This window comes from Micromonospora chokoriensis (assembly GCF_000718555.1).
Taxonomy (GTDB): Bacteria; Actinomycetota; Actinomycetes; order Mycobacteriales; family Micromonosporaceae; genus Micromonospora; species Micromonospora chokoriensis_B.
The window spans coordinates 57,672-115,342 of record NZ_JOAN01000005.1; the positions used below are offsets into that span (position 1 = coordinate 57,672).

At 67.8% G+C, this 57,671-nt stretch carries 29 protein-coding genes (2 of these 29 cut by a window edge); 8 read left to right on the forward strand and 21 right to left on the reverse strand.

Annotation, left to right across the window (positions count from 1 at the left end; all coding sequences use genetic code 11):
* From IF46_RS32380 to eccD, 10 genes are all read right to left on the reverse strand, one after another.
* Positions 1-17,530, reverse strand: partial view of a toxin glutamine deamidase domain-containing protein gene (locus IF46_RS32380; protein ID WP_036391511.1) — the start only. Its footprint begins 17,846 nt before the window's first position; the window shows 17,530 of its 35,376 coding nt (coding positions 1-17,530); it begins with the start codon at positions 17,528-17,530; the stop codon falls past the left edge of the window.
* A gap of 81 nt (positions 17,531-17,611) precedes the next feature.
* Positions 17,612-17,947, reverse strand: coding sequence for a hypothetical protein (locus IF46_RS34285; protein ID WP_157562773.1), 336 nt, complete (start codon positions 17,945-17,947; stop codon positions 17,612-17,614).
* Positions 17,947-18,405 (reverse strand): YbaB/EbfC family nucleoid-associated protein, encoded by a 459-nt coding sequence (locus IF46_RS0109070; protein ID WP_198041397.1) that lies wholly within the window; start codon positions 18,403-18,405, stop codon positions 17,947-17,949. Before IF46_RS0109070 ends, IF46_RS34285 begins: the two co-directional genes overlap by 1 nt.
* On the reverse strand, positions 18,395-20,440 hold the full coding sequence (locus IF46_RS34290; RefSeq protein ID WP_157562776.1) for a WXG100 family type VII secretion target: 2,046 nt from the start codon (positions 20,438-20,440) through the stop codon (positions 18,395-18,397). Before IF46_RS34290 ends, IF46_RS0109070 begins: the two co-directional genes overlap by 11 nt.
* A gap of 96 nt (positions 20,441-20,536) precedes the next feature.
* Positions 20,537-22,525: a WXG100 family type VII secretion target gene (locus tag IF46_RS34295; RefSeq protein WP_157562779.1), complete on the reverse strand. Its 1,989-nt coding sequence runs from the start codon at positions 22,523-22,525 to the stop codon at positions 20,537-20,539.
* 34 nt (positions 22,526-22,559) lie between these two features.
* Entirely contained in the window at positions 22,560-23,003 is a 444-nt protein-coding gene (locus IF46_RS0109090; RefSeq protein ID WP_030487851.1) for a hypothetical protein, read from the reverse strand.
* Between the two features lie 113 nt (positions 23,004-23,116).
* Complete coding sequence (locus IF46_RS34720; RefSeq protein ID WP_198041398.1) at positions 23,117-23,398, reverse strand: WXG100 family type VII secretion target; 282 nt, start codon at positions 23,396-23,398, stop codon at positions 23,117-23,119.
* 61 nt (positions 23,399-23,459) lie between these two features.
* Positions 23,460-23,738 carry a hypothetical protein gene (locus IF46_RS34725; protein ID WP_198041399.1) on the reverse strand — a complete coding sequence of 93 codons (279 nt, stop codon included), beginning with the start codon at positions 23,736-23,738 and terminating at the stop codon, positions 23,460-23,462.
* 192 nt (positions 23,739-23,930) lie between these two features.
* Positions 23,931-25,331: a type VII secretion protein EccB gene (gene eccB, locus IF46_RS0109105; protein ID WP_030487854.1), complete on the reverse strand. Its 1,401-nt coding sequence runs from the start codon at positions 25,329-25,331 to the stop codon at positions 23,931-23,933.
* A 3-nt stretch (positions 25,332-25,334) separates the two neighbouring features.
* Positions 25,335-26,729 carry a type VII secretion integral membrane protein EccD gene (eccD, locus tag IF46_RS0109110; protein WP_036391556.1) on the reverse strand — a complete coding sequence of 465 codons (1,395 nt, stop codon included), beginning with the start codon at positions 26,727-26,729 and terminating at the stop codon, positions 25,335-25,337.
* A gap of 234 nt (positions 26,730-26,963) precedes the next feature.
* Here eccD and eccCa point away from each other — a divergent pair, with 234 nt between their 5' ends.
* Positions 26,964-30,914 (forward strand): type VII secretion protein EccCa, encoded by a 3,951-nt coding sequence (gene eccCa, locus IF46_RS0109115; protein ID WP_198041410.1) that lies wholly within the window; start codon positions 26,964-26,966, stop codon positions 30,912-30,914.
* Between the two features lie 63 nt (positions 30,915-30,977).
* On the opposite strand, the gene IF46_RS0109120 is transcribed toward eccCa, so the two are convergent.
* From IF46_RS0109120 to IF46_RS35120, 3 genes are all read right to left on the reverse strand, one after another.
* Entirely contained in the window at positions 30,978-32,207 is a 1,230-nt protein-coding gene (locus tag IF46_RS0109120; RefSeq protein WP_051723777.1) for a S8 family serine peptidase, read from the reverse strand.
* A complete protein-coding gene (locus IF46_RS0109125) occupies positions 32,204-34,006 on the reverse strand; it encodes a S8 family serine peptidase (RefSeq protein WP_051723778.1) in 1,803 nt (600 codons plus the stop codon). The genes IF46_RS0109120 and IF46_RS0109125 overlap by 4 nt, the downstream gene beginning before the upstream one ends.
* Before the next feature lie 157 nt (positions 34,007-34,163).
* Positions 34,164-35,672 carry a hypothetical protein gene (locus IF46_RS35120; RefSeq protein WP_232233979.1) on the reverse strand — a complete coding sequence of 503 codons (1,509 nt, stop codon included), beginning with the start codon at positions 35,670-35,672 and terminating at the stop codon, positions 34,164-34,166.
* Between the two features lie 210 nt (positions 35,673-35,882).
* Here IF46_RS35120 and IF46_RS33175 point away from each other — a divergent pair, with 210 nt between their 5' ends.
* Complete coding sequence (locus tag IF46_RS33175; protein ID WP_198041400.1) at positions 35,883-37,811, forward strand: RICIN domain-containing protein; 1,929 nt, start codon at positions 35,883-35,885, stop codon at positions 37,809-37,811.
* Positions 37,812-38,282: 471 nt separating this feature from the next.
* On the opposite strand, the gene IF46_RS0109140 is transcribed toward IF46_RS33175, so the two are convergent.
* Positions 38,283-41,543, reverse strand: coding sequence for a glycosyl hydrolase family 95 catalytic domain-containing protein (locus tag IF46_RS0109140; RefSeq protein WP_232233980.1), 3,261 nt, complete (start codon positions 41,541-41,543; stop codon positions 38,283-38,285).
* 825 nt (positions 41,544-42,368) lie between these two features.
* Between IF46_RS0109140 and IF46_RS0109145 the strand changes: the two genes are divergently transcribed.
* Entirely contained in the window at positions 42,369-42,980 is a 612-nt protein-coding gene (locus tag IF46_RS0109145) for an oxygenase MpaB family protein (RefSeq protein ID WP_030487862.1), read from the forward strand.
* 202 nt (positions 42,981-43,182) lie between these two features.
* On the opposite strand, the gene IF46_RS34300 is transcribed toward IF46_RS0109145, so the two are convergent.
* Positions 43,183-43,380, reverse strand: coding sequence for a hypothetical protein (locus IF46_RS34300; RefSeq protein WP_030487863.1), 198 nt, complete (start codon positions 43,378-43,380; stop codon positions 43,183-43,185).
* Between the two features lie 259 nt (positions 43,381-43,639).
* On the opposite strand from IF46_RS34300, the gene IF46_RS0109155 reads away from it, so the two are divergent.
* The 4 genes from IF46_RS0109155 (at position 43,640) to IF46_RS0109170 (ending at position 49,744) form a co-directional block, all read left to right on the forward strand.
* Positions 43,640-45,472: a bifunctional metallophosphatase/5'-nucleotidase gene (locus IF46_RS0109155; protein WP_051723780.1), complete on the forward strand. Its 1,833-nt coding sequence runs from the start codon at positions 43,640-43,642 to the stop codon at positions 45,470-45,472.
* Positions 45,473-45,685: 213 nt separating this feature from the next.
* The gene (locus IF46_RS33685; protein ID WP_198041401.1) at positions 45,686-46,228 is read left to right on the forward strand and encodes a hypothetical protein; all 543 of its coding nucleotides are present in this window, start codon (positions 45,686-45,688) and stop codon (positions 46,226-46,228) included.
* A 6-nt stretch (positions 46,229-46,234) separates the two neighbouring features.
* Positions 46,235-49,069 (forward strand): M48 family metalloprotease, encoded by a 2,835-nt coding sequence (locus IF46_RS0109165; RefSeq protein WP_030487866.1) that lies wholly within the window; start codon positions 46,235-46,237, stop codon positions 49,067-49,069.
* A gap of 120 nt (positions 49,070-49,189) precedes the next feature.
* Positions 49,190-49,744, forward strand: coding sequence for a hypothetical protein (locus IF46_RS0109170; RefSeq protein ID WP_030487867.1), 555 nt, complete (start codon positions 49,190-49,192; stop codon positions 49,742-49,744).
* 117 nt (positions 49,745-49,861) lie between these two features.
* Here the strand turns inward: IF46_RS0109170 and IF46_RS35495 are convergent, their stop codons facing one another.
* The 5 genes from IF46_RS35495 to IF46_RS0109195 all read right to left on the reverse strand — a co-directional run bounded on the left by IF46_RS35495 (position 49,862) and on the right by IF46_RS0109195 (position 55,468).
* The gene (locus IF46_RS35495) at positions 49,862-51,988 is read right to left on the reverse strand and encodes a B12-binding domain-containing radical SAM protein (RefSeq protein WP_051723781.1); all 2,127 of its coding nucleotides are present in this window, start codon (positions 51,986-51,988) and stop codon (positions 49,862-49,864) included.
* A gap of 10 nt (positions 51,989-51,998) precedes the next feature.
* Entirely contained in the window at positions 51,999-53,396 is a 1,398-nt protein-coding gene (locus IF46_RS33185) for a TfuA-like protein (protein ID WP_051723782.1), read from the reverse strand.
* Positions 53,389-54,555: a YcaO-like family protein gene (locus IF46_RS0109185; protein ID WP_030487870.1), complete on the reverse strand. Its 1,167-nt coding sequence runs from the start codon at positions 54,553-54,555 to the stop codon at positions 53,389-53,391. Before IF46_RS0109185 ends, IF46_RS33185 begins: the two co-directional genes overlap by 8 nt.
* A gap of 27 nt (positions 54,556-54,582) precedes the next feature.
* Positions 54,583-54,957, reverse strand: coding sequence for a class IIb bacteriocin, lactobin A/cerein 7B family (locus IF46_RS0109190; RefSeq protein ID WP_030487871.1), 375 nt, complete (start codon positions 54,955-54,957; stop codon positions 54,583-54,585).
* Between the two features lie 148 nt (positions 54,958-55,105).
* On the reverse strand, positions 55,106-55,468 hold the full coding sequence (locus IF46_RS0109195) for a hypothetical protein (RefSeq protein ID WP_030487872.1): 363 nt from the start codon (positions 55,466-55,468) through the stop codon (positions 55,106-55,108).
* A 324-nt stretch (positions 55,469-55,792) separates the two neighbouring features.
* Here IF46_RS0109195 and IF46_RS0109200 point away from each other — a divergent pair, with 324 nt between their 5' ends.
* Positions 55,793-56,572: a MerR family transcriptional regulator gene (locus tag IF46_RS0109200; RefSeq protein WP_157562787.1), complete on the forward strand. Its 780-nt coding sequence runs from the start codon at positions 55,793-55,795 to the stop codon at positions 56,570-56,572.
* A 9-nt stretch (positions 56,573-56,581) separates the two neighbouring features.
* Here the strand turns inward: IF46_RS0109200 and IF46_RS34735 are convergent, their stop codons facing one another.
* Positions 56,582-57,671: the 3' end of an ATP-binding cassette domain-containing protein gene (locus IF46_RS34735; RefSeq protein ID WP_198041402.1), read on the reverse strand. The gene runs 1,943 nt beyond the window's last position; only the last 1,090 of its 3,033 coding nucleotides appear in the window; the start codon falls outside the window, past its right edge; the stop codon is at positions 56,582-56,584.

The following is a 57,671-nucleotide window of genomic DNA, read 5'->3' on the forward strand; positions in this document are numbered from 1 at the left end:
CGCCAGCCGTCGGGGACGGCACTTCGCTAATCGGCGGGAAGTCGACGATGAATCGATCGCCGGGTGCGACGCCACGCCGAGGCGGCTCAGGTCGTACCCCTGCTGTCTGCCCTGCGGGGGTGTCGATCCACCCGTTGAAGTGGGTTGGGTCCTTTTGCCAGAGGCGAAGCACCTCTGCCGATCCACGATGTTCCTGCGTATCGGGGTGGAAGAATCCCTGCGGACGCTCGGTAGTGCCGACGAGCAGACGCATACCCAACGCGTCGGCGAGCAGGACGCCGTACCCGTCGCCGTACGCGCCGTTCCACGTGTTGCCCCAGTTGGCGACATCTTTCCCCAACTGCTTGCGATCGTCCTCGGTGATCGGGCCGTACACGTTCTGACCCTGACCTGCGACCGCGCGGGCGCTACGGATCGCGACCGCACCGAACGACGCCGGATCGAGACCGAACGACGCCGGGTTGCGCACCATCCGCGCCAGGCGGAGAGCCACCCTCCCCACCGTGTCGCGCAGTTGTCCGTCCCTGGCTACCTCCTCCGCCCCGCCGGGCAGGGTCACCTTCTCCGACACGTTCGTCAACCACTCGGCCGCACGCAGATCACGGTCCGCCTCATCCCTGGCGGTCCGGCTGTTCGGATCAAAAGCGGGATCCGGCCGGCTCAACATGGCCGCGAGCTGCGAAGGCGCGGTGAGCACCGCCGCGTTGAGCATGCACCAGCCGTCCGGCGGCACCTCAACCACAGATCGGGACGGAGTGGATCCCGCAGGCGGGATCGTCGGGTTCGTGGCGGTGCCTCCGGGACGCCGGCTACGGCGCGGGGCACCGAAACGACGGTCGGTCGGGGCGTCCAGGACAGCCCGGGGGGTGGACTCGGATTCCAGCCCCGAGGATGGTTGCCCGCTGCCGGGCCTCGACGCGACCGGCCGGGAGCCGGATGCGCCAGCCTGGTCCGAGGAGCGGTGATCCGCCGCATTGCGCGGGCTACCGGCGTACAGCCGCGGCACCTTGCCAGAACTAATGAAGTCAACGAGCCAAGCAATCCGGCCCGGGGAATTCGTCGGTGGGTGGCTCACCTTCAGCAAATCGGCATAAGCCTCCGCGATCTGCGTCTCGCTCCTCGTCGGGAGCCCCAACTGGCGCAGGCGCCGGTTCACCTCCTGCACGTCATCCCCAGTCAATTCCCCAGGCGAGGGGAGCGTGGGAGCCGGACCGGCCGACGATGAAGAGGCGCTCGGAGTCGTGGTGTACGGCGCCGCACGCCGCTGCCGGCGCTCCTCCGCGTGGCCCGGTTGCTGTTCGCCGCGACGACCACGGGATCCACTGCCGGCCGGCGGGCCGCCGGGCCCACTGCGGCGTGGGCCACCTGCGGGGTTCGCGCTAGTCGGCGGCGGGGGAAGGAGCTGAACGCCCAGTTGCGCCGAGATCGGGGCGAGCATCATCGCCGTCTGCTGGTACGTCCAAGGATATGCCTGTAGATGGCGCGCGATGGCCGTCCGCAGTTCGTCGACCCGCTGCGGCCGCTGTCCCGGAGCAGCGGTGGCGACGTTCACCAACGCCGCGTTGACGGCGCGTCCACGCTGGTCGCGACCGAGCATCTGCGCGGTGCTGGCGACGAGATCGATCCTCTGGGTCGACTCGCGTAGCTGCTGGGAGTCGCGCGAGAACCCGTCGAAGTCACTGAAGGAGACCAGTGACGGGTCCTGATTCCGCCAGTCCGGCGTGCCGTAGTAGCGGGCTTCCAACGCGACGGTCGGGGGCAATGGCCCCGTCTGAGGCGTGCCACGCTGACTGAGGCTGTCGCCGGATCTCGCCTCGCCGATGTCGAATGCGCTCGGCCGGATGCGCGGCCCCTGCGACGACGGGTCGAGCACCTCGTCAAGCACCTGCCCGACGGTGCCGATCCGCACCTGTGGACGCTCCTCATCGACCAGCATGACCGAGAGAACGTCTATCGGGGCATGCTGGGGCCGGTTGTACCTCGAGTTGAAGTCAGCCTGGAATCGCGGTGCGGCTGCGAGGAATCGCCTCGTGAAGATCGAACGAACGTCGGCCGACTGCTCCCGCAGGAAGCCCTGAACCTCGCTATCGAGCTCCTTCCACATCGCCTGCAGGGGGTGGCGGGAGGCCACCAACATTCGGCCCTTCATGATGTGCTGGCCGTTGCTCTGCCAATCGAGCCCGGCCATTGCCGTCATGCTGGCCAAAGCCACTGTGCCCATCAACGAGGCGACGGGCTCCGACGTCGCCAGCAGTCGCATGTCCTGATCGGATGGGCGTACCCCGGTCTGCCGTTCGATGAAGAGCGCGCCGGCGTCTCTACCAATCCGCATCGCGGTGTTCAGGTAGGTCTGGGCCGGCTCAATCGGTCGACCATTCGCTGCCACGTGCTCAAGGAAGCCGTAGACCCCCGCCAGCGGCACATCCTCGGTGAACTGGGCGTAGAACGGCAGTTCCGGATGGAACCGAGGGTAGCTGGCCGCCTTCACATCACGGTGCGCGGGACTGATGTCATAGTCCGTGTCAGGGAAGATGTCCATCAGTGCCGTCGAGGGCCGGTCCCTCAGCCCCACTACTGGCTGCGCTCTCCACAGCCGCTGAACGACATCTCGCACACGCAACTGGATCTCGGCGACGCTCGGCTGATTCTCCTCCCCGGTCAACGTCGCACCCGGCACCGTCTTGATCTCCAAAACCGAGGCGTGCAGCTCCCTGCTGAGCTGCGGATGCGGCGAAACACCGGCGGCAGCCATGCTGTGCCGGGAGGCGTAGAAGAGACCGTCCGCCCCCACCAGGAACTTCTTGTTGTCCGTCAGGACCTGGACAAGCCCATCCTTCGAGGTCACCAATAGCGTCTTCTCCGGCAGTGGCCTGCCGGCGCTGAGCACGACCGCCACATTGTGGACTTCAACCTCTTGCGCATGGGCGCCGAACTGGTGGTTGGTCGGGGCATCGATCAGCCACGACGGCCTCGACTCTGACTCCGGCGCCGCCCACGACTCATCCGCGGAGAGCCGCCAGGGATCCACCACCCGACCATCGCCATCGAGCACCACCGCGTACGACTCCACGACACCGGCACGACCATCAGGGCCGTCCCACCGGCCCGTCAGGTTCCTCGCGCCGTCATCGTTGAGCGGATAGACCCGACGGTCATCCCGCTGCGGGTCAACCCCCCACACACCGTCCGAGGTGTGATGCCATGCCCGTGCGTGACCGATGGCGCCGTCGCCGCGGCTTTCCAGGAGGAGAACGCTCGCGCCGGGGCCATGTCGCTGCAGGGTGTTCCGGAGCGCCTGCGGGTCGTCCACCCTCGCCCAGCCGGGGCCGGCGATGAGGCTGGAGCGTGTTCCGGCGACTCCGCCGAGGCCGACGGGCAGGTCATCGGAGGCGTTGGTGACCCCGACGCCGCTCGGGTAGACCCGGTGCCTGAACCAGTTGACCATGGTGACGCACTCGGCCAGCGACCACGGACCACTGTCGCCCTGCTCGCGGACGAGGTCAACGACGTCGTCCACGACGTGACCAAGTTCTTCCGGGTCAAGCCGTACCGGTGCCGTCCGGTCGTGGGGCGTGGGACCGAAAAGGTCACGGGCCCGATCCCCCGGCGTACGCGGCTTCTGGGCCACGGTGCTCTCCTGCACCGCATCGGCTGCGGGCAAACGCGGCCCGTCCTGGGAAGCAGAACCCGTGCTCGCCCGGAATTCTTCAAAGTCATGTAGGTCGTTGATCACATCCCAGCCGTCGCCGCCGAGCCCCTCGGCCTCAAACAGCACCCGGGATTCCCCACCGGAGGTGACCAACCCACCAGTCGCAGCCGTCGACCCGACCCACACCTCCGTCGGTTTCGACGGTACGGCGGTGAGTCCTTCGAAGGGCGTTCGTTTGCCGTTGATGTCGTCGTTGATGACGTCCCAGGGTGTGCCGTCGGGTGTGAAGAGGGCCCAACTCTCGCCGTCAACCGTGGCGAGTTGAGGTTGTTCATTGCTGGTGTCGAGGTAGAGGTCGGTGGTGGGGGCGATGATGTGCCGTCCGGTGGCGGTGGCGAGGCGCTGGGCGAAGCCGTGTGGCAGTGCGCCGGCGGAACAGGAGAGCAGGGCGATGGGGGTGGTGATGTCGGGTAGCTCGTTAGTCAGGATGGTGGCGAGTTGTTCGGCCGTTATGCGGACTTCGCGGGTGTCGCCGTTGGTGTCCCGTACGGGGATGCGGACGCCATCGCCGGCCGGGTGCACAGCTACCGGGATGCTGGTCACGTCGGGCAGGACATCGCGTCCGGTTATCTGGTTCAGTTCGTTATCGGGCAGTAGCGCCCAACCGTTGCGGAGTTCGGGGACGCGGCGCAGTTGCACCTCGGCGCCGTCGGCGTACCAGGTTCCGTCCTTCTTCGTGGTCAGCGTCACCGGGGGCAAGTCGACAGTGCTCGTGTCGTCCGGGCCGAGGAAGAAGCCCGTACCCCCCTGCGACGCGCTTGGATGCGGTCCTGACGCACGGGAACCACCACGCGGGCCTCCGAAAGGCGGACGCGGCTGGGTCGCCGGATTTCTCAGCGTCGCTGGTGGCGTGAGTGACCCCAACCGCTGTTCCGCGGGCGCGAGCACCTCGGCAAGGCGTGCGGCGTCTCCTGGACGCTGGCGCAGGTGGGCGATGACGGCCGTGCGGATCGCGTCGACGAGAGGCCCCCGTTGCGGCGGAGGAACCGAGGCCGCAGTCCGCACCGCTGCAACGATCGCTCGGCCCGTGGGCGTGTTGGCCAAGGTTGCGCGGTACTCGGAGATGCGGTCAGCCCGCTGCGCGGCGGCGACCAGCCGCTCCCTGATCGCCGCGTACTCCTCAGGTGTCTGGTTACCGGCGCCCAGCATCCTCATCTCGATGAGGATGCTGGGCGGGTAGGGTGCCCGGCGATCCAACTGGTGGGGGCCCCCGACGCCGAAGACGGCCTCGGGCGTGAGCTCGGGATCCGTGCCCTGAAGTAGCTGGTCGAGGTAGCGGCCGCCGGACATCGGGCCGATCCCGGGGACGATATTGAGTCCCACGTCGAAGAGCGGATTGTCGCGGCTGCGATCCCAGCCCTCGATCTCCCTGATGTCGTGGGCTAGCGTCGGGAAAGACCGCCGCATCGCGTCTGCGGCGCGGTCGTGGGCCGCCGCGCGTTGCGTCGACAGGAATGTCTGCAGGTGAGGCGGCATCCCCGACCGGACGGCCGGCAACGAGGTGCGCGCGGCGACCGCGAGGTACCCCTTGACGTGGATCTGTTTCTGGTGCCGACTCCTGAACCAGAGGGGAAACACTCCAGCCTGGGCGAGAGCGAGAGCGAGATTGCCGTAGATCGTGCCGAGGTCGGCGTCGAGCGCCGCGAGCATCTCGACATCGGCGTTCTCATGGACGGGGTACCCGCGCGAGGCGGAGTAGAGCCGAGCCATCTCTGCGCCGAAGTGACGCCCCGCTTGGAGCAACGGCAACGATTCCGGTTCACCTCTCACGACCACACCGGGCCCGGGCGCGACCCGACTCACCGCCATGGCCGTGTCGAGCACGGGGCCGATCGCGTCGACGGGCGCTCCCATCGTCGCCTGCACGTACAGGTTGTCTCCACGGGGGAAGACCGCCGGGTGCGCCGTGGCGGTGAGGTTCGCGTAGCGCGGGTTGACCACGAAGTCGGTCCCATTGAAGAGCTGACCCAGCGTCTCCCCCCGACTCTCGTTCAGGATGTTCCGGATTCTGAGCCTGTCAACGTCCAACTCCGACACTGTCCGGCCAGACTCGCCTGCGAGAATCGCCGCGGGGGCCGTGATGGTCTCCGGCACGGGCACCAGGTGTACCTGCGGTCGCTGACCACGGGGGAAGCTGTTCAGGTTCCCGTGAAAGCGCTGGCCGTCAGAGAGCCAGCCAGCCATGTCGGCGACGACCCGCACGCTGCCGTCCGCATTCGTCAGCAGCAGCTCGCCCTTCGGGACGATCGCGCCGAGGCGTACCTGCTGGTTCTCCTCCTCGTCGCCGTAGCGACCAAACTCATGATTGATCGGGGCGTCCAGCAACGCCGGTACCGGCGGGGCCGACTCGGGGCCGGCCCACGATGTGCCGTCAGGTAGGGCTGCCGGGTCCACCACGCGGCCATGGGCGTCGAGAACGATCGCCCAGGTTTGTACGGTGCCGTTGCCGTGGTCGGGGCCGTGGAGTTCTCGGATACGGCGACCGTTGGATTGGGGGTCGACGCCCTGTATGCCTGATGAGGTGTTGTGCCACACCCGTGCGTGACCGTCAGTGCCGTCGCCGCGGCTCTCCAGAAGGAGAACGCTCGCACCAGTGCCCTGCCCTTGCAGGGTGTTCCAGAGTGCCTGCGGGTCGTGTACCTGGGCCCAGCCGGGGCCGGCGATCAGGCTGGAGCGCACTCCGGCGACTCCGCCGAGGCCGACGACGGGTAGGTCGTCGGAGGCGTTGGTGACCCAAACGCCGCCTGGGTAGACCCTGCGGATGAACCAGTTGACCATGGTCACGCACTCGGCCAGTGACCATTGGCCGGCGTCGCCCTGCTCACGGACGTCGGCGACGACGCCGTCCACGACCTGCTTGAGCCTGGCCGGGGTGAGGTCTACCGGTGCCGTCCGGTCGTGGGGCGTGGGGCCGAAGAGGTCACGGGCCCGATCCCCCGGCGTGCGCGGCTTCTGGGCCACGGTGCTCTCCTGCACCGCGTCGGCCACGGGCGTGTCCGTCAGCGGTTGCGCGGTGAGATCCGTCAGATAGGTCTGGTAGGCAGAGCCAAAGTCGCCGGCCTGGCGACGTCCGCCGCGGGCAATGCGGGCCTGGTCGGTTTCCGAGACGGGCGAGTCGAAGGCGTCGCCAGCGTCGAAGATGACCTCGGAAGCGACCGCGTCATCGGTGTCGTCGTCAGAATCCGAGGTCAGGTGCGGTCCGGTTGGTGCGGTCTGGGGAACGTCGTCGATCTCCTCAATGAACGCCTCGCCGACCGGGTTCGGCTGGCGGAGCGTGCCGTAGGAGTAGCCGAGTTCCCGTGAGAGCGCTCTGGCGGCGTGTTCGCCGTTGGCGTGGAACTCGGCGGCGACGAGCGTGGTGAACAGGTCGATGAGGGCAAACTGGCTGATCTGCCTGTCGGTGGCGCTGACGCCGCTCGTCACCAGCGGACGCTGGTGGTCGACCGCCACCTGGAACCTCGCCCAGGCGATGGCGTCGCGATAAGCGTGGGTGCGGTGCCCCAGAAGTTCGAGGTACGCCCGGGAGTCTTTGAGCTGTTCCCCGTGCGGCCGCCCCAGTCTGACCTGACTCGCCGTGCTGTTGTCAGCCCAGGCCCACGTCGATTCACCGCCAAGTGTGGCGATGAGCGTGTCCGGCGTGGTGACCGACGCGTCGACAACGGGTCTCCCCAGCGCCGCACCGACGAGACTCGTCGCGAAGACCACACAGTTACTGTTCAACAAATGGTAGTCCGCGACGGAGCCTTCCGCGGCGAACAGATACGCATTCATAAGTTGTTCTGCATTGATGCGATAGGTGCCAAGAACCCGAGCATGCTTGGCCGAGACGTAACGCTCATCATCGTGAATCGCGCCTCTCGCACCAAACAAGCCCTCGTTCGGATAGAAGCCGAGGGCCACTTGATTCCCGTTCGGAAGCCTGACCGCGACCACGGCATGACCTGGACTGAACGGCACGTCGTCAGCCAGCACGCGAGATGGCGCGGCCACCAAGACCAGTTCAATATCCTGTGCCGGGTTGTCGATCTCCCGCTCGGCATGCTCCCGCAAGGGTCGAGCAAGGTCGATGAACTTTTCTACCCATTCCTGAGGCTGCGAGTTTTCCACCTCGAACTGCCCGTCCGGCGGTGGAAGCACGGTGAAGCCGCGGAGCGTGCCATAAGACTGACCCAAGCGCTGCGACAACTGCACCGCGGCGCTCTCGCCGTTGGCGACATACTCTGCCGCCACCATCGTGGCGAACGAATCAAGCATGCCAAGCTGCGCCTGCTGACTGAGGGTAGTGACCTGCCCCTGCCCCACCACCGGACGCTGATGGTCGAGCGCCACCTGATACCGGGCCCAGGACTGCGCCGCGCTCACACGCTCGCGATCCTCGCTCGACTCCAAGGAACGCCTGGCAGACACCAACCTCGTCGCATCCGTGTAGCCCAACGTGGTAAGCGGATCGGTCGCGTCGGACCAGGTCCGGCTGGAATGCGGCGACATCGCCACAACGAACTCGGGCACCGAAGCGTCCATCGGCGCGTCGGTGATCGGGTGACCCACCGAAGCCTTCGCGAACCTCCGCACGAACTCCGCGCTGCCCTCTTCCAGCGAACTGGCCCAGAGATCGGGGTGCGACTGACTGAACAGGACCGCACTCATCAACTGCGCCGGGCTGACCCGAATCGTCGCAGCCACCCTCGACGAAGGGTCAAGAACGGAGCTGACCGACGGATCCACGCCAAAACTCACCGGTTCGACCCGGCCCGGGACGCGGACCTCAACCCAAACCCGATCACCGGCCGACATCACCACGAGATCGATCTCGGGCTGCGTGCCCTCCGCCCCCACCCGCTGCAGATACTCCTGCAGAGGCCGCACACGCTCCGTCATCAACACGAAAGGTTCACCGGTGAGCCGCACCCGCTGCGTCTCCAGCCCCCCACGCGCGCCGGGCGCGGGAGGGGACGTCGGCAACCAGCTCCGCCACCCCTGAACACCGACGTCGAAGTTCAACCATCCATCGGTCAGGGTTCTTGAGTTCTCTGGCTGAGAGATGCCCGTGGTCAGGGGCAGGAAGTCGATGCTGTCCACGGTGGCAGGCAAGCGGGCCGGCCGGCCCGTCTGTCCATCCAGGAAATATACGTTGCCGTCGGCGTTCCGTACTGCGTTGAAAGCGTGCCCGACGGTGTTTTCCCCGGGAGCCCGCACCACCACGAAACCGCGGGCACCTGCCTCGGCATTCTTCAGCGCCTCTTGCACCGAGGCGATATCACGAACCCGATAGATCCGCCCCTCGGCGTTGTCCGCGAGTCCGAGTTTCTGGCGCTGATAATTCAAGAGGTCACTGGCGGGCAACGCCTCGGTGCCACTGGCCTGATACGGCCCGTCGCCCTGCAATGACATGTCCGTCGCGATAGCGGTGATCGCACAGTTCGTCGTGAAAACGCCCCACCACTTCAGACCCAAGTTTGGATTCACCTTGGGCAGCCATGGATAAGCAGCATCGACAGCCGACCTATCCGGACTATTATCGATCTTCTTGGTGAACAGGAAGTGCTGCCACCCGTGACCTGTCTTCCCCTTACCCCAATCGGTCAGGCTGGTCATCTCGTACGAGTCCGCCGAGTGGGGCAGCGGTCCTCGCTCGCTGCGTGACTGCGCGTCCGTTGCCCGTGTTTCGCGTCGGCCGAAGGTGGTCTCGCGCTGCTGCCGCCTGAGTTTGCGTGGCCGCTGCGGCGGTGCCGTCGTCGTGGAGCGCTGCTGTTGAGGGCTCGAGGCGGGGGGTTGGTCGGTGTCGGTGGGGTTGCTGCGCTGGGCGGGCGGTTGTTCGGCGGCGGGGGTGGTGTCGGTGGGGGTGGCGGCATTGATGGGCGTGGTGATTGACCAGTAGGACTGGAGCCTCTGCGACCATCCAGGGCGGTTGCGTCTGATGGTGCTGCTGGCGTCGGTGAGGACGTGTGCCAGCTCGTTCGGGTTGGCCAGGACGGTGGGGTTGACCTTGAGCGTGTAGGGCGTGCGGTCTTTTTTGCCGTTGTCGTCGGGGCGATGGGTGATGCTGGCGTGCGGCACGGTGTCGTCGGCGGTGACGGTGATCGTTGCGGAGATGGATCCTTCGACCTGGACGTGCAGTCGGTCGTCGGCGAGGACGTCGTACCAGATGCGGTTTCGGGTGGGGGGTTGCTCGATGTGACCGACCGCGGACCAGAGTTGTTCGCGTTGCGTGGTGCGGCTACTGATGATCTTTTCGCGTGATGCTTTGAACGCCTTTTGCAACGCTGCGGCGTCCGCGTCGGTGGTGGTGACGGCGTCGGCGGTTACGGCGTCGGTGGTGGTGGTGTCGGCGGTGGTCAGGGTGATGGCGCGTAGGTCGTTGAGATGTTTGTTGTTGGTGACGTCGCGGCCGTGGTGGGTGCGGAGGTTCGCCACGACCGCAGTCCAGCGGGCCTGTGAGCCTGGTTCTTCGGTGCGGAGTCCGAGTTCGTCGAGGAGAACGGCGAGTTCGGGGAGGAGTATCTCGACGTTGAGGTCTTCACGGGCGGTGTTACGGCGGGACTCGGTGGCGTCGAGGTCGGTGAGGATGTCGTTGAGTCTGGTCACCGCGGATCGGTCGGCGGCGGTGAGACGCACCGGGGTGGAGTTGCCACGACCGTCAGCGGGTGCGTTGCCGAGGGTGGGTTGGGAGGGGGTGTCGAGGGGGCGGCGGGTAAGCACGCGTAGGGGTTCACCGCCGTGTCTGATGTCCGCGATGCGGGATCCGAATCGGCGGCTGCTGGTGCTGAGGGACTTCCCGGTGCCGATTACAAACTTCTGCGCCGTGTCACCGAAGCGGTAGATCCATTTTCTGTTCTTGTCCGGCATCAAGACCGGCACAGGCACGATCTTTGCGTTCTCCTCTACCACCTTCTGGCCGTATTCGCTGATGTTGCTGACGAAATCGGCGGTGGTCCAGGGCAGCCGCCTGACCTGCTCCTGGGCGCCTTGCTGCCGCACGACCTGCCGGTAGAGAGGTTCGTTGACGCGGACGAAAGTCTCACCGGCGGCGGTGGCGACCTGAGCGGCGACGCCGGTCGCGATCAGGGTGGGGACGACCGGGCCGCTGGCAAGCAGACCCACACCGGCGGCGAGGCCGTAACCGGCGCCCTGCCCGATCATCGCCGGGAGGTGCTTATAGGCGATCTGGTGGAACCACCAGGCCTCCTTCGGCCGCTGGGCACCCCGGTTGATCTCCTTCTGGTGACGAACCAGAGCCGCGGTCTCGGAGAAGCGACGCCAATTCGGGCGTTGCGACGCGTCAGGCAACGGAAGTAGCGGGACGTTGGTTTCGTCCGCCAGCATGGCGTCGACAAGCTTCTTGGTCTGTTCCAGCTGAAATTGCGCGTCCCACGCGGCCAACGCGACGGCGTCACGGAACTCAATGTCCTTGGCCAGGCTCCACCCCGCGCCATAGCCGATACCCCGCAACGCCGCACCGATGGCGCTGGTGTCGGCCAACCCGACCGCGTTACCGAGAACATGCGCCAACGTCATCGACGGAACCTGCGCTCCGGTGTGCTGCACCCCCACACGGGTAGCGTTATGCCACACCTGCGGACGACCGTCCGGCACCCCGCGATCAATCAAGTCATAGCTCTGCGCCCCTGGTGCCGCAGGCGCAGACCGGAACGACTCCAAGAACCGCTTCGCCAACGATCGCCGCTTGTGCAGATCCTCGATCTTGTTGTCGACTTCCTTCTTGACCTCATCCTGGATCGCCGCCAACTTGGCCGACAGCGCACTCAAGTCGGCACGCGACTGATCATCCAGCCCCCGCGAATTGGCGTTCAGAACGTCCAACTCGGCATCCAAGCGGACCAACTCGGCATCCAGAGCGTCAGCTTCTTCACCGGCAGCCACTTCCCGGCGGCGAGCTTCCACTATCTGACGGCGGTCTTCCACCGTCCGGCGTTCGGCTTCCAGGCGTCGACTGGCTTCGACCCACCGCTCATACATTTCCCGGGTGTGGTAATACGTCATTTCCGCCCACATATTACGGCGGTGATCCGGGCTATGTTTGCGGTAGTGGTCGAATCTGCCCTTGGCCTCAGCTTCCGGCTGATCGAATACCCAGTCAGAACCAGCGCCAGCCAGCAGACTCTGCCCGGCCTGCATACCCAGGGCCGCCGCGCCGATCTCCCAGTTACCCGTCAAAGCACCGGTCATCACCAACGCCGCCGACGAACTCGTACTCGCCGCCGGGAAGCGCTTCGTCAACTGTGGAGTCGGCAAACCAAACGCCGGAGCGGTATACCGGCCCGCCGGACCGCCCTTCGGCGCGGCAAGCGTGTCCTTCGGCGGCCCACCACCTGCGGCGATATTCGCCGCCGCACCATCGGAATACGCCTGCGTCGCATTGAACACCGAAGCGCTGACCATGCTGTTCCCGATCAACCCCGGCGCCCGACCCGCCACCAGACCAGCGGCCCCCGTCTGCACAACGGTGGCCGTCGCCCAGAAACGACGCACCCCATGCTCAACCAACGGCGGCTTGTCCGACAACGGACCCTTAACACGGATCCCCTCCCGCCGACCCACCGCCGAGTCGACCTGCCGCCGAACCTCCTCAGTCAACCCAACCGGCTGGCCCTGCCGATTCCGCTCGTCCTGGTCACTGCGGAGTTGCCTGAGCTCGTTGTCGATCCGGGTCCACTCACCACGAACGACCCGACCAGCCCCCTGCAACCAACCATAGGACGACTTCACCCACCGTTTGGCCCGCCGCACCCCGAAACGCCGGCCCTGGAAATACAGCCGACGCACCGCCTCATGCTGGGCCAACAACGACCGCGCCCGCAGATCGTCCTCACTAGCCCCTGGGAGCCTCCGCTGATACGCCCACCGCGTCAACTCACCAGCCACGCCGATCGTGATTGACGCGTCACTTGCATCACCACGAACCTGCAACTCGGGCGCGCCATCCACCTGCGCAAGCACAACACTCGTATGAGTCGCGCCATCCCATTTAGCCGGGTCGACCACCCGCACCGGAATCCGCTGAAGATCCCCCTCAATTACTTTCTCCGAGCCCTCCGGTGGCACACCCACCGTCAGCACCTCGTCCTGCAACGCACCGACCTGCATGATCCCCGGCTGCGCGACGAACCCTCGCACCGCCCGATCCACACTGCTCAACACCTCAGACTTGTCGGGCTTGGACCGCACATGCAGCATCAACTGCTCTGCCACACCCGTCGGAACGTCGTTCACGGCCAGGCGGCGCAACACCACCTCACCCCGATGCGCACCGCCATGCAAATCACGCAATGCACCAGCCCGACGCAAATGATCTGCCGACGCCACCAAATCCTTATGCGACTGCGGCGGATCAGCTGACACACCCCGCAATTCCGCAGTCAACGACCGGAGCTGCTTTTTCTCATCGTCATTCGGCGAATGCCGCCACCAAGCGGACCGGTTCTCGGCAGCAAACGGCCCTGGCCTGGCCGGCTTATTCCTCTTCCACCTCCCCGGCACGTCCGCCACCGGCGAATCCGGAACCGCGACATCCCCGGCCCCAACAGACGAGCCACTAGCCGGCACCGCAGAAACCACACTCGACGTGTCAGAAACCACAGGCGGCGTCACAGAGACAGCGGGCGGGGACACCGGGACAGTGGTCGGCGGGACCGGATCCGCCACCGACGTGACAGGAGTCCGAGTCTGGTCGACCCGACGATCACCGCCGGCAGGAGGCACCTCAAGCTGACGCAGATCGTTCTCATCATCGACCAGTCCCCGCACCACCGTATTTCGAGGCAGCGCCAGCCGCCACGCCTCCGGAGTGAGCTCAGTACTCACCACTTCTTGGCCTGGCGTCAACTCGGTCAGCACAAGCCGTTCGTCCGTGAGGCGCTCGACCAACACCACCCCGAAGGGAGCGCCCGCCTTTTGCACCCACAAAGCAGTCACCGAGCCCGACCGCAACTCTTCCAAATGAGAAGCCAAGTCAGCGGCCGGGAGGTTGTGCCCCCAATGCCCGCCAAGCCGTGCCGCCAAGATCGATACAGGCATGCCACTGTCGGTGCTACCAGCCGACACACCGGGCGAGCCAGCCATAACCCTGAACGCCCATTCCGCGGGCTTTACCGCCGGCGAACCCTCCGCCGCCCGCCGCACCGACCCCTCATCCAGGGCCGACACCCACATACCCGACGACACGTCCTCTTGCCCGGATGCGCCGGGACGAGACTCATCGGCCCCCGGTACCCCACCGACCAGCTCGCTGTGATCGGGGACGACCCTCAGATGCTCGTACGATCCCTCCTCATCAATTGTCGCGGCAATGGCGTCATCAACGCGTTCGATGAGGTCCGCCAACGCAGCGCCCGACTGCGGCTTCGGGACGTCCTCACCGTGTGTCTTATCGCGGAACAACGCCAAATTCTCGCGAACCTTGACGAGCTGCTCAGACCAGACCGAGTCCGCAGCACCCGCGTCGAGGCCGTTGACCGCGTCCATGACAGCGAAAGCTGATGTGACTTGGTCCCGCCAATGCGGATTCTCCATCGGATCGGTCGATTCAGCGAACCGCTTATCGATCAGAGGCCGAGTGTTGGCGAGGGTGGCTTCCTTTATGTTGTTCACCCATCGCTTCCGCTGCTTCTGGTCGAACACCCGAACCGAGCCCTTTGGCCGTCGAATATCGGCCGTCAGCGGCAGGAACTCAATCGTATGTTCACCCGCAGGAAGGCGAGCCGCCCGACCGATCTGTCCGTCCATGAAATAGACTTTGCCATCGGATCCGCGCTCCACATTGAAGACATGCGCCGTCTTGTCCTTGGGAGTCCGCACCACCACGAGACCACGCGGGTGATCGCCCGCAGGCGGCGTGCCGACCTCTTCCAAGGCTTCTCGAACCGCATCGATATTCTTGACCTGGAAAGTGATCCCAGGAGCGTCGTCCCGCAGCTGGAGTTGCTCGCGCTGGTAGTTGATTAAATCCTCATAAGGCAACGATTCTGTGCCACTCGCCTGATGCGCATAACGTCCCCCTGACGACTGCAGCGACATATCCGTCGCGATCGCCGCAACCACACAGTTCGTCCTGAAAAGACCCCTGCGCAAACTCCACTTCGCATTCCGCGGATTAACCATTTCCAACCACGGATAGGAACTCTTGACCTCAATATCCGATGGATTCTTGGGAATCTCGCTTGCGAACATCGCACTGTTCGGCGCATGACCAACCCGCCCACCGAACAGCTCTGCATCCATTGGATGCGGACTCCGTGAATACGGCAACCGCCCCAACCCACTACGGGCCTGCGCATCAACCCGCCGCGCATCAGACCTCGACGAGCCAGCCGGCCGAGGGACGGCCTGCGGCGCGACGCGAGCCGGCTGGGTCCTGGTCTCACTCCCGCCCACCGACGCACCAGCGCCACGGCCACCCATGCCCTGACCGGAAGCCCCAGGCACCACCCGATGCTGTTCCGGCATACCCGACACGGTCGCCCGCCCACCCGTCGTCGGTGTGGCTGCCAGTCCTGCCACGGGTGGAGGAGTGCTGGCCGGCATCACCACCGATGCCACACCACCCACCGGACCAAGGGGAAGCTGACCCAACTGATCCGTGTCGGTGAAGACCACGAAATTCGTGGAGAAGACCGCCGGCGTTTTGTCGGCCGGCCCCGACCAACCCGCCAGGTCGAACTCCGTGCGGATCGCCTGCTTCTTCCGAACGGTCTCGACCTGCACAAACCGGCCATCCGCAAGCCTCTCGACGAGGACCACATTTACCGGTGCATGCCTAAACTTCTGAGTCCACACTGCGGTCACCGACCCGGGGCTCAACCGCTCCAGATCACCCACCGCGCCGCGGCGCCAACCCCCACCCAACTGACTCGCGACCATGTCCAACGAGTCCGCACCCGGCTGATCAGCAGCATTGCCGGAGTCGCTCCGCACCCGAGTCAGGACACCCCGCACCCGCCCCGCACTCGTGCGTGTCAACTGACTAGAACCGGCGGTCGCCAACGGGGCATCCAACAGATCTGCCGACCGCTGCGGCATCTCCACACCTGCCGGCATCGACATCCCCGGCAGGGAGGAGGACCCCACGACACCTGAAACGGCACCCGGCACGCTTGGCACACCCGCAACCGGCACCGGCCCGGCCATCGACCACCCGCCGGGCCGCGCACCCGACTGCGAGTCACCCTGCGTACCCATGTGGGAACCGGTCTGCGCACCCGACTGCGAACTCACCTGCGCACCCGACTGCGAGCCCGACTGCCCACCAACCTGCTGCGCACCCGACTGCGAACCCAGCTGCCCACCAACCTGCTGCGCACCCGACTGCGAACCCGACTGCCCACCAACCTGCTGCGCACCCGACTGCGAACCCACCTGCGTGCCCGGTGGCATACCGGTCTGCCCGCCCGGTGGCAGGCCCAGCTGCGGGCCGGTCTGGGTGTCGGAGGGGCCTCCAACCAGCGGCACGCTGCCGCCGGTCGTAGCATCCCTCGTCGAACCACCCAATGTTTCACCCAAGGTCCCCGCGCCCGGCGAGCCCGCTCCACCGGTGCCCACGCCCGGACCGGCGCCTGGGATGGGATCAACCTCGGAGTACGCCGGAGGCAGCGACTCATACGCCGGGGGCGGCGGCTCGTACGTCGGCACCGGATCCATGTCCGGATCACCCGTACCCGGCGTACCTGTGCCCGGCGTACCCGTGCCCGGCGTACCCGTGCCCGCCGTGCCCGTGCCCGCCGTGCCCGTGCCCGCCGTACCCGTGCCCGCCGTACCCGTACCCGCCGTACCCGTACCCGCCGTGCCCGTACCCGCCGTACCCGTACCCGCCGTACCCGCGGTCCCCGTGCCCGGCGTGCCCGGCGTGTCCGTGCTCGACGTGTTCGTCGCATCGCCGCGGCGGGGCCCACCACCGCCGAGTGCATCCCGGCCGGCGCCGATTCCCCCGAACGTCACGTGGTTCAACATCGACGACACCACCGTCGGCGCGAGGATGTTGGTGTCGATCTGGCCGTTCATGATGCCACCGACGGCTATCTCGGTGACGAGCTCCTCGGCCGCACCGAACACCATGCCCGCCCCGGCCCCGAGGGCTTTGCCACCCTTGCCACCGGGAGCATGAGAGGCGACGCTCTTACCCCCGACGTTCGTGTTGCGACCCAACCGACGCGCCCCACCCTTGCCGGCCCCGAAAACCCCACCGACCAAGCTCTCCAAGGCGCCCCCGGCCACCGCGTCCTTGGTGTTCTTGTGGTTCCATCCCCCCTGATACTTCTTATTCCGACTGTCCAACTGCGCGACGAGGTCGACCAACAGCTCGTACAAGACGTTGAACGCCGCCGATAGCGCGGCCTTCTTGGCGAGGCTCAGAAACAGGTGGAAAAGGCCCTTCCGAACCCCCTGCGACTTCGCCATCCATTCGGCCAAGAAGAGCGGATTGATCCAGAAGAGCTTTAACGCGAGAATCAACTCGTACAACAGCAATGCGGTGATAGCCAACACGGTAATAATCACGTAGTTGAACAGCGCGGAGTACTGAGTCATCATCTGCGCCAACAGCCGCACAAAATCCGGAGCGTCTTCCAGCGACTGCGCCACACCGTCGGCCGCATCGACAAACGACTCTTCTGCCTCGCCCATGATCCCGTCACGGATCGACTTCACACCATCGAGGAAGTCGAGACCTGCGTCATCCAGATAGCCTGCGATCTCGTACAGATCCTGCGCCAAAGCATAGAACCGCTCCGGCTCCAGACCCGGAAGCTCCTCACCATAAAACCACTTGAAGAACTCCGCCAGATCATCAGAACTCTGGAAGTCAGGCACCGCAACACACCCCGATCTCACCGCCGATGGGGCTACACCACCGAGTGGTGCAGCCCCATCACCAAATAATTACTTAGTCGATCATGTCCGAGTCGGCACATTGCTGAGGTCGACGCTTTTAGCAAGCTTCAGGGTCATGTCCTGAGCTTCCTCAAAAACCTTTTTAACGTTTTTGACACTATTTGCGTCCACATCCTGGAGCGTTTCGAACGCCTTGACCAAGACTCCCAACAACTCGAGCGGCTGCTTCATTTGTTTCATAACTTCGCGATCCATGCTGCAGCGCTCCTTACCGGGAGGCCAGTTCTCATCAATAGCTTTTTTCAAACCCGTACTGGCCTTCTCGACTTGGGCTCGGGATCGGCCCAACTTCGCACTGTCGATCAACGTGGGGTCAGCGCCAAGCTTCTTGCCCATTACCGCTCCTCTCGTCGCGTATTGCTCGACGGCGTGTTCGAGAACATACGGTCGGCGGCACGCATCGCCTCAGACATGATCTCGTCGAACTCAACTGAACTGTTCAACAGGTCGAACGCTGGCATACCGCCCGGCAGGAACGTCTGCAGCAGCTCCGTCGTACCCGCGCGTGCCTGCGTCCGCGCCGCGTCGATGGTCTCCACCAGCAATGCGCCCAGCTCGGCGGGGGCCATCTTCCGATAGGCCACGGTCGGGAAGTTGATCTCCACGACGTCGCCCTGCCCGTCGACGGTGACGCTGACGGCTCGGTTCTTGGCGGTCAGCGTCGACGCCTTCTCCGCTAGCCGCCGCTCGAACTCCGCAAAGGCAGTCTTCTGCTCTTCGAACTCGGCGTACGCCTGCTCGAACCGACTGTTCAACGGACTGGACAAAACAGCTCCCTTCAGTTCAGTAACCACGGCCTTGTCGGCGGCTCGTGCCGTGAGACGGTGCGTTCGGCGTACCGGGCGACTGCGGGACAGTAGGACGAGTGGACTCCTCGCCAAAGCCGTCGAAGTTGTCGTCGCGTCCGATCACACCGACCAACACGTCCGGTTCGGTGCCCCAGACCTCTTCCTCCTCGGCCAACCAGGTCTTGCGCTCGCGGTCCTTTTCCTCAGCACCGCCGCCCATCCCCCCGCCGCCGCCCATCGGGCCCATCGGACCCATCGGACCCATCGGGGTGCCCATCGGACCCCCGCTAGCGAGGCCCGCGGCGCTACCAGAACCAGCCCCCGGCACCGAGCCGAGCTGGTCGGCCTGCATTCCACCCGGCAGCGCACCAGCGGTCGCACGCTCACCCGGCGCACCACCAAACCGTTCACCACCGATCTCACTGCCCGCGCCGCCGAACATTCCCGGCAACGGCTTCCCATCCGGCAGATCATCGGTGTCAATCGTCAGCGGCCCCTCATCGAACTCCCCCGCGGGATCACCAACCACGCCAGAGCCAGGCTTGCCATCGTTCGGCGAGGGCCGCCCAATGCCACCCGTCGATCCCCCAATCGAACCGATCCCACCGCCAACACCGCCGGGAGGAATCGGCCCAAGACCCCCAGTAGGTCCACCCACCCCACCAAGACCCGAACCGGGAGTCGTGCCAAGCCCTGATTGGGGATCGTCACCAAGCCCCGGAACCCCCGACTCAAAACCACCCGCCGGCGGCAGTGAACCAATGTCCGGGCCACCAGTGCCCGGACCACCCGATAGACCTGGAGCATCCCCAACACCCACGCCGTCCCCAACACCCAGGCTGTCCCCAACATCCCCGACGCCCGGGGCGTCGCCAACACCGAGGCTGTCCCCAACATCCCCGATATCCGGACTGTCCCCGACACCTGGACCGTCCTCGAGACCCGGACCGTCCCCAACACCGGGAACATCCGCGCCGGGACCACCCTTGAGATCCGGACCTCCCGCGCCGGGACCACCCTTGAGATCCGGACCTCCCGTGCCAGGACCACCCTTGAGATCCGAACTGCCGGGAGGCGGCGATGGAGTCAACATATTCACGGCGGTATCATCGAGGCTGTCCCGGAGGGCACCATAAATCCGGCGCATCTCTTGATCCAGATAATCCAGGCCCTGCTTGTAGACGGCGTGCATCTCGTTGTTCAGCCGGGCAAGTTCACTGGCAAAGCCGAAGTTGTACGGCCGGACAACCCCGTCTCCGAGGTCAAGGTTGAAGAGCGGCGAGCCATTACGGATGGCCACCTGAGCCTGGATCTGTTTCAATACGTCGGAGATAATCTGACCCGGCCGATGAGACATGTGACTTGACCAGGCCATCCAGAGCGCCCGCGAATCAGTCCAGAAATTCTCCGCGGCGTGCCCGTTCTTGTGCAGCATCTCCGACCAGTTCTTAGTGGACTGGAGATCATCACGGAGAACCTGCATCTCCTTCCGCAGATTCTCCATCGATTTTCGGAACGCAGTCGCCGCCGCGCCCGACAACGTCGACTGACTGCCCGTCAAGTCATCTATCTCTCGCTTCAACTCGGCAAGAGCATGAACCAGCCAACTCTCCGCGTTGTACATGGTCTCAGCCGCCGCATGAAACGACTTCGGATCCAGCGGCAACGGAGACTCGGGCGAAAGCAAGGTGTCACGAGATTTGTCCCAGAAATCTTTTGCAAAAAGATCATTAGGAGAATTCTCACCGCCGGCAAGCCAGTCGATACGGAGCTTGACATTTATGTGCCAATGGTCCATGGACGGCCAAACGCCAGAGTCGCCGATCCACTTGTAGAAATTAACTTCGTTGACACCTGCGTTATTGCCAGCAGCAATATCCCGGTATTTTCTCTTGTAGATTTCGATTTCATGGCTGATCACGCTGATCCAGGGAGCGTTGAACCAGCGGGATCGTTCAGTCGCCGTCATTCCTAACACCTGGCGCAGCGCGTCTTCCCACTTAAGGCCCTCCAGGCCCGTCCCCGGCGCTGGCTGCGTCATCGATACTCCTCATTCAACCCAACAGCTAAGGTAAGCTGGCCTTTCCTGGCCGTTTGCGAGCTGCCGAACGACGAGGACATGACCGTTGCCTTCAGTTCAGTAACCACGGCTCGGTCGGCGGCTCGTGCCGTGAGACGGTGCGTACGGCGCGCCGGGCGACTGCGGGACGGCGGGTCGGTTGGAATCGTCGAGGCGGTCGAAGTTGTCGTCGCGGCCAATCACACCATTCAACAGATCCGTTTCGGTGCCCCAGAGCTCTTCTTCCTCGGCCAACCAGGTCTTGCGCTCACGGTCCTTCTCCTCGGCACCGCCCATCCCCCCGCCGCCCATCGGGCTCATCGGGCCCATCGGGCCCATCGGCGAGCCCATCGGACCCCCGCTAGCGTGGGTCGCCGCGGTGCCAGCGCCAACGCCAGGCATCGACGACGTCGACCCAAGCTGGCCGATCTGCATTCCGCCCGCGACAGCACCAACGGTCGCGCGCTCACCCGGCGCACCACCGAACTGCTCACCACCGATCTCACTGCCGGCGCCCCCGAACATCCCCGGCAACGGCTTCCCACCGGGCAGATCATCGGTATCGATCGTCATCGGCCCCTCATCGAAGTCCCCAGCGGGACCACCAATCACCCCAGAGCCGGGCTTGTCATCATTCGGCGACGGACGCCCACTGCCACCCGTCGACCCCCCGATCGAACCGAACCCACCAGCAGCGAACCCACCAGGGGGGAGCGCCCCGAGGCCACCAGTAAGTCCACCCACCCCACCGAGACCCAAGCCGGGAGTCGCACCGGGCAGATCACCCAACCCGAAGTCGCCACCGGTGAAACCGCTCGGCGATCCCACACCCGGCGTTCCCGTGCTCGTGCCAACGCCGGACTGGAAGCTATCCCCGAGCCCTGGAACGTTCGACTCAAAACTGCCCGCTGGCGGCAGGTCACCAATGTCAGGACCGCCAGGACCACCCGTGGTATCCGAATCCTCGGTACCACCGGTGTCCAGACCATCGGTGGTATCCAGACCATCGGTACCACCGGTGGTACCCAAGCCATCGGTACCACCCGTGGCACCCAAGCCATCGGTACCACCCGTGGTATTGGGACCACCGGTGCTGGGGTCACTAGTAGGCGGTGTCGGAGTCAACATGTTGACGGTGGTGTCGTCGAGGCTGTCCCGAAGAGCTCCGTAGATGCGGCGCATCTCCTGATCCAAATAATTCAGACCCAACTTGAAGACAGCCCGCATGTCATTATCCAGCTGCGAGATAGCACTGGGGTCTTCGAAGTTGTACGGCCTGGAATTCCCGTCACCGAATTCCAGGTTGAATACCGCACCGCTGCCGCTGGGATTGAATCTCACCTGGTGCATGAGCTGATCGAGCACCCGGGATATTATCTCATTCGGCCGATGAATCCCATAACCCGCCCAAGCTGACCAGAGCGCCTGAGCGTCTGCCCAGAATTTCTCTGCCGCATGCCCATTCTTGTGCAGCATATCCGACCAGTTTTTACTCGACTGGAGATTATCGCGCAGGACCTGCATCTCTTTCCGCAGCCTCTCCGACGACCCACGGAAAGCCGTCGCCGCCGCACCCGAGAACGCCGACTGACCACTTGAAAGGTCATCTATCTCTCGCTGCAGCTCCGCAATCGCATGAATCAGCCAACTCTCCGCGTTGTACATCGTCTCCGCCGCGTCATGGAATGACTTCGGATCCAATAGCAACGGAGAGGTGGGCGAGAGAACGGTATCACGGGAACGATCCCAGAATGCCCTATAAAATAGATCGTTCGGGGACTCCCCCTCTCCCCCGATGAACCAGTTCACCCGCGCGACGACATGCAGGTAGGTTAGATTACCGTCGGTGGCATGATTGGCCCCGACATACCGATAGAAGGAGAACTCGTTGTCCGCGTTCCGTTGAGTCTCGTGCTTTTGCAGCCAAGTATGGATGACATTATGGCTGACCACGCTGATCCAGGGCACGTCGGTGAATTTGGTGCGGTCCACAGCCGGCATACCCAAAACCTGCAGGAGTGCGTCTTCCCACTTAAGGTTCTCCAGAACCGCTACCGGCTGCGTCATCGATTCCTCAATTCAGGCAAACACGAAAAACGAGTCAGCTCGACTTGTTGTTGTTCGTGGTGGTGCTGTTGGGGTTCGTGGTGGTGCTGTTGGGGTTCGTAGTGGTGTTGTTGGTGGTGGTCGTGTTTGGCAGGCCGACGTTGCTGGCAGTATTGACGTTCCGCAACTCGGCGTCCTCACCAAGCCGAAGGTTCACGGTCAACGCCCTACTGAGGCTGGATAGTTGAGTCTCGTGGCCTACGAGCACCTTGTCGACGGAACTGCCAACTTGCTTCAACCTGGCCTTGAGGTTCGCACCACTCGGAAAGGCGTCACCACCGGCGGCGACGTTCAAACTTTCGAACGGTAGCCCGTGCGGGTGACCCGAGTCGGCCGGGTTGAAGCCTGAGCGTACGGAGTTGATCTGACTCCGCAGCAGGTCGACCTTTTTCCGCGCCGCTTCGAGTCTCGGTTCATCGTGGCGAATGGTGGGTGGCATGTGTGACTCCTTCCATTAGTTCGAGCAGCGGATCACAAGGGAAGTACGGGTGGCTCGCCAGGGCCCGGAGGGGCAGCACTGGACATTGTCCGGACCACCCCTCCGGAGGCACATCAGAACTGGCTCGCGCCCTGCTGGTCGGCGCTGCGCATGGTGTCTGCAATCTGCCTGAGCGCGTTGCTCGCCTGCACGCCGGCCTCGTTGATCCGACTGTGGTTGTTGCCCCACTGAAGCTGCGCAGTCGTGTAGGCCTCGACCGTCGCACCATTGTTTGCCGACTGGTAGATCGACACCGCACGCTGCAAGGCAGCGTAGGCCTCTTCGAGGTTCTGCGGGACCTTTGCAATCTGGTCCGCAGTAGCTTCCATGCGTTCAGGAGTACCGGTGTAACTCATCCCTCTGCCCTTCTCGTCAACACTGTCGGGGTTGCCAGCAGTCGCCGGCAGAGCACTCGGATCAGGTCCAGCTGGCCAGGCCCGCGCCGACCGTCTGGGCGGCGCCCAAGTTCGTGTCCTCGGCAGAGCTGGAGATCTTCCCGGTGAAAGCCACCTTCTGCTCGATCTCGCTCCGCGCGTTCTCGAGGGTGGTGGTCGCATCGTTCAGCGTGGTCAGCCCGTTGTTGTAAACGGTGGCGGACTGGCCGGTGTAGTCCCCCGCGAGATCAGACTTTGCGTTCTCGATGGCGCTCCGCGCGGTCATCAGGGCGCTACCCATTTCAGCCAGGGCGTTACCCAAGGCCTCCCGGGTAGAGTCATCTACACTAATTCCAGGTTGCGGCACCTTGGATCCTTCCTTTCCTGTTTGTGTACCGAACGGCTCCGTCGGAACCGTCCAACTTTGGGGCTACCGACCGGCACCCGATCGTGAAGTGCAGACGATGACGGGCATCTTCGGGTCGGCCACCAGCACCATTGATCAGAGGGCCGATCACCGCTCTTCCAGCGCCGATTCGAGCAGCGGCCCGGTCGGCAACAGCTCGAGCAGCCGGCGGGGCACCGGTCGCGCACCTGTCACTGGATATCCGAGCTGCGCAGCGACCTGCGCGGAGGCCAGCGGGAACTTCACGCCGACATCGGTGACCAAATAGAAGCCGGAGCCAACCGCCTGGTCCTGCCGGCCGGCCAGCACCAGTCCGCCGACCCCGGACTGGACGGTGATCCGGGCAGCGGTCAGCGAGGTACGGGTCACGCCGGCGCTGTCGGATACCGCGGCCGAGACGGGGGCCGGCTGACCGGCGATCACCTCAACCCCGCCGTCTGCCATCGTGTGCCGGACACACCAGGTGCCGTCCGTCGGCAGCGGCGGCAACTGCGGTGGAGACTCGGGGACTCCGGCCGGCAGCACCGCGCGGGGGGAGACCGACAACCGGGCCAACGCTGCGGGGCTCAGCTCCGACGGCGTCACCGCCCGTCCCCCGTACAGCTTCGTGGTCTCCTCATCGGCGGCGACGATGGTGTAGGCGAGCTGGTTCAGCTCCGCCAGGCCGTCGCTCAGCAGCAGGTACCGACGCTCCTGCGAGCCGGTGCCGCGGGCCACGAAGAGTTCGCCGATCCGCGCCTGTCGCCCGTCGACCATCGGCCCGGGTGAGCCTCGTCCAGCGACCGGCACCGGTGTCAGGTCCGGCCCGACCGGCACCAGGTCCAGCCAGCTCGGCTCGACCTGCACCGCACGCTTGTCGTAGCCGAACAGCCGGGCCAGCCAAGGCTGCGTCACCCGCAGCCGCCGGCCCTGCCAGATCAGGAACGTCTCCCCGTTCGCGGTGGCCACCGCCGCCTTGCCCGCGCCGAGCGGTGCGCCCCCGGCCTTCGCCGGCCCCTCCACGGTGAGTGTGGTTCCGGTGGACAGGGCGCCGGCCTGGTCCCGTAGGGCGAGCGCGCAGACAGTCCAGACCTGATTCCCTACCTTGCCGGGGGCCGGCAGGGCGTCCGGAGCACCGACGATGCCGAGCGGCTGGCCGTGCGGCACTCCCTTCAAGGAGTTGCGGGAGACTGAGACGACCCCAGGCTCACCGCCGAAGAGCAACCGGGTCGACGCGTGGTTGAGCACCGGATGCAGCGACCCGCCGGCATAGACGTAGCGCGTGCCGGTCTCCTTCTCCACGACCAGGACACCGGGGGTCCGCCACTTGGTGGCGCCACCAGGGACGAAGTAGCCGTAGACGGCAAACCCGACGACAACCAGGGCCGAGACCAGCAAGCCGCAGATTGTTCCGACGGTCATCCGCCGGTGCGGATTCTCCAGTCCGTCCGGGTCAGCGGCGACCAACGCACCAGACAACCGTCCCAGCACATACGACTGCGCCTGGACCTGATCACGACGGGCCTGCACGACTCAGCCCGCCAACGCTCGGGCTGCGCCGTACGCGCCCAGCAGGGCGAGCAGGATGGGCAGCATGGCAACGGTGCTGAGCAGCTGTGCGACATCGCCGACCCGGCCCCAGTACGGCATGATTCGGCGGTTCGGAAGCTTGCTACCGAGCGCGAAGAGCGCCAGCCCGGCGACCGGTAGGAACCCGGCCACCACCGCGAGCCTCGACAGCGGTCCCGCGTCGGCGAGCGTGAGCAACGCCAGCAACGCCAGCCCGAGCACGGCGGGCACGGCCGACCCCAGCCGGTGCCAAGCGCTCGTCATCGGACGCAGCGACAGCAGCCGGACCAGCGCGACCAGGCCGGCGAGCGTCCAGGCCGCCCACCCGCCGGCCCCTACCAACAGGAGCATCGCGATCGTGGTGGCGAACCCGTTCCCCAGGTAGAGGCCGGTCATGAAACGGTCGGCCCGGGCCGTCTGCACGAGCAGCACGTCGCTCGGCTCCGGGTCGATCTCCTCCTGCAGATGTTCCGGCTCGGTGGGCAGCGGGGCGAGTCGAATCTTGGCGAGCCGGAAGGCGACCAGCGGAACCGGCACGGTCAGCACGGTCGCGAGCACTACGACGACCGCCGCCGCGCTACCCGTGGGCAGGTTGAGGAACGCGGACATTCCAGCGCCGACAGTCCCGTACAGGGCCGCGCTGAAGACTCCGACGACGAGCGGACCGGCCCAGCCGAGGAGGAGCCCGGCGAGCAGTGCGACCACGCCGCCGGCGACCGCACCGGTGAAGAGGTGCACCGAGCCGAGGCCGAGCGCCGCGTCATCCTGTACGGCATCCGGTGCGATCAGGCCGGCCAGGAACGCGTACGCGATCCCACCCAGCGCCGCGACCAGCCCGAAGCCCCGGTCGCCCGCGGCCCGGGTGCAGCTGAAGGCACCGCCCAGGCAGATCAGGGCGATCAGGGCGGCGGCGAACGCCCGGGCAATCGGCGGGCCGGGCAGCGCCACGACAGCGAGGCCGAGCAGGAGCAGCAGCACCAGCACACCGAGCGCGGACCAGCGGATCATCTCCGGGCGCCAGAGCCCAGACCGGCCGCGTACGCCGGTAGCGAGACCGTCGGCGAGGTCGTCGAAGTGCACCGGCGGGATCTGATCGGAGCGGGGGCGTAGGTAGACCAGGTCGCCGTCGTGCAGCCCGAGAGTCGCGACGCTGCTGTCCTCGTTCAGGGGTGGCTCGCCCAGCCGTTGCAGCACCCAGCCACCGTGGGCCAGCCCCGCGTCGGCCAGTCCGCCCCCGAGATGGCTGAGCAGCACGGGCAGCAGGTCGGCAACCGGCACATCGGCTGGTACGGCGACCTCCAGTTGCCGCTGTGGTCCATGGACCACCAGGCGGCACATCTCGGAGGCGGCATTAGTCATGTCCACCACGACGTGGTCGCCGGCCGGCGGGTTCAAAAAGAACTGAACGAAATTCGCCTCGCATCACCCAGCGCGACGTTGACCCGATCGTGGGCGGCGTCCGTCGTAATGGTCGGACTCGGCACGGCCGCCTCGGCGCCGGTCCAGGAGGCGGGTGTTCTCCCGCAGAGCGGAAGGCTGTCCCTTTTGAGTACGCTGCTGTTCCGACGTCCGGCCCGACGTGTCGGGCCGGAGATGCCGTCCGGCGAGATGACTCTGCAAGAGCCGCCGGAGCTGCCTGAGACACAGAGCGGCGGCATGCGCCACGCGCTGATGGTGCTGCCGATGGCGCTGATGTCCGGCGTGATGATGCTCATGTACGTCACCATGTCCCGTGGGCCGCTCACCTTCGTGATGTTGGGTCTGATGGCGGTGGCCATGGTCGGCATGCTGCTCGGCCAGGTCATGGCGGGCGGCATCGAGCGTAAGAAGCGGCTGGGCGGCGACCGTCGGGAGTACCTGCGCTACCTGTCCCAGAACCGGAAACGAGTACGCAAGGACGTGGCCCGCCAGCAGGAGGCCAACAACTGGCAGCACCCCAGCCCGCACTCGCTCTGGTCGTTGGTGATGACCACCCGACGGTGGGAACGCCGCCCCACCCACCCGGATTTCCTGGAGCTGCGGGTCGGCACCGGTGAGCAGCGGCTGGCAATGCGGATCACTCCCATGCAGACCAAACCGATCGAGGACCTGGAGCCGTTGTCGGCGAAGTCGCTGCGCCGCTTCATCCGCGCCTACACCACCCTGGCGGACCAGCCCATCGCGCTTTTCCTGCGTGGATTCGGCCAGGTACGCCTCGCTGGGGAGCAGCAGGAGCGGCGGGCGTTCGCTCGCGCCCTGCTGAGTCAGGTGGTCACGTTCCACGCCCCGGAGGAGGTCCGGCTGGCGCTCTGCGTGGCCGACGACGGAGTCGCCGCGTGGGAGTGGGCCAAATGGCTGCCGCACCTGCAGCACCAGACCGAGCATGACGCCGCCGGCGCGGTCCGCCTGGTCGGCGACAGCATCGAGGCGGTGGAGCGACTCTTCGGCGAGTCGTTCGCCGCCCGGCCCCGGTGGGAGTCGGGCGCGACCCCGAGCCGCGACGAGCCGTTCGTGGTGGTGATCCGCGACGGTGGCCGGCTGGCGAGCAACAGCCGGTTCGCCACCGCCGGTTACCGCAACGCGGTCCTGATCGACCTGGACGACCCGAGCCCGTCCGTTGGCAAGGGCACGATCTGCCTCGCGGTGGAGGGCGACAACCTGCAGATGCTCCGGCGGGACCGGGTCGGCAACGAGGTACGCACCCGGCTGGCCCGGCCGGACCGGATGAGTGTGGCCCGGGCGACGGCGATCGCCCGGCTGCTGTCGCCGTACCGGATCGGTGTCGTCACCGAGACCGCGGCGGACACCCTCGCCTCCGACTTCGACCTCGGCGCGATGCTGAACATCCCGGACGTCAAGCGTCTGGATCTGGCGAAGCTGTGGGCGCCCCGGTCGATCTCGGATCGGTTGCGGGTGCCGATCGGCATCGACGCCGCCGGCCACTCGGTCGAGCTGGACATCAAGGAGTCGGCGCTGGGCGGCATGGGCCCACACGGGATGCTGATCGGTGCGACCGGTTCGGGCAAGAGCGAGCTGCTGCGTACCCTGGTGCTGGCGCTGGCGGCAACCCACTCCTCCGAGACGTTGAACTTCGTCCTGGTCGACTTCAAGGGTGGCGCCACCTTCCTCGGCCTGGATCAACTCCCGCACACCTCGGCGGTCATCACCAACCTCGCCGACGAGGCCGCGCTGGTCGGTCGGATGCAGGACGCGATCCATGGTGAGCTGGTCCGCCGGCAGGAGCTGCTGCGGCAAGCGGGCGGGTTCAGCTCCGTGCTCGACTACGAACGTGCGCGGGCCCAAGGGGCATCGCTCGATCCGCTGCCCACGCTCTTCGTCGTGGTCGACGAGTTCAGTGAGCTGCTCGCGACGCACCGCGACTTCATGGACCTGTTCGTGATGATCGGGCGGCTCGGCCGGTCGCTCGCGGTGCACCTCCTGCTGGCCAGCCAACGCGTCGACGACGGTCGGATCGGCCAGCTCGAATCACACCTGTCGTACCGGATCGGCCTGCGGACCTTCTCCGCCATGGAGTCCCGCTCGGTGATCGGTGTGCCGGACGCGTACGAGTTGCCCCCGGTGCCGGGCAGCGGCTACCTCCGCACCGATGTGTCGACGCTGATCCGCTTCAAGGCCGGGTATGTCTCCGGCGCCTACAAGGAGGCCGTCACCCGGGTGCGGCAGGAGGTTCTGCAGCAGCAGGTCGTGCCGTACCGGTTGGAGCCGGTGATGGCAGCCGAGGTCGACGCCGCTGAGGAAGCGACCGAGGGGGACGACCCCGCCGACGCCCTGGCCGGGCTCTCCGCCATGGAGACGGCGCAGGAACGCAGTGTGCTCTCCATGGTGGTGAGCCAGCTCGTCGACAACGGGCCACCGGCGCACCAGGTCTGGCTGCCACCGCTGAGCGACTCACCGACGCTCGATCAACTGTTGCCGACGTTGACCCCCGACCCGGATCTCGGTCTCACCGCCCACGACTGGCCCGGCAACGGCCGGTTGATCGCACCGGTGGGCTTCATCGACAAACCATTCGAGCAGCTACGCGACCTGCTGGTGGTCAACCTGGCCGGCATCGGTGGGCACGTCGGCATCGCGGGCGGGCCGCGCAGCGGTAAGAGCACCCTGCTACGTACGCTGATCAGCGCCCTGGCGCTCACCCACAGCCCTCGCGAGGTGCAGTTCTACTGCCTCGACTTCGGCGGTGGCACGCTCAGCGCGCTGGCTGAGCTGCCCCACGTGGGCAGCGTCGCCGGTCGGCTCGACACCGAGCGGGTGAACCGCACGATCGCCGAGATCACCGGCCTGGTCAGCGAGCGGGAACGGCGCTTCGCCGAGCTGGGCGTGGACAGCATGGAGACCTACCGGCAGTGGCGTGCCGAGGGCCGGGTCACCGACGACCCGTTGGGTGACGTATTCCTCGTCGTGGACGGCTGGTTCACCCTGCGGCAGGAGTTCGAGCAGCTAGAGATGGCGGTTCGGCAGTTCACCGCGCAGGGTCTGAACTACGGCTTCCACCTGCTGCTGACCGCGTCCCGCTGGTCCGAGGTGCACCACGCGATGCGCGACCAGGTCGGCACCCGGCTGGAGCTGCGCCTCGGCGACCCGGTCGACTCCACCGTCGACCTGCGCATGGCGGCCACCGTGCCGCAGCTACCCGGCCGTGGTCTCACCCCGGACAAGCTGCACTTCCTCGCCGCGCTGCCTCGGATCGACGGCAAAGCCGACCCAGACAGCCTCACCGACGGGGTACGCACGCTGGTCGGCATGGTGAGCGAGTTCTGGACGGGCGATTCGGCCCCGCCGGTGCGGACCCTGCCTACGCTCCTGCCGGCCGAGTCGTTGCCGGCGCCGCATGGGGACCTGAAGGTGACGCTGGGCCTGGACGAGGCCACGATGCAGCCGCTCTGGCACGACTTCTCCGAGCTGCCGCACCTGACCTCACTCGGCGACAGCCAGAGCGGCAAGACCAACCTGCTACGCCACCTGGCCCGGGCGGTGATGAGCCGGTACACCCCGGCGGAGGCTCGGATTCTGATCGTCGACTACCGGCGGCAGCTCTTCGAGTCGGTGCCGGAGGAGTACCGGTTGGGCTACTCCGTCTCCACCGACTCGACCAAGGCGACGGTGGCTGACGCGGTGGCTGGTCTGGCCCCCCGGATGCCAGGTGGAGACATCACCCCGGAGCAGCTGCGCCGCCGAGACTGGTGGACCGGGCCGCGGCTGTTCGTCCTGGTCGACGACTACGACCTGCTCTCCGGGCACGAGAGTCCGCTGCTGCCGCTGCTGCCGTACCTGTCCCAGGGGGCGGACATCGGTTTCCACCTGGTGCTCACCCGGGGTGCGTCGAACGTCGTCCGCATGTCGATGGACCCGCTGATTCGGCGGCTGCAGGAGACGAACAGTCCGGACCTGGCGCTCTCCTGCCCCCCGAACGAGGGTCCGCTGCTCGGCAACACCAAGGCGCGGCACCTTCCGCCCGGACGCGCGTTGCTCTGCACCCGACGCGGTGCCCGCCTGATCCAGACCCCGTGGATTCCGCCGCAGGAGCAGCCCCTGACCGCCTGAGCCCAGCCAGTGCGGTGTCCGCCGGATCCGGCGGACACCGCACTGGCGTCAGGCCACCCGCCGTCAGGATCGCCAGCGGCGGCGGCGACCCCATCGGACGGTCACCATCGACAGGTGCACGAGGCCGGCCAGCCCGATCACACCACCAGCGACCGCAGCGGCGATCACCTTCCGCAGATCGATCGGGGGGACGGCCGGCAGCACCGGGGAGACCGGCGCCTGGGTGGGCAAGGTCGCCTCACTCAACTCCACCGCGGTCATCGCCTTGTACAGGTCGAGGGTGCCGTACCCGACCGAGGCGACGGGCCAGGTGCCGAGCGGGTGCTCGGCCGCCAACTCCAGCCGGTGCCGGACCTGCGCCTGGGTCAGGTTCGGGAAGTAGGCGCGCACCAGCGCCGCCGCACCGGCCGCGTACGCCGCCGCCACCGCCGGCCCGGTCACCGAGTAGTGGCCTGGGCCCTTCGGTGCGAGGCTTACCGCTCCGGCTCCCGGGGCGAGCAGGTCGACGCCGGCCGCCGGTGGGGCCAACTCGGTCGGTACGCCCTTGAGGTCGAACCCACCCACCGCGAGGACATCCGGGTCGGAGGCCGGATACCAGGGTGTGGAGCCCTCGGTGCCGGTCGCCTTCTCACCGGAGATCGCGGCGACCACGACGATGTCCCGGCTGATCGCCTCCCGTACCGCGCTGCGCAGCCCCGCAGTCGGGGTTTCGGTACCGAAACCGATCAGGATGACGTCGGCCTTCGCCGCCGTCGCCGCCCGGATGCCGGCGGCCAGCGCGTCGTCGGGCACCTCGCCCTTGCCGGTCGCCACCCGCACCGGCAGGATCGTCGCGCCGGGGGCGACCCCGACGAAGCCGCTGCCGGTGATCGGTCGCGCCGCCACGATTCCCGCCAACGCGGTACCCCGACCGATGCAGTCCCGGTCACCGGAGCCGGGCTGTGTGACATCGGTGCCGCTGCGGACCGCTCCTTTCAGCCCGGTAGCCGCAGCGCTCACCCCGCTGTCGATCACCGCCACCAGCACGCCGTCGCCCCGGGTCAACGGCCAGACCGCCGACGGAAGCATTCGACGCACCGCCCACGGCGGAGTCTCGGCCACCGTCGGCGACGGGCCCACACAGCCCTTGGTCACCTTGGGCAACGCCGGCGGTTCGGTGCCCGAGGCCACCTTCTCCCCGAGCGGCACGCTGGCTCCAGCCTGCGCCGACTCCGGCAGCACCGCGCCGGTGACGCCGGAGAGCAACACCGCCGCGAGGAGTGCGCGCGGCAGCAGGCGACAGGGCCGGATCACCCGCGTGCTGCGGAGCCGGTCGAGGTCGACCCGGACGTACCCGGGGCAGTTGCCCCGGTCTGCGCCTCACCTCCGGCCGACACCTCGAGGTGGGTGACACCGTCGTCGACGGGGGCCGGCCCGGCGAACCCGGGAACGGGAAGGCCGTCCACCCGGAACACACCCCGAACACCGTCCGGGTTCTCGATGGGCGAACCCACCGGCCCGCCGGGGACCTCACCGGGGCCGGGCCGGCGGACCCGGGCGGCCACACCGTCGCCGGTCGCCGCAAGCGCCCCGGACGGACGCCGGAACAGCAGTGCCGCCCCCGCTAGCCCGGCCACCACCAGCAGGCCGATGCTGAGGATGCGACCCGTCGGCGTACCACCGGAATCGCGCGGCGCGGGCTTCACCTCCGCGGCGAGCGCCGTGGTGACCGCGGCGTTCGCGTTGACCATGCCCCAACCGGTGACCGGATCGGGGTCGGTGCGTCCGGCATGGTCGGCGGTGGCCTTGATCCGCTTGACGACCTGCGCCGCGTTCAGATCGGGGTGGGCGGAGCGGACCAGAGCCGCCGCGCCGGCCACGAAGGCGACCGCGTACTGCGAGCCGCTGCCGGTGCGCATCCCCGCGCCATTGGCCCCGATGGAGCCCACGTCGATCCCCGGCGCGGCCACATCCACCCCGGCCGGCTGGTAACTGGCCGCCGGCTGCCCCTCGGCGCCGAAGCCGCCGACGCGCAGCAGGCTGTCCGGTCCGCTGGGGGCGCTCGGCGACGTCGAACCGTCGGTGGCCGCCGCCAGGGCCGGGGCCACCAGCACCACGTCGTGCTGGGACGCTTGCCGGATCGCCTCCGACACGTCGGCGTCGGAGACGTTCACGAAGGCGCCGAGCGCGATCACCCGGGCACCTGCGGAGACCGCGACCTGAATCGCGGTGGCGGCGTCGGCCGACTTCGACTGCGGGGTCTCCCCCACCACTCGCAGCGGCAGGATCGTCGCCTCCGGCGCCATGCCGACCACCGGAGTACCCCGGGTCGCGCTCGGCGCGCCAGTTCCGGGCGTACGGGCACCGATGATGCTCGCCATCGCGGTGCCCGAGCCGAGGCAATCGATGTCACCGCGACCGCTGCCCGCCGGGATGTCCGCCCCCACCGCGACCCGCCCGCCGAGTTCCACGGTGGCCGCGTCTACGCCAGAGTCGACCACCGCGACCAGCACGCCGCTGCCCCGGGTACGCCCCCATGCCTGGTCGGGGGTCATCCGCTCCTGGGCCCAGCCCGCGTTCGCTCGCGGTGGCAGCGGATTGGCGCACGGTCCGGAGGTCGGAGTGTTGCGCGGCGGCGCCGGAGGCGGCGGCGGGGGTGTTCCCGGGCTGGTGCCGCCGGCCGGTGCTCCGGTGGGGACCTGACCGACGCGTACGCCGTCCCCGACCGCGTCCCAGGGCAGGATCAGCGACCAGCCGGCACGCAGTTGCCTCGACTCGGTCAGGGTCTGACCGTCGGGCTGCTGCCGGCCGACGTTGAGCCGGTAGATCTCCTCGGCCCGGCTGGCGGTGCCGAGCAGTCGCCCAGCGATCGCGGCGAGGGTCTCCGGCCCGTCCTGACCGGCGGTAACCGCGTAGTACTTGGTGAATGTCTCGTTCTGCGCCGGCCCGCCGGTCGCGGACGGTGTGGGTGCCGACAACACCGCAGCGGACATCACGGCGGATGCCGGCACCGCCACGCCCGGCAGCTCATCCGCTCCGGTCGCCTGCGCCAGGGCAGCCACCAGGGCCACGCAGCCCAGCACGCTGGACCAGGCCCGTACCTTCGCCGTCACAGACGGTCTCCTTCGCCTCGCGGTGTGCTCGCAAGACGACGCTGTGGGTCACACCGCAGAGTCGCCCTCCCCGACGACGCTGCCGTGGGCCCGTTGGTTCAAATCTCACCTCGACCGGCCCGTGACGGTCGTGCACGGGACCGCCGGGTGCCAGCTGTCAGGGCTTCGGCTCGGTGACCCGAACTGACCAACGGGTCCGCATCATCTCGCCGACCAGCACCGGAATCACCCGGTGGTCGGTCCGTGCTGCCAACTCCCGCGCGCTGGTCAATTCCACGCCACTGAGACCCGCGCTGACGATGATGCTCGGCTGGGGCAGCATCGCGATCTCGCGCTGGCTGGTCGGGAAGGTGTCCAGCCGCCGCCACCCGCGCGGAAGGTCGGCGCCGAGCACGTCGCCGACGACGTTCACCGCCAACACGGTCGCCTGGAGTCCTTCGGCCATCGCGCGTGCCTGCCGACGCGCGGCTGAAGGCGTGCCGGTGACGGTGAACACGTCGGGCGTGGCGCCGAGGTCGACGACGAACTGCCGCCCACCCTGACGGCCGAGGACGAACGGCATCAGCGCGGCCGAGAGAGACTCGTCGCCAAGCCACCCGCAGGGCACGCCGGCGGCGTCGTCCGCGGCGGCGCCCATCAGACGTACGTCGAGCCGGTCCGGCGGGTCGCCCGCCAACGACTCGAGAATGACGACGGCACGCCCCGATGCCCACATCGCCGACACCGATGGGGCGGGATCGACGCCTGCGGTGTCGACCGCCTTCGGCACGGTGTCGGCCGGAGCGGAGTCAGCCGACGGGGACCTCACCGGAGCCGGAACGGCAATCGGTGCGGGAGGCGGCTCGACGGCCGGAACGGGGACCGGGACCGGAGCCGGCTTGGCGGCCGGAGGCGCAACGGGGGTCGGGACGGCGGCCGGGACTGGGGTCGGCGTCGGCTCGGCGGCCAGGACCGGGACCGGAGGCGGCTCGACGGCCGGGACGGCGGCGGGCAGAGCTGCGACCTGCGGCTCAGGCACGGCCGCGACCTGCGGCTCAGGCCGGGCGGCCTCCGGCCGGGCGGTCGTAGGTTGGGGCGTCGCCGACCCACGGCGGCCACGGAACTGCCACAACACCACCACGATCAGGAACGCCACCATCAACCCGGCGATGCCGATGAGGTACGAGGTGGTGCTCGTACCGTCGGCACGGGAGCTGGTGGGGGCGGCGCTGGCCGATGGGGTCACCGACGGCAGCGGGAGCGGCCCGACGTGCACCGCCGCGCCGCGGGCGTCGGCCGGCAACTCGAGCACCCATCCGGGTTGCAGCGCTGCCAGCGGGTCGGTGAGTCGACCATTGTCATGCTGCAGACGGCCCCGATTGAGCTCGAAGATCTCCTGGGACCGCTTGCCGTCGCCGAGCGTCTGCACCGCAATCTGGTAGAGGTATTCGCGCTGGCCGTCCCGAGGGGCTCCGACCAGGTAATACCGCGAGGCTCCCGGGCTCGCCACGACGCCGGCCGGGGAGGCGGGAACGTCGGCCTGCCCGGACACTCCCGGACTCGGCGGCGCAGCGGCCAGCACCGAGGTTGCCATGGGCAGCGGCCCCAGCAGCACGACGACGCCGAGCAGCGGCATCATCAGGCCAACGCGCAGCCAACCTCGTCGGTTCCCGACCTGCCTGCCCATCCGCGCACCATCCCTCGCCGAACGCTCGCCCTCAGGAACGGCCAAGACCGTACGCGATCGACCCTGGCCCGGCGAACTGCGTCACCGCCCGATCCCACGTCGGCGTCCGTGGTGAAGCAATTCGTCGGGCCGCTGAACCAGCGGGCTTCGGGAGCCGTCGTGCTTCGGAAGACTGCACGCCCGCAGGGAGGAACAACCAGGATGCGATCGATGCCCGGCGCCGGTGGCGCGTCGAAGCTGCGCAGGCTGCTCGTCGAGGTGCCGCTGGGCGCTCGACGACGCTCGGCTCTGCCCTCTTCGGGCCCGCGCAAGACACCGAGCTGGTTGGCCTGGCTCGACGCCCCGGGGCGGCGGATCGCCGCGGCCACCGTACTGCTGTCTCTTTCTGCGGCGTCCGGTGTGGCGGCCGTCTCCGGCTTCGGTTTCGGCGACGACGAGCGCCCCGGGCGGACGGTCCCAGCGAGCCAGGTGCAGGCGATCTCGGCGGCCGCTCTCGCCTGTCCGACGCTCTCCCCGGCCCGACTCGCCGGGCAGCTGATGGCCGAGTCCGGCTTCGATCCGGCTGCCCAAACCGATCGTGGGGGTAAGGGCATCGCTGGCCTGAGCGACGCCCTGTGGGCCGATTGGAAGCCTGGTGCCGCGGCGCGGCGGGAGGACCCGACGGCGAACATCACGGCGCTCGCCCACTACATGTGTGACCTCTCCGGCCAGGTCCGTCGGCACACGGCGAAGGGCGAGCAGTGGCGGCTGGCGCTGGCCGCGTACCACTCCGGCGTACCGGCCGTACGCGATGCCGACGGAATGCCGGATCGCGCCGAGAAGTACGTCGACACCGTGGCCGGCTACGCCGGCTGGTACGCCCGCCAGCCGGAGTTCCGTAGAGGCGGCAACCAGTCACCGGGGCCCGTCGGCGGTGTCGCGCCGACTGCGGGCACGCCGGCGATCCCGGTGCCCGACGCGTACCTGCAGGCGATCCTGGATGCTGGCAAGACCTGCGTGGCGGTGCCCCCGACGCGGATCGCCGCCCAGCTGATGGCCTCCTCGGCGTTCAACGCGAACCTGTTCGGCGCCAACGGAACGCAGGGCATCGCGCAGTTCAACCCCGCGGTCTGGGCGCAGTACGCCCCGAACGCCGCGGTCGCCTCGCCGTGGTATCCGCAACAGGCCATCGCGGCGCTCGGCGCGGTGATGTGCCGCCTGGTCAAGGAGTTGGACCAGGTGGGCGAGGGTGACCCGTACCAGAAGGCGCTGGCCGCGTTCCAGTGGGGACCGGAGGCGGTGCAGCGTGCCGGCGGCGTGCCGGACTCGCCAGCGGTACGCGACTTCATCGCCCTGAACGAGGCGTACCTCGTCGATTACCAGCGCGACGCGCGGCTGCCCGGCCCTCGACCCACCACTCCCCCGGGTGCTCCGTCACGTACGCCGGGCGGGCCGGGCAATAACGCCCCGTCGAGCCTCTCGCCGGCGGAGGTGTTGGCTCGGGGCGGAACGGTCACCGGAGGCGGCATTGCCACCGGTGGTGGAACGACCGGCGGCGGCACCAGCACCGGCGGCGGCACCAGCACCGGCGGCGGCACCAGCACCGGCGGCGGCACCAGCACCGGCGGCGGCACCAGCACCGGCGGCGGCACGAGCACCGGTGGCGGGACCAGCACGGGCGGCGGGACCAGCACCGGTGGTACCACGCAGCAGCCGACGAAGGCACCAACGAAGGCACCGACCACCAGCCCGCCGGTGTCGACTGCGACGGCGACGACCGGTGCGGTGCAGATCTACAGCCACGACAGCGGCAAGTGCCTCGACGTGACGGACGGCGCGTACACGAGCAACCCGCAGCTGCAGATCTGGGAGTGCAACGGCGGCCCGAACCAGGCGTGGACGGCCTACAGCGACGGCACGCTGCGGGCCTTCGGCCGGTGCATGACCGTGTCGGGGGGCTCGACCGCGAGCGGCGCCAAGATCATCTTGAGCACCTGCAACGGCAGCGCTTCCCAGAAGATCGCGTTGAACAAGGCGCACGACATCGTCAACAAGAACGCGGACAAGTGCATAGACGTCAAGGAACACAGCACCGCCAACGGCGCCCGCATCCAGCTGTGGACGTGCATGGGCACCGATAACCAGAAGTGGAGCCGATAAGGCGCCACCGCCCTGCAGTAGATCGCCGGTGGCATCGGCAGCGACGATGCCACCGGCGCGGCGTACGAACGAAGCTCGTCACCCCAGGAACGCCCGCGCCGATCTTGCACTTTCGGTCGCCGAGATACGCGGAATGCCCGCTTATGTCGCGACAGAAAGTGCAAGATCGCGGCCGAGTCCGGTCGATCATGGAGTTGTGGTGCCTGGCTTGGCGCTATACGGGGTGCTTTGTCACCCACCACAACTCCATGATCGACGAGGCGATGCGGGTTGGCGGACGGACGGTCCGTCTTGCACAACGGTTTGACCAGGACGTCCGGGTGTGCGCTCGGCGCACCGAACACGAAACAGGCCACCGCAGCGTCGCTGCGGTGGCCTGTTGCCACGTGACCCACGAGGCGCACTCGCCCCGGTGGAGTCACGGCTCCGGGTGCGGCACGGCTCGCGTGCCGCACCCGGAGAACGACTGGATCAGCCGTTGAGGAGGTTGAACTTCTCCCAGGTGCTGATCGCTCCGGCTGCGGCGATCAGCGGGTCGGCTCCGTAGTTCGGGGCGGTGACGTACTTGCCGTTCACCGCGGCCCGCAGGCTGACGGTGCCATCCGAGTTCCGGATCAGCGCGAACGTCTCCCACGTGCCGATGGCAGCCTTGTTGGCGATCAACGGCTGAGCGCCCTTCTCGGCGGCGGACACGTACTGGTTGTTGATCCGGGCCCGGAGGGCGACGTTGCCGTTACCCAGGTCGATCAGGTCGAGCCGCTCCCAGACACCGATCGCGCCGGCGGCGGCGAGCAGCGGGCCCGATCCGGCGTCCGAGGCGCTGACGTACTTGTTGTTGACGACCGCGCGCAGCACGACCGGGCCTTGCTGGCTGGGCGTAGGCGTCGGCGTGGGAGAGGCCGTCGGAGTCGGCGTGGCCGTCGGCGTGGCCGTCGGCGTGGCCGTCGGCGTGGCCGTCGGGGTCGGGGTGGGCGTGGCCGTCGGCGTCGCGGTGGCGCTCGTGCCGACGATGATCCGCAGCGCGTCCACCATGCCGATGCCGGACGAAGCCTTGTTGACGATGCGGATGGTGTGCGTGCCGTTCGTCATGCCAGTGCGGCTGAACACCACCTGCTGGACCTGCCGACCGGTGTTGACGTACAGGTTGACGTTCTTCTGGAACACGTCGTCGATGTAGACGTCGACGTTGCCCTCGTCGCCGTTGCGTTCGGTGATGTACTCGACGCCCGTACCCTGGAAGGTGTACGAAGCGGTCGCGCCGACCACCGAGGTGTAGTGGGCGTCGTCGCTGTAGTCACCCACGCCGCGGTTGTTCGTGAGGAACCAGTTCTGGTCGTACGTCAGCAGGGTGTTGTTGACCATCGAGGTCTTCGCGTCCAGGCCGAGCGTGGAGGCCGTGCCCGCGAGGTTCTTCTCCACCTGGTTGGCGGTGCCGCGCAGGGTGGTGGCGCTGTAGCCGGTCAGCGGCTTGGCGGTGCGCTCGACCACGTACGTCGTGTTCGTCGCGGTGGCGAAGCTGATCTCCGCAGCGGAGCTGGTGGTCAGGATCGCGTTGTCCGAGGTGCGACGCACCCGGACCTGCTGGCCGCTCCACGGGTTGACGACCTTGGCCTGCTTGCCGTAGAGGCTCTTGATGCCGATGTACTTGACGTCGCCGGCCTCGCGCTCGGAGCTGACCTGGAAGCCGTCCTTGGCGAGCAGGGTGAACTTCCCGACGAAGCTGGAGTCGGTCGGCACGGCCGGGAAGACCCGGATCTTGTCGTTGTACGACTGCAGCAGCGACTCGTTGATCGCCATCAGGTGGTTGCCGAGGTACTCGAAGACGCCGTTGTCGTTGGCGGTCAGGCCGTTCGGGTAGTTCTGGTACCGCTGCGTCAGGTACTTCATGCCCTTGAACGCCTCGTTGCCCAGGCCCAGCCGGGCGGCGTGCACCTGGTCGTTGGCCCAGATGTTGTCGTACGGGTGCGGCCGCGCGTTCCAGGTGTTGACCATGGTCTGCTGGTCGGAGTAGCCGATACCGCTCTGGTCGTTGGGCCAGAGCATTTCGAGCGCGACGTTCTCACCGTTGCGGACCTGCGACGCCGGCGGGTCGTGCGGCAGGTAGATGCCGTTCTGCACCTGGTACGGCGCGAGCTTGCTGACGATCGTCTGCCAGTTGGCCCGCAGCCCCGAGTCGAGGCCGAGCTGCTCGCTCGCCGCGACGGTCAGCGGGAAGAGCATCCGGACCGCAGCGAGGTCACTGATGGCGTTGCGGACATCCCAGTACGTCTCCCGGGCGTTCGAGGACGCCATGTAGTACTGGCCCTTGGTGGAGTCGTAGGAGAGCTTGTCCTCGTAGAACTTCACCACCTCCCGCATGAACGGGTACGCGGTGTTGCGCAGGTACGACTCGTCGTTCGTGTACCGGTACTGCAGGTACATCTGGTAGGCGACCTCGGGACCGGTCGAGTAGAGGTCGTTGACGAAGTCGCTGTTGATGGTGCCTCGGGCGTTTCCGTCCCAGCCCATCGTCTCCGGCACCCAGAGCCCGTCGCTGCCGTACCGCGTCGTGGTGTACGCCTTCAACGCGTCGTAGTTACGGCTCCAGAGCTTGTTGGAGGTCGCGACCAGGTCGGCGTGGTTGGAGGCGTAGAACGAGTTGTAGATGGCGCGTTGGTTCCAGTGCCAGTACGCGTTGGTCCACTTGCTCTGGTCCTGCGTGGCCCGGAAGACACCGTTGATGAAGTGCGACGGGTAGTTCCCGTAACCACCGGCGGCGATCATGTAGGTCGCCAGGTAGTAGACGTTCTCCAGGTAGTCGGCGTCGCCGGTGCCGTTGGAGTACTGGACGAACGACTTCGCCCAGAAGTCGTGCCACCAGTTGCGGTAGCTGCTCAGGGTGTTGGTGTAGCCGGTGCTCTTGACCGTGGCGAGCTGGCTGCGCGCCTGGCTCACCGAGTCGAAGCTCGGAGCGTTGATGCGGCTGGCCGCGGTGAACCAGATGGTGTAGCTGTTCGTCGGGGTGATGTTCAGCCGCACCCGTCGTCCGTCGACGACCTGGGAGGTGAAGTTCGCCCCCTCCACCGTCGCGGCGAGGGTGTAACCGAAGTGGTTCGCGTCGGTCTGACCACGGCTGATCCCGACGCCGCTCGCGTCCGCGAAGGTCGAGTACGTACGCCAGGTGTTGAGGTCCGGCACGTCGGCGATGTTCTGGACCGTGTTCGGGTCCCAGAGGCTCAGGTCCAGCCCGATGCTGCTGACACCCGTGCGGGAGTCCTCGACGTGGATGCCCATCACCTCGGAGTTCGGCGAACCCATGACGGTGACGGTGCGGTTGCTGTCGTACTTCGTGGTCAGCGTCCCGTCGTACAGCGACAGCCGCTGCTGGAACGTCGTGTACCCGGTGTCGAATCCAGGGCTGCTGGACAGGTTCACGTTGCCGGCCGCGTAGGTGGACTGCTCCGCGAGGTCCACCCCCGAGACCTGCATCGACAGGCCCTTCTCGCTCCAGGCCATCGCGCCGGTCCGCCCGTTGCCGACCGTGAGGCCGTGCAACGGGTTGGTGTTCGGCCGGTTGTAGACGACGTCATGCTTGGCGAGGTAGCTCGCGTAGTCGACGTTCAGTGCGCCGGTGCCCGCGTTGAACGCGTTGTCCGTCGTCGCGGCCGGGGCCGCTTGGGGTGGGGCGGTGGCGACCAGCGCTCCCGCGAGCAGAACGGCCGCCGCCACACGCAGCGGCTTGGTGAACTTCACGAAGATCCTTCCAATGGTCGTGCTGAGGCCGCCGAGAAGGTCTCCCGGCGGCAGGCTGAGGTGACAACGTGGGCCGCAGTCGGCGTGGACTGCCGCGAATCGGGCGCTAGGTTGTCGGCAGACTCCGCTGCTGGTTGGCGCCGTCCCAGATCCGCTGGCGGGTGCCGCTGATGCCGGCGCTGGCGAGGTCAATGCGCTCACCGACGCCCCGGACGCGGGAGGCATCCCTCGGCCTCGCGGCTCGGGCCGGTCGGCCCTCGGCGAAGCCGGGTTGCCGGCGGTGGCCGGAGCTCGGTGATCGGCCAGATCGCATCGGCGCGTCATCCCTTCCCGGTTGCCTGCTGTCCGGCTAGAACGACGAAACCCCAAAGCATATGGTTCAACGTAATTTGCGGAAGGTTGACCGGATACCCGGCCGGAGCCGCCCGGCAGCGCCGGGTTAGAATCCGGCCAGGTTCCACCCATGAGGCGTACGCCACCGCGGCCGACGCGCCAGGGGCCGGCGGCGCTCAAACAGCAGGCGTACGCCACGTTAAATGCGGTCACCACATTGATGGCGAACGCTCGCTTCGACCATCCTCCTGCCCCGGGCCAGCCACCTGCGCTGTGATGCTTCCGACAGGCGTCCGCCCTGAACCTTTCTCAGCCCCATCGCGTCGAGGGAGAGTCAACTTTCCCTGGAGGATCAAATTGCGCAGCCCGTCACCGCCCTTGTTGCCACGCCCGGATGAATCACCTGTCGGTGCCCACCGGCCCGGGTCGTCGGTCATCAAGGAGTTGAACTCCGCACGGCTGCCAGTTCTGGTCGGAACCTGGGCGTCGGCCATGACGCTCTTCGCCTATGCGCCGGTTGCCGCCTCGATCGCGCGCACGGTCCGCGACAACCGCCGCGCCAACCCCGTTGATGAGCTGCTAGAGCTGACCATGAGTGGCGTGTTCGGTGACGACGAGCAGTGGCTCCGACCCACCCGCACCCTCGAGCCGCCGCGGAAGTTCGGGTGGGGCAAGCGGCCCGCGACCTCGACATTCCAACAGCACGATCCACTGCATTCGACCGCCGTCTACACCATCGTCGTATACAACCTGTTGCGAACTCAGGAGCTGCTCCATCGACGGCTCAACGACCGCGAACGGGAGGCCTACCACCGGGACGCGACGCTGGGCATCGGCGCGGTGCTCGCCCCTCGCGGCCGAGTTCCGCAGACCTATGACGAACTGCGATTCCACTACAATTCGATCGTCGAGCGGCACCTGAGCTTCGACCGCCGGTTCATCGACCTGTATGAGAAGTCCCGCGATCAACAGCTCGCCGGCACGCCGATGCGGGACCTCACCGTGCCGGCCGCACGCGTACTTCCGCCGAGCCTCCTGGACGTGCTGCACCTGACCGAGGTCACCAGGGTGCCGCACGCGGAGATGACGACCGTGGGCCAATAGAGCGTGCCCCGCTCGTGCTGGACATGCTCATCCGAGTCGCATTGCCTTTGGCGGAAGCAGGCCATCGTCGGCAACGAGCTGGTTATTTCGACAGACGACGATGGCCTGAGGGTTTCTCGCCGCTTTATGCCGATCACCGTTCTGGCCGTGGCCAAGGCAACAGCGCGCGTCGATGAGCCGAACTTCCCGTCTCAGGCGTCGATCAGTGGCGTCTGCGCTCCCAACGGTCTTGCCGTTCGGCATAGGCACGCCGCGCGTCCGCCAGACTGACCGGTTCGACGCCCGGCTCAACCACCACAGATCGCTGGTTCAGCGCCTCCACGTACTGCTCGAACCACATGGCGCGGCTCGCGAGTTCTTCCGCGGACGGCCCCTCCTGCTCATCGGCATGCTCGTCCATCCTCTGCGCCTCTCGTCGTCGATCCGGTTCAAGTACTGGCTCAGCCGCTCACCGCCGACCGGGTCTGGCTCGCTCTTCACGAGCTCCGTTCGCTGCGGCTATCGGATCGATGAGCGACCGGGTACGTTACTCGCCGTTCACGGTAGTGCTTGATCATGAGCGTGAAGATCAGCAATCTCGTTCGGTGGCGCCGAAGCAGCGCACCCAACGATGGTCCAATGAGGAGTGTTCGTTGCGTTCCATACCTATCCGCGTAGCCATGGCCACGGCCGCCGCGACACTGGTCGTGCTCGGCACCACGCCGACTCCGGCGCAGGCCGCGACGACCGAGGTGCAGATTCTCGGTTTCAACGACTTCCACGGCCGCCTCCTGGCGCCCTCCGCGGGTGTCGGTGGTGCCGCGCAGATGGCCGGCATGATCAAGCAGTTGAAGGCAGCCAACGACAAGACGCTGGTCCTCTCCGCCGGGGACAACATCGGGGCTTCACCGTTCATCTCGTTGGTGCAGAAGGACCAGCCCACGCTCGACTTCCTCAAGATGATCGGAGTGGCCGCCTCGAGCATCGGCAACCACGAACTCGACCGCGGCTTCGACGACCTCAACGACCGGGTCATTCCCCGCGTTGACTTCCCCTACCTCGCGGCGAACGTCTACCGGGGTGCCGAGCCTGCTCCCGGCCGGCTGGAAGAGTCCACCGTGCTGACCGTCGGCGGCGTCCGGATCGGCGTCGTCGGAACCGTCACCCTCGAGACGCCGTCACTTGTGTCACCAGCCGGCATCAAGGGTCTTGAGTTCAAGGACCCGACCGCCGAGGCGAACCGCGTCGCGGCGAAGCTCAAGAAGTCCGGCAATGTCGACGCTGTCGTGCTGCTCGTACACGAGGGCTCCGAAACGAGCGGCACTGACGCCAAGGCCTGCGGCAGCGTGGCAGACCCGGCCACTCCGTTCGGCAAGATCGTGACCGGCGCCAGCGCCGACATCAACGTGATCATCTCCGGTCACACCCACGTCTCGTACAACTGCTCGTACGACGTTGCGAACCTGGGACACCAGCGGCTGGTCATGCAGACCGGCCGCTACGGGGACGCGCTGGACCAGGTCAAGCTCACCATCGCCAACGGCAAGGTGACCGCCGCCAAGGGCGCCGTCCTGCCGATCAAGGATTACCCGGAGGACCCGGCAGTCGCGCAGTTCGTGGCCGATACCAAGGCCGAGGCCGACGTGCAGGGCAAGGTGAAGATCGGCGAGATCACCGCCGACATCAAGCGCGCGGTCACGGCCGAGGGGGTCGAGGACCGGGGCAGCGAATCGACTCTTGGCAACTTCATCGCGGACGCTCAGTTGGAGGCGACGAAGGCTGCCAACCGGGGCGGCGCGCAGATCGCCTTCATGAACCCGGGTGGCCTCCGCGCCGACTTCGTCAAGCGCCCGGACGGCAGCGTCACCTTCGCCGACGCCGCCACGGTCCAGCCGTTCGCGAACGACGTGACCACCAAGTCGTACACCGGTGCGGAGATCAAGGAGACGCTGGAGCAGCAGTGGCAGCCCGCAGGCGCGTCGCGGCCGTTCCTCCACCTGGGTGTCTCCAAGGGCTTCAGCTACGTCTACGACCCGAACGGTCCCGCCGGTAACCGGGTCATCGCCGACCGGATCTTCCTGAACGGCAAGGCGATCGACCCGAAGGGCACCTACCGGGTGACGGTCAACTCCTTCCTGGCCTCGGGCGGCGACAACTTCCTCGCGCTCGGCGGCGGTAACAGCCAGGTCAGCACCGGCGACAACGACCTGACCGTGCTGGTCGACTACTTCAAGTCGAAGTCGCCTGTCACCGCCGACACCGTGGAGCGGGCCTACACCGTCAACCAGCCGGGTGCGCCGGTCGCCGGCGGCGGCTCGAACGGCGGAGGCTCGAACGGCGGCAGCAACGGCGGCAATGGCAATGGCGGTGGAGCGGGCGAGGAAGAGCCTGGCCTGCCGATCACCGGTGCCAAGGTGATCACGATCGTGGGTGCCGGCATCGTCCTGCTGCTGGCGGGCATCGTCGCGCTCATCACCGCCCGACGGCGGCGAATCCGGCTGACCGTCGAGTGACGCGAGCCTGAGTAACTGTCGTCTCCGGAAGCCGTCGTAGGCTTCCGGAGACGACGCCGGCCGCAGGCTGAGACGTCGAGCACGTCGTCAGCACCAGCAAGATATTAGGCCGTCGGCCGGCACGCCGCTTCGAGCTGTGGGCCCCTGAATGTCGCTCTCCGTCGATACCATCAACACGCGACAGCAGACGTGGGTGTTGGGACGGGAGCGGGCGTGGATTCGAGGGCAGCAGGCGGGTCGGTGCCGGATGTCCGACCTCCGCAACTGGTCCGGGACGTCGTACACGACATCGTCGCCGAGGTCGCACCCGACGAGCTGGTGCTGTTCGCCGCGCTCGAGAACACCGACGACGAGGCCGTCGTCCGCCGGCTGACTCGCGGTCGCCGGTCCCGCGAACCACTCGGCTTCGGGCTGGCGGAGGCCGCCGCGCTGGTGCTGCCGGTGGTGTGGATCGCCCTCGACGAGGTCGTGCGGACGGCGGTTGCTGCGGGATCGGCCCGGGCCAGCCGCCGGTGGTGGACCAGGGCGAGATCCCGGCTTCGCCGCCGCCCCACATCGCCCCAGGTGCTGCCGACCTTGAGTCGGGAGCAGTTGACCGCTGTCCGTGATCGGGTCAACGAGCTGGCCGCGCAGGCGGGGATCGCCGAGAAGGACGCCGCCATCCTCGCGGATCTGGTGGTGGCCCGGCTGGTGCTGATGCCAGCTGACGTGCCTGCCGCGGCAGACCAGGCGCTCGGCACGCCCATCGAAGAATAGGCGCAGATGGCTACCGTGACGGCACCAGCCGTGCCGGTGCGGGTGGACGAACGGGTCCTCGGGGCGGGCACGCTGCCCCGCTTCGTGTTGCTTCTCGTCCTCTTCGTCTCGACCAGCGCCGCGATCATCGCGCAGGTGCTCGGCGCGCTCATCGACCCCCGCAACATCGCAGTCGGTTGTCAGCTGGCGGCCGGATCGGACCCGGACAGCGGCTACTTCCGCAGTAACGCCGCTCTCGTCGTGGCGCAGCAGCCGTACAAGGCCTGCCTGGAACGATTCGTGCCGGACGCCGTGTGGTGGCTGCTTCCCGCCGCGGTCACCGGGCTGCTCGTCGCCGCCGTCGTTCTCTACTGGGTGCTCCCCTTCTGGAAAGGACGACGCACCCGCGTCGTCCCGGTCGACGCTCTCGACGACGCGGACCTGAACGCGGCGCTGGCCGAGATGGTCGCGGTGGCCGGGCTGCGCCGTCCGCCACGGTTTGTCGTCGCACCGACAGAGACCACCGCCAGCGCACTGGTATTCGGCCATCTGCGTCGGTATTTCGTCTGCCTGCACGGCGGGCTAATCGTCCTGCGCCGCCGCGAGCCAGAGTCTTTTCGCGCCGTGGTGCTGCACGAGTTGGCCCACCTGCACCACCGCGACGTCGACATCACCTACGCCACCGTGGCGTTGTGGCGGGCGCTGCTGTGGGTGGTGCTGCCCCTCGAGGTCTGGCTCACCGTCACGTCACTGCCCGGCATGACGGGTTACCTGGGCAATGCGGGGCGTGCGCTGACCGCCAGGCACCTTCTTCTGCTGTTCTTCATGATCGTCCTGGTCTATCTCGCGCGGGCCGACATCCTCCGCAGCCGGGAGTTCTACGCCGACCTGACCGCCATTCGGTGGGGTGCGGACCCAGGGTCGTGGCGACGGGGTGCGCCTTCCGCGCCGGGATCCGGGGTTCTTAGTCGCCTCCGGCTCGCCGTCGCGCGGATGCTGCAGAGCCATCCACCCTGGCAGCAACGTCTGGAGACGGCGACCGATCCTCGTCGCCTGTTCGCCCTACGCCGGCTCCCAATGTTCCTGACCGGCGCGACCGCGATGCTCGCCGCCGCCGAGCTGCCCGAGCTGGCCCTGGCCGGCCCGGGGGGCAGCCTTCCGGCGTCGCTCGTCGCCGGCATGGTCGTGACGGTCGCCGGTGTCGCCATCTGGCGGGCGGTCACCCACGCGGTGGTCACCGCACGGCCTGTCCCCTCCGGGCTGCGAGCGGGGCTGTGGCTGGGGAGCGGCCTGATCGCCGGAGAGCTGCTGATGCCGCGTACGGCAGGACGGGGCTGGCTGCTGCCCGAGCAGCCGGCGGCCCTGCTGCTCCTTATGTTCCTACCGGTCTGCGTGACCTGGTGGACAGCCCAGTACGCGGAGCTGACAGTGCGGACCTGGCCTGGGAGGTCGTTGCGCCTACCGATGGTCCTGGGCCTGACCGCCGGTTGGCTGGTCTTCGCGCTCGGCTTCACCTGGTGGCAGAGGGAGGGTGCGCTCCTGACGGCGGGCATGTGGCCGGAGATGAGGGCGTCGGCTGCCGCGATGACGCAAGCGTTGTCCGCGGACGCTGGCGAGGCGAATCGTGACGTCCTGCCCTGGCCTGCCACGTCAATGCCGCTGGTGCTGATGCTCAGCGGTCCGACCCTGACCTGGGCGAGCGGGATGCTGTGGTTGTTGCCGCTGCTGAGCTGGTTGCGACGCCCGGCATTCCAGATGCCTGCCTGGCTGTGGAACGCGCTTCCCGCGTCCGTGCCGGCGCAATGGCGTGGAGGAGATCGGCTTAGGCTGCGTCCGGTCGTGGTGTCGGCGACCGTTGGTGGGCTGCTGTGTGTGTTAGCCGTCGCGACGGTAGCGGTTCTCCTGCACGACCAGGTGCCGGGAACTTCACTACGGTTGGCGGCGTACGAGGGCTGGGTGCTGTTCGTCCTGCTCGGCGGTGTCGCGCTGACTGCTGCGGTGAGCGCAGCGGTGGCCGTTCGATACCAACTATTGGTGGCGCTGATCGCCGCCGGCCCCGCGGCGCTGGCCGGCCTGGCCGGCTTCATGATCATGGTTTCGATCGACGGCTGCCTCGGCCCCCTGTCCGTCCTCGGTTTCTCCTGCCACTGGTCGCCCTACAGCGCTTGGGAGCTCACCAGGTTGATCCTGCCGGCCGTCCTGGGGCCGGGCATGTTCGTCGCGGTGTTCGCGGCGCTGGTGGGGGCCGGCGCGGCACGGCTGATCCGAAGTGCCCTGGCGCCCGCCGCCCAGCCGGAAACAACGCCTGCGGCGACCCCCGAGAGTCCTCGCCTCGCCCTACGTCGGATGTGGGCCGCTCTCTGCTGTCTGGTGTTCGTGGGGTCGGTGGCGGCTGGCGCGTTGCCGGCCCGACCGGCCGGCGACAGCGGGCTTACCGTCGGTGATCTGCTGCCGACGGTCGAGGGCGCATCAAATCCCGCAGTACGGGAGGCACAGCTGGACGCGTGGCGTCGGCTGGGCGGGCGGGAACTGTCCATCCGGTTGACCGAGAGCATGCTGGAGCTGCTCGAAAATCTGCAGGACGAGCGGTCCACCAACGACCGACAGTTCGCGGTGACCCAGATCCGGCCCGTCTGCGTCGTCCTCGTGAACGTCGTCGAGGGCGCCGACGCGTACTTCGACATCCCGGATCCGGCCCGACAGAAGGCTTGGTCAGCGCTCTTGGCACGGGTAGCTGAGGCCGGGAACCAATGCGTTCACTCGATCGATCAGCTCGACGTGAACGGGTATTTCACCGCGACCGGGATGCTTGTCGTCGCGGCGGGAGAGCTGCCCGCGCTGTTGCAGACGGTCGGTGTCTGAGTGAGTTCGCGATCCCACTGATGGGGCGAGTGACGCCGGGAAGGGCTTGACGAGCCGACGTCCACGGCGCATGGTCAGTAAACATAGACAAGCGCGAATGCAGTGACATCGGGAGGACTAATGAAGGCCTTCGTCACCACCGCGATGGCCGCGGCCCTAATGCTCCTGGTCACGGGCGGCGCATCCCCCGGCCGGGCAGCGGCTGAGGCACCCTGCACCGGGCAGATCCACCCGAACCCGGGGTTCGAACACGGCACCACCGGCTGGACTGCCGGACCCCGCATCATCGTGCTCGGTGACGCGACCCGGCCAGCACACACCGGCAGCGCGTACGCCGCCTTCGCGGGGCTCGACGTGACGCGGACCGACCTGCTGCGCACCACCGTCACCGTGCCGGCCGACTGCGACCTGACGGTCCGTTTCTGGGTCCGGACCACCACCACGGAGACCAGCCGCGGCGACTACCTGAACGTCGGGCTGGCGGCCACCGGGATACTCCCGAAGACGAGGTTCTCGCTGGCCTTCGACGGCGGCTCGCAGTGGCGGCAATACAGCATGTCGACCGGCACGGCGACGATCCAGCGCACCGCGACGGTCAGCTTCGTCGCCAGCGAGACGGCCGGGAACGGCGTCACAGCCTTCGACGTCGACGAGGTGTCGTTCACGTTGAGCTGACCGCAGCGGCTGTCATCGGCGCGATCTCGGGCCGACGGTCGCGTACCACGCGTGCGGCTGCACCGTTCTCACGCGTGTGGGACGCGGCAGAGTCTCGTACCCCGCCGGGCGGTCGGGTCACCGCGCCGGCTCGGCCGGGAGCCGATGCCGGCGGATCAGCCGCTGCCCGATGAAGGTCCGCCAGACCCGGTCCGCGACGGTCGGTTCGACGATCCAGAGCCGACGCTGCGCCTCGGCGAGGGTGAGCGGCGCGCTGAAGAGATCCAGGAACAGCCGGCTGCTGCGGTTGAGGGCGAACACCTGGCCGTCGACCCGGCGGAACAGGTGCCGGTCCGCCGGCAGGTCGCCCGGGACGCCCTCCTGCTCGTCGGAGCGGATCCGCCGGTACGCCTCCCAGACCTGCTCGTCGTCGCGGTCCACGAAGGAGCCGTTGGCGAGGAACTCGGTCTGGTCGTCGGTGTCGTGGCGTACCCGGTCGTGGGCGAGGACGCCGCGCACCGCGGTGCCGTACCGGTCGTGGTAGAAGAACGTGTGCGGGGTGTCGGTGGCGCCCAGCCACGGGCGGTGGTAATGCCCGGGGTTCAGGCCGGCCTTGGCCTGGGCGACCTCGGCCTGCGCCGCCTCGGTGACCGGCTCGTCGTACTTGAGCATCCGGACGATGTCCGATCCCTCCACCGGCCGCACGTTGGTGATGCCGAACCGGTCCGGCTCCTTGGCGACGATGGCGCCCGGGGTCAGCATGAAGTCGCCGAGCCCGCCGAGGGTCCACAGGTCCGGGTTGTCCCGCAGGAAATTGACGCTGTCCAGCGCCTCTTCGCGGGTCTCGGTGGGGAAACCGGTGAAGCCCATCATCTGCACACCGATGTTCGCCTTGGTCATCGCCATCATGGTGCGTCGTGCCTGCTCCGGCTTCGTACCCTTGTCGATCAGATCGAGGACGCGCTGGTTACCGGACTCGAAGCCGACCGAGATGGCCACGCAGCCGCTGCGCCTCAGCAAGTCGCAGCGCTCGTCGGACCAGTACTTCTCCAGCCGGATCTCGGCACCCCAGCGGAAGTCCAGCCCGCGCTCGACGACCTGCTCGGCGAAGCGCAGGATGGTCGCGGGGGCGAGCACGTCGACCGAGAAGTAGATGAACTTGGCGAACTTCGACAGCTCGGTGACGTCCGCGATCATGGTGCCCACCGTGTCCTGCCGCCATGGACTGGTGGGGCCGTCGGTGTTCAGTCCGTAGTCGCAGAACGTGCACTTGTTCCAGTAGCAGCCTCGGGTCGGCGAATAGTAGACGAACCGCTCCGGGCTGAGGTAGAGGTCCCAGGGCAGGCCGGAGAAGTCCGGGACCGGCACCTGCGCCAGGCGTTCATAGCGCAGGGGCAGTTGACGCTGGCGGCCGTATTTGGGGTGCAGCCGGACGTTGGGGTGCCCGGCCGGCAGGGTGCCGGTCTGCACCGCGTCCAGGATGTCCGTGTACGCGCTCTCCCCCTCGCCGACCACTATCGCGTCGAAGTCGGCCAGCACCTGGAAGACGTACTCGGGTTTGCTGGCGCACTTCCAGACGTCGGAGATCTCGGTGCCACCGGCGATCAGGAAGACGTCCGGGCAGGCCCGCCGCACGAGTCGGGCGATCCAGAGCGCGAAGGGCAGCTGCCACTGGTAGGTGACGCTGATGCCGATCACCTGGTTCCCGCCGGCGGCCAGCCGTGGGATCAGCACGTCCTCGTAGTACGGCAGGAAGGGTCGGTTGAGCCGGGCGAGCAGCGCCTCGTCGGTCAGCGCGGCGACCGAGCCGATCGAGATCATCGGTGGTGGGTGGAGCCGGAAGCCGGCGTGGAACTGCCCGGGGAATCCGACCGTGCCGAGCGCGTCCATCCAGGAGATCACGCCCTCGACGGCGTCCTGGTAGTGCCGGTAGTCGTAGAACAGGGTCGGATCCTGCAGCACCCCGATCGACCGGCGCAGCCGCTCCGGATCGGGGTCGGGCAGGCCGAGCTGGTTCGCCCGGGCCATCAGCGCGTCCGGGCCGCTGAGGTCGTCGATCGAGAGCTGGGACAGCTCCCGCCGAAGCCACTCGTACGCCGACGGGGTGTACGAGTGGTGGAACGCCTCGATGTTGGCGTCGATGATCTCCGCCGGCCGGTGCCCCTGTGCCCGGGCGTACGAATCGAGGTAGTTCAGGGAGTGGTATCCCGAGGTGGGATCGGTCAGCGGGGGGTAGATCAGTGCTGCCTTCACCGTGCCGCTCATCGACTCCTCCTCAGCCGACCCGGGCCGCGGAACCGGCCAGGGTGTCCTCCTGCGTGCGCGTGCCCACCGCGGGCAGTCGCGGGGCACCGAACGCCTTGACGTACGCGACAAGCGGTTCGGCGGCGTACCGGAACGCCGCAAGGTCGACGAAGCCCCGGTCCCACGCCGCCGCTTCCAGCCCGTCGGCGGCACAGCCCCACAGCCTCGCGAAGCACGCGTCGACGATCTCGGTGCGGAAGTGCAGCCGAGCACCCGGGCGGCGATGCCCCGTTCTACGCGGGACGAGCGTCTCGTTCAGCGACGCCGCTGTCGCCGCGACCTGCCGTGCCGCGGTGAGCATCGCGGGGGTACGCAGCGGCGCCGCGACCATCCACAGAGCCAGGCTGCGGTACGGCGTGGTGCCGAACGCCCGCACCAACACCCGCAGCACCGCCTCGTGGTCGTCGAGACCTCGTTCCCGGTCGGTCAGCCAGTCCCACCCGCTCGGCGGCGCACCGGTCAGCCCTCGCCGGCGGGCCACCTCGCTGGCGCGCTCCTCGACCATCGGGTCGTCGATGTCGACCTCGGCCAGCCCGGCCAGCACCCCCCGCCGGTGCCAGGTCGCCGACTCTGGATGCAGCAGCATCAGCACGGCGGCGGCCTCCCGGTCGCTGGCCCAGTGCCCGCCGACCGACTCTCCGGCGAACCGTGCGCGCCAACTGTCGAGAAAGCGGGTGTGCAGATTGTCGAGTGGCTGGTCGCCGGTGTGCGCCGGGCACAGCTCGGGGGCGTTGTCCGCCGCCATCGACAGCAGCATCCGGGCGTCGGCGCCCTTGGCGTCGCAGGGGTCCCGCCGGTGCCAGGTCAGGAACCGGCCCACCACGGCCGCCGCCTCGGGTGGCGCGCTGCGCTCCAAGGCCTGGTACGACCGCCGCCGGAAGGGCAGGTCCCGGCCGATGTCCAGCAGCAGCGCAGCCTCGGCGTCGCTGAGCACACCGGCCGCGACGGCGCGGCGCAGCGCGACCCGGATGTTCACCAGCGGGACACTCAAGGCGCGGTGGCCTTCCTCGGCGGGCCCGTGCACGACGGCCACCTCGTCGTCGCCCGTGACGACCCCGTCGCGGTAGAGCTGGAACACCTCGCCCACGCCCCGCATGCCGAACGGCCACAGCTCGGCGGCGCGCAGCGCGCCCATGCTGGCGGCGCCGGCCACGGTCACGCCACGGTCGAGCAGGTCGAGAATCTCCCGGTGGCGGACCGGCGGGTGTTGCAGGAAGAACCCGTCGATGACGAGGACCCGGTCGCCGGGGGCGACGTCCAGGCGGAGCAGGTCGCCGTGCGCGACGGGTGGCAGCACCACCGCGTCGGGCAGCAGCCGAGCGACCTCGTCGGCCGGGAGGCTCGGACCTATGAAGACGACGTCAGTCACGGGGCACTCCCGGTCGGGTACTCAGGGCCCGCTCGTCGAACATCCGCAGGCCGGGGGCGAACACCTTGCTCACCGCAATGCCGATGTCGTCGTGCGTCAGGTCGACGCTGAACGGCTCGACACCGGTGACCCGCTGCACCCGCGACGCCAGCTCGCGCAGCACCTGGGACACGTCCCCCACCGGTGGCGCATCCCGGCGGACCGGCCGGACGGGCCGGTCGACGGTGGGAGGCGGCACCGGCGGTGCGCCGACATCGTGGTAGGCGGTGGCGTCGATGTCGTCCCGGGCACCGGAGACCATGACCAGCCGCGATTGCGCGGCCTCCGCCATGGCCCGACCGACGGCGATCTCCGGGTCGACGTGGCAGCCGAAGCCGCCGAAGGTGACCGGCAGGTCCTCCGACCAGATCGAGGCGGCGTAGCAGGGTACGTCGACCGCGTTGGTGATGTCGCAGACCTCCACCCAGCAACCGGCCCGCAGCAGCGCCTCGTGCACCGTGCGGGTCATCACGTTGGTGGCGGTGCCCGGGTCGGCGTAGGTGCGCTCGGCCAACGATGAGGTGCAGTACGGGGCGATGCAGTCGCGCTCGACGACCTCCAGCAGGGCGTGCAGGCTGGCCTCGGCGAAGGTGTTCCCGGTGGCCAGCCCGTTGCTGCTGGGTGTGAACAGGGCGCGGTCCCAGCCACGCCGGATGGTGAAGTCGAGTTCGATGGTGGCGCGGGGCACCAGGCAATCCGCACCGGTCACCAGCCCACGGCCGGCCACCCAGTCCAGCTCGACGGAGGGCGTCAGGGGTGACCGTTCCGCCAGGTGCAGCCACCGGACGTCGTACGGCAGGTCGAGCGCCTCCGCCGGGGACCGGACGACGGTCCCCGGCCGGAGGTTCTCGGCATGCCAGGACTCGATGCTCTCCATGACCGCGCTGACCCGGGCCTGCGTCGTCGTGGCGCCGGTGCCGACGCTCACCGCCATGGTGGCTCCGACCGGCCGGTAGGCGACGTGCACCGGTAGGCCGATCTCGTCGAGCCGGGTGATGTCGGCGACCCGGGTGATCCGGAACCGGTCGAGCAGGCCCCCGATCCGCTCCCAGGTCTGCTCCACGGTGGCCGTCCGGTAGGTGCCGGATCGGAACGCGATGGTCTCGGTCGTGTCAGTCATCGAGGCTCCCGGCGAGGGGTGGGGAACTCAGAGGATGAGGACGGCGATGATGTTGACGTTGTTGTCGGCGATCGGGGCGACGCCGCCGGCGACCGTCTCCAACTCGGCCTCGGTCAGCTCGTTGAGGTCGACCAGCGGCACCTCGGGCACGTGCAGCACGTGCAGGCCGGGCGTGCCGGCCCAGTCGGCGACGATCTGGTCCTTGGTGTAGAGCGTGGCGGGCTGGGCGCGGTCGACCTCGACCCGGGAGCCGGCGGCGACCGGCAGGCCGGCCGCCGTCGCGTAGCCGGTCGGGTCGGCGAGGAGGCGCTGCAGCTCGTCGTCGCTGCGCCATACGGCGGTGACCAGTTCCGAGTACTTGGTCACGAACCTCGCGCCATATTCCTGTTCGTCGTTGCTCATCGTTCGGTCCTTTCCTCGGGATCGCTGCGAGACGGGCGGTTGAGCGGTGTGGCGAGAACGCTACGAAGATCGAGCTTCGACAATCAACAATTCCGTGTGACTGCCATCAGAATCTGCCGCGCTAGCTAATGGGCGGCCGACTTCGGTGTCAGGTGCAGCAGCACGGGCAGCAGCAGGCACAGCTGGCGTCCAGGCCGGCGACGACGCTGTCCAGCTCGTCCTCGGCCAGTTCCGCCTGAGCCACCGGTAGCAGCGACGGCACGAAGAGCACGAAGGTGCCCCTGGTGCCGGCCTGCTGCCAGGACTCGACCTGCACCTCTAGATCCGGATCGGCGTCGGCGACGTCCCGGACCACCCGGACCTGCACATCCTCGGACAGTTGAAGCCCGTAGCCGGCGAGGAACCCCCGCGGGTCCCGGTCGAGCGCCTGCTCCTTGGTCGGGTCGGCCCAGACGTCGGCGACCAGCCGGCTGTACGCGGCCACGAAGACCGCTCGATCGACAGGTGTCACACCCTGCTCCCTTCGATGGTCGGCCGCCGATGGCGGCGACAGGCAGCGCGGGAGGTTCCCCCGCCGCCGGTTTCGCTTCATCGTGGGTCACCGGTGGATCCGGTCTGCCCGGAGCGCGGGAATTTCATCGAATGTGGCCGCGAAAAGGTCGCGCTGCGGCGAAAGCCGGGTAATTGGGAATCAGCGACTTGCGGCGGATGGTGATCCTAATGATTGTCACCACTGTGGACAAGTAGTAATTCCTCGCCTTTTACCCGCCCGGTGCCCACACCTACGCTGCGATCGGCGGACCGCACAGCGTGACAGCGGTTCGACGGGGTTGCCGTGTTCCGTCACCGAGTGCTGCCGGAGGCCACCGTGACCATCGACGAGGTGACGACGACGCCGGGCGCCCCAGTGGGGTACAGCGTGGACGAGCTCGCCCGCAAGGTGGGGATGTCGCCGCGCAACATCCGGGCCCACCAGGCCCGGCGGCTGCTGCCCCCGCCGGTGCGGCACGGTCGGGCCGCACTCTACGACGACTCCCACGTCCGCCGACTCGACGCGATTCTCGCCCTGCAACGACAGGGCTTCAACCTGGTGTCCATCGAGGCGATGCTCGGTGTGCGGGCCAGCGACGAGGCGCCCGACGGGCTTACCGCGATGCTGCAACGCCTGACCGCCGACCGTCCCGCGCTGGCCCACGCGCTGACCCGGCACGGCGTGATCGGCCGGACCACCGACGGCACCGTCCGCACCGTCCGGCCACGCCCGCTGCGCGCTGCCCTGGACCTGCATCGGGTACGAGTGGGCACGGTGCCGGCTCTGCAGACCCTCAGCGAGGTGCTGGACAGCCTCCGGCCGGTGGCCGACGAGCTGGTCGCCGCCGTCACCGCCCGGCTGCTGACCCTCGCTCCGGAGCTGGTACGCAGCGGCGCCCGGTCGTCCTGGGCCGACCTCGACCGGGAAACGCTGTTGCTGACGCAGGGCGTGGTCAACGTGCTCACCGAGGCGTTCCGGCTCGCCGTGGAGAACCAGTCGGAGGCGCACATCGCCGAGCTGCTGGAGAACCACCTCGACGCGGACGTGTGCCTGGAGGACAGCACGGTCATCGACAACGGCTGACCGGGGTCGTCAGCCTGTCGCGGGCTGCCCGTCCGCCTGTCGGCTCTGCGGCACGGCGTCAGAGGGTTCCGGCTCGGTGAGCAGTTGCCGCCGCGCCAACCGGTGGAACAGCCCTTCCGGGTGGTCCATCAACTCGTCGAAGGTGCCCCGCTGGACGATCCGCCCCGCTTCGAGGACCACGATGGTGTCCGCCGCACGGACCGTGGACAACCGGTGGGCGATGACCACCCGGGTCGCGGCCAGGGCCGCGGTGCTCCGGCTGACCACGTCCTGGGTCCGGTTGTCCAGAGCGCTCGTCGCCTCGTCGAGGAAGATGATCCGGGGTAGCGGGGCCAGCGCGCGGGCGATCAGCACCCTCTGCCGCTGCCCGACGGAGAGCGTCCCGCCGCCGAACGGCACCATCGTGCTCATCCCCATCGGCAGCGCCTCCAGGTCATCGGCGAGGCCGGCCATCCGCGCCGCCTCCCAGACCTGGTCGAGTGGGAAGCTGCCGGCGCCGCAGATGTTGTCGCGTACCGAGCCGGCGAAGAGCTGACCATCCTGCAAGACCACTCCACACTGCCTACGGACCGCGTGTACGTCGAGTTCGGAGAGGTCCTGGCCGTCATAGAGCACTGCGCCCTGCTGCTGGCGTTCAAAGCCGAGCAGCAACCGGAGCAGCGTGGATTTTCCGCAGCCACTCGGTCCGACGATGGCGACGAACTCACCCGGGCGGACGTGCAGGTCGATGTCGATGAGCACCGGTGGCTCGTCCGGCTGGTAGGCGAATGTGAGCCGGTGCAGCGCGATCTCGCCGCGCAACTCGCCCGGGTCGACCCGGTCCGGCCGCGCCTCGGGGTCGGCGCGCAGGATCTCCCGCAGGCTGCCCAGCCGGGGCACCGCCGCGATCACTTCGACCCCGGCCGACACCAGCACCAGCAACGCGCCGAGCAGCATCGCGAAACCGACGTTGAGGATGAAGAAGTCGGCCGGCGCGACCCGGCCGGCCAGCGGCCCCATCAGCACGGCGAACAGGACCAGTTGGCCGGCGACCGGCAGCACGGTGCCGAAGGCGACCAGGCCCGCCTGACTCTGCCGGACCCGTTGCAGCGCCGCTCGG

Coding starts and splice junctions, on each gene's coding strand:
- IF46_RS34290 (WP_157562776.1), bottom strand. CDS start 20,440: ATGACGCAGCCAGCGCCGGGGACGGGCCTGGAGGGCCTTAAGTGGGAA.
- IF46_RS0109170 (WP_030487867.1), top strand. CDS start 49,190: ATGAAGGCCTTCGTCACCACCGCGATGGCCGCGGCCCTAATGCTCCTG.
- IF46_RS0109185 (WP_030487870.1), bottom strand. CDS start 54,555: ATGACTGACACGACCGAGACCATCGCGTTCCGATCCGGCACCTACCGG.
- IF46_RS0109190 (WP_030487871.1), bottom strand. CDS start 54,957: ATGAGCAACGACGAACAGGAATATGGCGCGAGGTTCGTGACCAAGTAC.
- IF46_RS35120 (WP_232233979.1), bottom strand. CDS start 35,672: ATGGGCAGGCAGGTCGGGAACCGACGAGGTTGGCTGCGCGTTGGCCTG.
- IF46_RS34295 (WP_157562779.1), bottom strand. CDS start 22,525: ATGACGCAGCCGGTAGCGGTTCTGGAGAACCTTAAGTGGGAAGACGCA.
- IF46_RS35495 (WP_051723781.1), bottom strand. CDS start 51,988: ATGAGCGGCACGGTGAAGGCAGCACTGATCTACCCCCCGCTGACCGAT.
- IF46_RS0109155 (WP_051723780.1), top strand. CDS start 43,640: ATGGCCACGGCCGCCGCGACACTGGTCGTGCTCGGCACCACGCCGACT.
- IF46_RS34300 (WP_030487863.1), bottom strand. CDS start 43,380: ATGGACGAGCATGCCGATGAGCAGGAGGGGCCGTCCGCGGAAGAACTC.
- eccCa (WP_198041410.1), top strand. CDS start 26,964: ATGCCGTCCGGCGAGATGACTCTGCAAGAGCCGCCGGAGCTGCCTGAG.
- IF46_RS0109090 (WP_030487851.1), bottom strand. CDS start 23,003: ATGCCACCCACCATTCGCCACGATGAACCGAGACTCGAAGCGGCGCGG.
- IF46_RS34720 (WP_198041398.1), bottom strand. CDS start 23,398: ATGAGTTACACCGGTACTCCTGAACGCATGGAAGCTACTGCGGACCAG.
- eccD (WP_036391556.1), bottom strand. CDS start 26,729: ATGACTAATGCCGCCTCCGAGATGTGCCGCCTGGTGGTCCATGGACCA.
- IF46_RS0109165 (WP_030487866.1), top strand. CDS start 46,235: ATGGCTACCGTGACGGCACCAGCCGTGCCGGTGCGGGTGGACGAACGG.
- IF46_RS34285 (WP_157562773.1), bottom strand. CDS start 17,947: ATGGGCAAGAAGCTTGGCGCTGACCCCACGTTGATCGACAGTGCGAAG.
- IF46_RS0109145 (WP_030487862.1), top strand. CDS start 42,369: ATGACGCTCTTCGCCTATGCGCCGGTTGCCGCCTCGATCGCGCGCACG.
- IF46_RS33175 (WP_198041400.1), top strand. CDS start 35,883: ATGCCCGGCGCCGGTGGCGCGTCGAAGCTGCGCAGGCTGCTCGTCGAG.